Annotated in this window: 48 protein-coding genes and 1 riboswitch (2 of these 49 running past the window's edge); of the genes, 22 read left to right on the top strand and 26 right to left on the bottom strand. The window is 68.0% G+C overall.

All coding sequences use genetic code 11. The annotated features are described in order from the left end of the window. Together GD429_RS08950 and GD429_RS08945 are read right to left on the bottom strand one after the other, a co-directional pair. A protein-coding gene (locus GD429_RS08950) for an inorganic phosphate transporter (protein ID WP_152856594.1) crosses the window boundary here: on the bottom strand, window positions 1–1,345 show its 5' portion. Its footprint begins 248 nt before the window's first position; 1,345 of the gene's 1,593 nt are visible here — the first part of the coding sequence; it begins with the start codon at window positions 1,343–1,345; the stop codon falls past the left edge of the window. A 182-nt stretch (window positions 1,346–1,527) separates the two neighbouring features. After that, a complete protein-coding gene (locus GD429_RS08945) occupies window positions 1,528–2,115 on the bottom strand; it encodes a histidine phosphatase family protein (protein WP_152856593.1) in 588 nt (195 codons plus the stop codon). A 50-nt stretch (window positions 2,116–2,165) separates the two neighbouring features. Next, window positions 2,166–2,304, top strand: a riboswitch (cobalamin riboswitch). Window positions 2,305–2,336: 32 nt separating this feature from the next. On the opposite strand from GD429_RS08945, the gene GD429_RS08940 reads away from it, so the two are divergent. Beyond that, the gene (locus GD429_RS08940; protein WP_047902386.1) at window positions 2,337–2,546 is read left to right on the top strand and encodes a CbtB domain-containing protein; all 210 of its coding nucleotides are present in this window, start codon (window positions 2,337–2,339) and stop codon (window positions 2,544–2,546) included. A gap of 13 nt (window positions 2,547–2,559) precedes the next feature. Further along, window positions 2,560–3,288 carry a CbtA family protein gene (locus GD429_RS08935; RefSeq protein ID WP_152856592.1) on the top strand — a complete coding sequence of 243 codons (729 nt, stop codon included), beginning with the start codon at window positions 2,560–2,562 and terminating at the stop codon, window positions 3,286–3,288. 21 nt (window positions 3,289–3,309) lie between these two features. Here GD429_RS08935 and GD429_RS08930 read toward each other — a convergent pair whose 3' ends face one another. Continuing rightward, entirely contained in the window at window positions 3,310–4,218 is a 909-nt protein-coding gene (locus GD429_RS08930; RefSeq protein ID WP_085042537.1) for a LysR family transcriptional regulator, read from the bottom strand. Window positions 4,219–4,345: 127 nt separating this feature from the next. Between GD429_RS08930 and metE the strand changes: the two genes are divergently transcribed. After that, a complete protein-coding gene (gene metE, locus GD429_RS08925; RefSeq protein WP_152856591.1) occupies window positions 4,346–6,640 on the top strand; it encodes a 5-methyltetrahydropteroyltriglutamate--homocysteine S-methyltransferase in 2,295 nt (764 codons plus the stop codon). Window positions 6,641–6,921: 281 nt separating this feature from the next. Here the strand turns inward: metE and GD429_RS08920 are convergent, their stop codons facing one another. Next, on the bottom strand, window positions 6,922–8,247 hold the full coding sequence (locus GD429_RS08920) for an MFS transporter (RefSeq protein WP_152856590.1): 1,326 nt from the start codon (window positions 8,245–8,247) through the stop codon (window positions 6,922–6,924). A gap of 57 nt (window positions 8,248–8,304) precedes the next feature. Then, on the bottom strand, window positions 8,305–9,261 hold the full coding sequence (speB, locus tag GD429_RS08915) for an agmatinase (protein ID WP_072443776.1): 957 nt from the start codon (window positions 9,259–9,261) through the stop codon (window positions 8,305–8,307). A 139-nt stretch (window positions 9,262–9,400) separates the two neighbouring features. Here speB and GD429_RS08910 point away from each other — a divergent pair, with 139 nt between their 5' ends. Then, the gene (locus GD429_RS08910; RefSeq protein ID WP_321574484.1) at window positions 9,401–10,312 is read left to right on the top strand and encodes a LysR family transcriptional regulator; all 912 of its coding nucleotides are present in this window, start codon (window positions 9,401–9,403) and stop codon (window positions 10,310–10,312) included. A gap of 57 nt (window positions 10,313–10,369) precedes the next feature. Here GD429_RS08910 and GD429_RS08905 read toward each other — a convergent pair whose 3' ends face one another. Beyond that, window positions 10,370–10,834, bottom strand: coding sequence for an Lrp/AsnC family transcriptional regulator (locus GD429_RS08905; RefSeq protein WP_152856589.1), 465 nt, complete (start codon window positions 10,832–10,834; stop codon window positions 10,370–10,372). A 134-nt stretch (window positions 10,835–10,968) separates the two neighbouring features. Here GD429_RS08905 and GD429_RS08900 point away from each other — a divergent pair, with 134 nt between their 5' ends. From GD429_RS08900 to GD429_RS08890, 3 genes are all read left to right on the top strand, one after another. Beyond that, the gene (locus tag GD429_RS08900; protein ID WP_152856588.1) at window positions 10,969–11,592 is read left to right on the top strand and encodes a LysE family translocator; all 624 of its coding nucleotides are present in this window, start codon (window positions 10,969–10,971) and stop codon (window positions 11,590–11,592) included. 247 nt (window positions 11,593–11,839) lie between these two features. Beyond that, a complete protein-coding gene (locus GD429_RS08895) occupies window positions 11,840–13,432 on the top strand; it encodes a protease pro-enzyme activation domain-containing protein (protein WP_152856587.1) in 1,593 nt (530 codons plus the stop codon). 73 nt (window positions 13,433–13,505) lie between these two features. Beyond that, window positions 13,506–15,182, top strand: coding sequence for a S10 family peptidase (locus tag GD429_RS08890; RefSeq protein ID WP_152856586.1), 1,677 nt, complete (start codon window positions 13,506–13,508; stop codon window positions 15,180–15,182). A 136-nt stretch (window positions 15,183–15,318) separates the two neighbouring features. Here the strand turns inward: GD429_RS08890 and nadE are convergent, their stop codons facing one another. The 3 genes from nadE to GD429_RS08875 form a co-directional block, all read right to left on the bottom strand. Beyond that, complete coding sequence (gene nadE / locus GD429_RS08885; protein WP_152856585.1) at window positions 15,319–16,167, bottom strand: ammonia-dependent NAD(+) synthetase; 849 nt, start codon at window positions 16,165–16,167, stop codon at window positions 15,319–15,321. 241 nt (window positions 16,168–16,408) lie between these two features. Further along, window positions 16,409–17,278 carry a DMT family transporter gene (locus GD429_RS08880; protein ID WP_152856584.1) on the bottom strand — a complete coding sequence of 290 codons (870 nt, stop codon included), beginning with the start codon at window positions 17,276–17,278 and terminating at the stop codon, window positions 16,409–16,411. 264 nt (window positions 17,279–17,542) lie between these two features. After that, entirely contained in the window at window positions 17,543–17,728 is a 186-nt protein-coding gene (locus tag GD429_RS08875) for a hypothetical protein (RefSeq protein WP_006480515.1), read from the bottom strand. 208 nt (window positions 17,729–17,936) lie between these two features. Here GD429_RS08875 and GD429_RS08870 point away from each other — a divergent pair, with 208 nt between their 5' ends. Beyond that, the gene (locus GD429_RS08870) at window positions 17,937–18,695 is read left to right on the top strand and encodes a DeoR/GlpR family DNA-binding transcription regulator (protein WP_152856583.1); all 759 of its coding nucleotides are present in this window, start codon (window positions 17,937–17,939) and stop codon (window positions 18,693–18,695) included. A 105-nt stretch (window positions 18,696–18,800) separates the two neighbouring features. After that, window positions 18,801–20,588: a phospholipase D-like domain-containing protein gene (locus GD429_RS08865; RefSeq protein ID WP_152856582.1), complete on the top strand. Its 1,788-nt coding sequence runs from the start codon at window positions 18,801–18,803 to the stop codon at window positions 20,586–20,588. A 57-nt stretch (window positions 20,589–20,645) separates the two neighbouring features. Here the strand turns inward: GD429_RS08865 and GD429_RS08860 are convergent, their stop codons facing one another. The 3 genes from GD429_RS08860 to GD429_RS08850 form a co-directional block, all read right to left on the bottom strand. Next, window positions 20,646–21,320, bottom strand: a complete 675-nt coding sequence (locus GD429_RS08860) for a TetR family transcriptional regulator (protein WP_034180911.1) — start codon at window positions 21,318–21,320, stop codon at window positions 20,646–20,648. Between the two features lie 115 nt (window positions 21,321–21,435). Continuing rightward, complete coding sequence (locus tag GD429_RS08855; protein WP_152856581.1) at window positions 21,436–22,704, bottom strand: NAD(P)/FAD-dependent oxidoreductase; 1,269 nt, start codon at window positions 22,702–22,704, stop codon at window positions 21,436–21,438. Window positions 22,705–22,847: 143 nt separating this feature from the next. After that, complete coding sequence (locus GD429_RS08850) at window positions 22,848–24,428, bottom strand: amino acid permease (RefSeq protein WP_152856580.1); 1,581 nt, start codon at window positions 24,426–24,428, stop codon at window positions 22,848–22,850. A gap of 629 nt (window positions 24,429–25,057) precedes the next feature. Between GD429_RS08850 and GD429_RS08845 the strand changes: the two genes are divergently transcribed. Further along, on the top strand, window positions 25,058–26,569 hold the full coding sequence (locus tag GD429_RS08845; RefSeq protein WP_152856579.1) for an aldehyde dehydrogenase family protein: 1,512 nt from the start codon (window positions 25,058–25,060) through the stop codon (window positions 26,567–26,569). A 228-nt stretch (window positions 26,570–26,797) separates the two neighbouring features. Here the strand turns inward: GD429_RS08845 and GD429_RS08840 are convergent, their stop codons facing one another. Continuing rightward, window positions 26,798–29,242, bottom strand: coding sequence for a DUF3772 domain-containing protein (locus GD429_RS08840; protein WP_152856578.1), 2,445 nt, complete (start codon window positions 29,240–29,242; stop codon window positions 26,798–26,800). Between the two features lie 430 nt (window positions 29,243–29,672). Between GD429_RS08840 and GD429_RS08835 the strand changes: the two genes are divergently transcribed. The 3 genes from GD429_RS08835 to GD429_RS08825 all read left to right on the top strand — a co-directional run bounded on the left by GD429_RS08835 (window position 29,673) and on the right by GD429_RS08825 (window position 33,114). Beyond that, window positions 29,673–31,091: an MFS transporter gene (locus GD429_RS08835; RefSeq protein ID WP_152856577.1), complete on the top strand. Its 1,419-nt coding sequence runs from the start codon at window positions 29,673–29,675 to the stop codon at window positions 31,089–31,091. Window positions 31,092–31,480: 389 nt separating this feature from the next. Further along, window positions 31,481–32,818: a hypothetical protein gene (locus GD429_RS08830; protein WP_152856576.1), complete on the top strand. Its 1,338-nt coding sequence runs from the start codon at window positions 31,481–31,483 to the stop codon at window positions 32,816–32,818. 56 nt (window positions 32,819–32,874) lie between these two features. Next, entirely contained in the window at window positions 32,875–33,114 is a 240-nt protein-coding gene (locus GD429_RS08825; protein WP_152856575.1) for a hypothetical protein, read from the top strand. A 46-nt stretch (window positions 33,115–33,160) separates the two neighbouring features. Here GD429_RS08825 and GD429_RS08820 read toward each other — a convergent pair whose 3' ends face one another. Further along, a complete protein-coding gene (locus GD429_RS08820) occupies window positions 33,161–35,392 on the bottom strand; it encodes a penicillin-binding protein 1A (protein ID WP_321574481.1) in 2,232 nt (743 codons plus the stop codon). A gap of 98 nt (window positions 35,393–35,490) precedes the next feature. Further along, window positions 35,491–37,026 (bottom strand): PLP-dependent aminotransferase family protein, encoded by a 1,536-nt coding sequence (locus tag GD429_RS08815; protein WP_152856573.1) that lies wholly within the window; start codon window positions 37,024–37,026, stop codon window positions 35,491–35,493. Window positions 37,027–37,149: 123 nt separating this feature from the next. Between GD429_RS08815 and GD429_RS08810 the strand changes: the two genes are divergently transcribed. After that, window positions 37,150–37,788 carry an FMN-binding negative transcriptional regulator gene (locus GD429_RS08810; protein ID WP_152856572.1) on the top strand — a complete coding sequence of 213 codons (639 nt, stop codon included), beginning with the start codon at window positions 37,150–37,152 and terminating at the stop codon, window positions 37,786–37,788. Between the two features lie 49 nt (window positions 37,789–37,837). On the opposite strand, the gene GD429_RS08805 is transcribed toward GD429_RS08810, so the two are convergent. Further along, window positions 37,838–38,419 carry a thioredoxin family protein gene (locus tag GD429_RS08805; RefSeq protein ID WP_152856571.1) on the bottom strand — a complete coding sequence of 194 codons (582 nt, stop codon included), beginning with the start codon at window positions 38,417–38,419 and terminating at the stop codon, window positions 37,838–37,840. 227 nt (window positions 38,420–38,646) lie between these two features. Between GD429_RS08805 and GD429_RS08795 the strand changes: the two genes are divergently transcribed. Both GD429_RS08795 and GD429_RS08790 read left to right on the top strand, forming a co-directional pair. Then, window positions 38,647–39,387: a response regulator gene (locus tag GD429_RS08795; protein ID WP_152856570.1), complete on the top strand. Its 741-nt coding sequence runs from the start codon at window positions 38,647–38,649 to the stop codon at window positions 39,385–39,387. Next, on the top strand, window positions 39,384–40,706 hold the full coding sequence (locus GD429_RS08790; protein ID WP_152856569.1) for an ATP-binding protein: 1,323 nt from the start codon (window positions 39,384–39,386) through the stop codon (window positions 40,704–40,706). The genes GD429_RS08795 and GD429_RS08790 overlap by 4 nt, the downstream gene beginning before the upstream one ends. Before the next feature lie 66 nt (window positions 40,707–40,772). Here GD429_RS08790 and GD429_RS08785 read toward each other — a convergent pair whose 3' ends face one another. From GD429_RS08785 to GD429_RS08770, 4 genes are all read right to left on the bottom strand, one after another. Continuing rightward, the gene (locus GD429_RS08785; protein ID WP_152856568.1) at window positions 40,773–41,384 is read right to left on the bottom strand and encodes an alpha/beta fold hydrolase; all 612 of its coding nucleotides are present in this window, start codon (window positions 41,382–41,384) and stop codon (window positions 40,773–40,775) included. A gap of 60 nt (window positions 41,385–41,444) precedes the next feature. Next, complete coding sequence (locus GD429_RS08780) at window positions 41,445–42,179, bottom strand: metallophosphoesterase family protein (RefSeq protein ID WP_152856567.1); 735 nt, start codon at window positions 42,177–42,179, stop codon at window positions 41,445–41,447. A gap of 89 nt (window positions 42,180–42,268) precedes the next feature. Continuing rightward, on the bottom strand, window positions 42,269–42,805 hold the full coding sequence (locus tag GD429_RS08775) for a GNAT family N-acetyltransferase (RefSeq protein WP_152856566.1): 537 nt from the start codon (window positions 42,803–42,805) through the stop codon (window positions 42,269–42,271). Between the two features lie 12 nt (window positions 42,806–42,817). Continuing rightward, window positions 42,818–43,450 (bottom strand): LysE family translocator, encoded by a 633-nt coding sequence (locus tag GD429_RS08770; RefSeq protein ID WP_152856565.1) that lies wholly within the window; start codon window positions 43,448–43,450, stop codon window positions 42,818–42,820. 303 nt (window positions 43,451–43,753) lie between these two features. Between GD429_RS08770 and GD429_RS08760 the strand changes: the two genes are divergently transcribed. The 3 genes from GD429_RS08760 to GD429_RS08750 all read left to right on the top strand — a co-directional run bounded on the left by GD429_RS08760 (window position 43,754) and on the right by GD429_RS08750 (window position 47,885). Then, window positions 43,754–44,947 (top strand): porin, encoded by a 1,194-nt coding sequence (locus tag GD429_RS08760; RefSeq protein WP_152856564.1) that lies wholly within the window; start codon window positions 43,754–43,756, stop codon window positions 44,945–44,947. A gap of 100 nt (window positions 44,948–45,047) precedes the next feature. After that, complete coding sequence (locus GD429_RS08755) at window positions 45,048–45,479, top strand: GFA family protein (RefSeq protein WP_152856563.1); 432 nt, start codon at window positions 45,048–45,050, stop codon at window positions 45,477–45,479. Between the two features lie 480 nt (window positions 45,480–45,959). Further along, on the top strand, window positions 45,960–47,885 hold the full coding sequence (locus tag GD429_RS08750) for an SMP-30/gluconolaconase/LRE-like region family protein (RefSeq protein ID WP_152856562.1): 1,926 nt from the start codon (window positions 45,960–45,962) through the stop codon (window positions 47,883–47,885). A gap of 33 nt (window positions 47,886–47,918) precedes the next feature. On the opposite strand, the gene GD429_RS08745 is transcribed toward GD429_RS08750, so the two are convergent. From GD429_RS08745 to GD429_RS08720, 6 genes are all read right to left on the bottom strand, one after another. Beyond that, window positions 47,919–48,878, bottom strand: a complete 960-nt coding sequence (locus GD429_RS08745) for a c-type cytochrome (protein ID WP_152856561.1) — start codon at window positions 48,876–48,878, stop codon at window positions 47,919–47,921. Then, the gene (locus GD429_RS08740) at window positions 48,875–49,531 is read right to left on the bottom strand and encodes a c-type cytochrome (RefSeq protein WP_152856611.1); all 657 of its coding nucleotides are present in this window, start codon (window positions 49,529–49,531) and stop codon (window positions 48,875–48,877) included. Before GD429_RS08740 ends, GD429_RS08745 begins: the two co-directional genes overlap by 4 nt. Window positions 49,532–49,621: 90 nt before the next feature. Continuing rightward, complete coding sequence (locus GD429_RS08735; protein WP_152856560.1) at window positions 49,622–50,746, bottom strand: molybdate ABC transporter substrate-binding protein; 1,125 nt, start codon at window positions 50,744–50,746, stop codon at window positions 49,622–49,624. An 8-nt stretch (window positions 50,747–50,754) separates the two neighbouring features. Next, on the bottom strand, window positions 50,755–51,546 hold the full coding sequence (locus GD429_RS08730) for a transcriptional initiation protein Tat (RefSeq protein WP_152856559.1): 792 nt from the start codon (window positions 51,544–51,546) through the stop codon (window positions 50,755–50,757). Window positions 51,547–51,756: 210 nt separating this feature from the next. After that, window positions 51,757–53,031, bottom strand: a complete 1,275-nt coding sequence (locus tag GD429_RS08725) for an MFS transporter (RefSeq protein ID WP_152856558.1) — start codon at window positions 53,029–53,031, stop codon at window positions 51,757–51,759. A gap of 129 nt (window positions 53,032–53,160) precedes the next feature. Next, window positions 53,161–54,627 carry a mannitol dehydrogenase family protein gene (locus GD429_RS08720; protein ID WP_152856557.1) on the bottom strand — a complete coding sequence of 489 codons (1,467 nt, stop codon included), beginning with the start codon at window positions 54,625–54,627 and terminating at the stop codon, window positions 53,161–53,163. A gap of 158 nt (window positions 54,628–54,785) precedes the next feature. Here GD429_RS08720 and GD429_RS08715 point away from each other — a divergent pair, with 158 nt between their 5' ends. The 3 genes in view from GD429_RS08715 to GD429_RS08705 are tightly spaced (at most 29 nt apart) and all read left to right on the top strand, a layout consistent with a single transcriptional unit that may run on beyond the window. Then, the gene (locus tag GD429_RS08715) at window positions 54,786–55,514 is read left to right on the top strand and encodes a GntR family transcriptional regulator (protein ID WP_152856556.1); all 729 of its coding nucleotides are present in this window, start codon (window positions 54,786–54,788) and stop codon (window positions 55,512–55,514) included. A 21-nt stretch (window positions 55,515–55,535) separates the two neighbouring features. After that, a complete protein-coding gene (gene manD, locus GD429_RS08710) occupies window positions 55,536–56,744 on the top strand; it encodes a D-mannonate dehydratase ManD (RefSeq protein WP_321574478.1) in 1,209 nt (402 codons plus the stop codon). Window positions 56,745–56,773: 29 nt separating this feature from the next. Beyond that, window positions 56,774–57,263, top strand: partial view of a Zn-dependent oxidoreductase gene (locus tag GD429_RS08705; RefSeq protein ID WP_152856555.1) — the 5' portion only. The gene runs 542 nt beyond the window's last position; only the first 490 of its 1,032 coding nucleotides appear in the window; the start codon lies at window positions 56,774–56,776; its stop codon lies off the right edge, out of view.

Raw genomic sequence — 57,263 nt, 5'->3', positions numbered from 1 at the left:
GATGCTGCTTGCCGATTTTCTCGCCGACGGTCACGACGATCCGCTTCCAGCCGACCATCGTGCCGAGGCCCAGCGCAATCGCAACGGCGACCTTCACCCACGTCGGAATGAACTTGGTCGCGTGGTCGAGCTGCTTGCGATAGTTGTCGATCGCGAGCATGTCGTCGGCGGCAAACGCGGGCTGACCCGACTTCTCGATCAGGCGGATTGCTTCGGACACCAGATACATCGTGTTGCGCACGTTGTCGACGTCGCGCTGCGGTACGTCCGCCATCGAGCCCGACGCGCCGACCGCGGTCGCGAGCGACGTGGACAACTGCTGCACGGCCGGCAGCACGGCGGGCGTCAGGTCGAGACGCTGCACATAGTGCTCGACGTCGGCGCGCGGGTTCGCGGACGGCGCGACACCGTTCGTGTATTTTCCGAACGTCGCGGCTGCCTGGTTCGCGACCGCAACGAAGGTCTGCGATTCGGCCGGCGTGACGGCCTTGTTCAGCGCATACGCGGTCGGCATCGTGCCGATCAGGATCAGCATGATGAGGCCCATCCCTTTCTGCCCGTCGTTCGAACCGTGCGCGAACGACACGCCCGTGCAGGTCAGGATCAGCAGGCAGCGAATCCAGAACGGCGGCGGCTGATCCTTCGGCGGCTCCTTGTACAGCTCGGGAATCCGTACGACGGCCTTCAGCACGAGCAGCAGCAGCGACGCGCACAGGAAGCCGACGATCGGCGAGAACAGCAGCGACTTGCCGACGCCGAGCGCCTGGCCCCAGTCGACGCCGCTCGTGCCGGACGGCCCGTGCGTCAACTGGTTCATCAGCCCGACGCCGATGATCGATCCGATCAGCGTATGCGAGCTCGACGACGGCAACCCGAAATACCAGGTCGCGAGGTTCCAGACGATCGCGGCGATCAGCAGCGCGAACACCATCGCGAAGCCCGCGCCGCTGCCGACCTGCAGAATCAGCTCGACCGGCAGCAACTGCAGGATGCCGAACGCAACAGCGCCGCTCGAGACCATCACGCCGAGGAAGTTCCACATGCCGGACCAGATCACCGCGACGTTTGGCGTCAGCGAGTGCGTATAGATCACGGTGGCCACCGCGTTCGCGGTGTCGTGGAAACCGTTCACGAATTCGAAGCCGAGCGCGATCAGCAGCGCGGCGCCGAGCATCAGGTACGGAAACAGCGATCCTTCGCGGAGCGGCGACAGATCGTCGATCAGGTGCGTGGCGATATAGGCGACGCCGATCGCGAGCACCAGCAGGAAGACGGCATAGCCGACCTGCCGGTTGCGCTCGACGGAGCTGCGATTGTTCGCGGCGGACGAAGCAGGTTGATTCATGATGGCATCTCGTAAGGGAACCGCGTCCGATCCTAGCTGCGGCCAGCAGTCAGTTTGATGACAATCGGGATGACGAACGATATGTCTTACAGCGACGTAAGGTGAGAGCGCCGACATGCGACCGAGACGCAGCGTATCGGATCGCATCGTTGTCCACATAATGAACACAACACAGCAGGGGCTTACGCATCGGTGCCGCACCGATCGTCGTTCGCGATCAACGTCCAGCCGTGCGGCGATGCAACGAACGTCATGCACGACAGTGGCGCGACGTCGATGCGGGTCGCAGCGTCGGGATCCATCCTCAGCACATGCGCGACGGCTGCGCGAACGATCGCCGCATGCGTGATCGCGACGATGTCGCGGCCGGGCGGCAGCGCGTTCAACCATGTGCCGACGCGGCGAGCGGCGCTTTCGAACGATTCGCCGCGGTGCGGCGACGCGGACGGATCGGCAATCCATGCGCCCAGATCTTTCGGCAGGTCGCGTGCGAGGTCGTGCAGCCGCTTGCCGCGCCAGTTTCCGTAGTCGATGTCGCGCAGCGCGTCGTCAATGTCGGCACGCAGTCCGAGCGCATCGGCGGTCTGCCGCGCGCAGCATGCGGGGCTGCACAGCACGAGCGCGTTGGCGCCGCCCACCCACCGGTCGCGCAGTGCAGCGGCGTCGGCGAGCCCGCGTGCGTCGAGCGGATCGTCGTCGGGAAACTTGCCGGTGCGCATCGCTCGGGTCGATGCGTGTGCGATCAGGCGCAGCGAGGCATGCATGTTCATGTCGGTTTTCGAAGGGGGCGGGCGGGTGTGCGGTCGTCCGCGGGCCATCGCTTCAATACGCGGACGATCGCGCGTACAATTCGCCCGATACGAAACGCGGAAGCCGGTGCAATCCCGGCGCGGTCGCGCCACTGTAACCGGGGAATCCCGATCCCGGAAGCCAGACCCGCCTTCGTACCCATTCAACATTTGCCGGGGCGCGATTCCCCTGAGGTGCATCCATGAGCGAAGCAGTGCTGAAGCCGGTTGTCGTGCCGGCACCCATCCCCGTCCGTGAACTGTTGCCGTGGGCCGTGTTCGTCGGCCTGATCCTGCTGCTCGCACTCTATTTCGTCGGCGCGGAACAAGGCGCGACGTCGCTGGTGCCGGGCATGTACGTTCACGAATTCGTCCACGACGGCCGCCATCTGCTCGGCTTTCCCTGCCACTGACGCGGAATACACGATGATCGGAAAGCTGCTTATGCGCGGGATGCTCGCAGGCATCGCCGCGGGCCTCCTCACGTTCGGTTTCGCGAAAATCGCCGGCGAACCGCAAGTCGATCAGGCGATCTCGTTCGAAGAAAAGCTCGATGCGGCCAAAGGCGACGCGCCGGAGCACGAGCACGAACTGGTCAGCCGCGACACGCAGGCCGGCCTCGGCCTGTTGACGGGTGTCGTGACCTACGGCGCGGCATTCGGCGGGCTGTTCGCGCTGGTCTTTACGTATGCGTACGGGCGAGGCGGCCGCCTCCCGGCACGACCGCTGGCCGCGTGGCTCGCGCTGGCGGCGTTCGTCGCGCTCGTGCTCGTGCCGAACATCAAGTACCCGGCCAATCCGCCGTCGGTCGGCGATCCCGGCACGATCGGCTATCGCACGGGCCTGTTCTTCCTGATGATCGCGATCTCGATCGCGACGATGGTGTTCTCGGTCAGCGTGCGCCGCCATCTGCTGGCGAAGCTCGGCCAATGGAATGCGTCGATCGTCGCCGGGCTCGTGTTCATCGCGATCATCGCGGCCGTGCAACTCGGGCTGCCGTCGATCAACGAAGTGCCGGCCGCGTTCCCGGCCGCCGTGCTGTGGAAGTTCCGCGTCGCCGCCATCGGCATGCAGGCGATCATGTGGGCGACGATCGGCCTGCTGTTCGGCGCCTGGGTCGAGCGCGACGAACGGATCGGCATGCGCGCCGCCTGACGCGCATTGCAACGGGCGTGCCTACCGCAGCATGCGCGGCGCGCTCCACGTCGATTCGCGCGCAAGCGCGACGAACGCGGCCAGATAGTCGATTGATGCATCCGCCTCGCGGATGCCTAGGAAGATCTGCTTCGCGATCCCCTTCTTGCCGAGCTTGACCGGCACGACCGGCATCCGGTCCGCGTATTCGTCGGCGAGCCATCTCGGCAACGCTGCCACGCCGCGCCCGCTCGCGACCATCTGCAGCATGATGTCGGTCGTTTCGATCGACTTATGCCGCCTCGGAACGATACCGGCCGGCGTCAGGAACTGGTTGTAGATGTCGAGCCGGTCGGTTTCGACCGGATAGGTGATCAGGATCTCGTCGGTCAGTTGCTCGGGCGTCACGTAATCGGCGTTCGCGAACCGGTGCGAATCGGCGACCACCAGCACCTGCTCGTAATCGAACACGGGATCGAAGCGCAGGCCCGGCTTGTTCAGCGGATCGGGCGTGACGAGCACGTCGATGTCATAACCGAACAGCGCACCGATGCCGCCGAACTGGAAGCGCTGCTTCACGTCCACGTCGACGTCGGGCCAGCGCGACAGATACGGCGACACGACCTTCAGCAGCCACTGGTAGCACGGGTGGCACTCCATCCCGATGCGCAGCGTGCCGCGCTCGCCCTTCGCGTACTGTTTCATCCGCTCCTCGGCGAGCTCGAACTGCGGCAACAGCCGGTTCGCCAGCTTCAGCAGATACTGCCCGCCCTGCGTGAGCCGCAGGCCGCGGCCTTCCCGATCCCAGATCGGCGTGCCGAGCTGCTGCTCGATTTTCCGGACAGTATGGCTGAGCGCCGACTGCGTGAGATGCAGCGCATTGGCGGCCGCGGTCAGCGAGCCCTGGCGCTCGACTTCGCGAATGACGACGAGATGGAATCGTTCCAGCATGGATATCGCGCGCCTGACAGATGCATGAACAAATTTAATGGATGAATGAAATAATGCCATTTTATTTCATGGTTTGAAATCCCTATCATGGTTGCCGGATCTTCTATTTCATCTGGACGGCAGCTTCATGGTTACGACACACAACCTCGGTTTTCCGCGCATCGGCGCGAAGCGCGAACTCAAGTTCGGTCTCGAACGCTACTGGAAGGGCGAATCGTCGCGCGACGAGCTGAAGGCGCTCGGCGCCGAGTTGCGCCAGCGTCACTGGCACGAACAGCGCAATCTCGATCTCGCGCCGATCGGCGATTTCGCGTTCTACGACCAGGTGCTCGACATGAGCTTCATGCTCGGCAACCTGCCGAAGCGCGTGCAGGGTTTCCACGGCGACGTGCTCGACAACTATTTCCGCGTTGCGCGCGGCCGTTCGGCTCAGTCGGCACAAGAGCACGCGGCGTGCTGCGGCGGTGTCTCGGCCGGTGAAATGACGAAGTGGTTCGACACGAACTATCACTACATCGTGCCGGAATTCCACGCGGACACGAACTTCTCGCTCGACCCGTCGCGCCTGCTGCAGCAACTGGCCGAGGCGAAGGCGCAGGGCGTGAATGCCAAGCCGGTGATCATCGGTCCCGTCACGTACCTGTGGCTCGGCAAGGAGAAGGACGATTCCGATCGTCTCGCGCTGCTGCCGAAGCTGCTGCCCGTGTACGGCGCGCTGCTCGATACGCTGACCGCGCAGGGCGTCGAATGGGTGCAGATCGACGAACCGATTCTCGTCACCGAACTCGACGCCGAATGGCGGCAGGCGTTCCGCACCGCGTATGCGGCGCTGGAGACGCGCCGCATCAAGCTGCTGCTTGCCACGTACTTCGGCCAGCTTCAGGACAACCTGACGCTCGCGAGCTCGCTGCCCGTCGACGGCCTGCATGTCGACGCGATCAATGCACGCGACGAGGTCGACGCACTGGTGCGCGAGCTGCCGGCCGAGCGCGTGCTGTCGGTCGGCGCGATCAACGGCCGCAACATCTGGAAGACGGACCTGAACGCGACGCTCGACTGGCTCGAACCGCTCGCGAAGCAGCTCGGCGAGCGCCTGTGGCTCGCGCCGTCGTGCTCGCTGCTGCACGTGCCGGTCGATCTCGCGAGCGAGGAGAAGCTCGACGCGGAGATCCGTTCGTGGCTCGCGTTCGCGCTGCAGAAGCTCGACGAGCTGAAGGTGCTCGCGACCGCGCTGAACGAAGGCCGCGACGAGGTGGCCGACGCGCTTGCCGCGAACGCCGCCGCGATCGACTCGCGCCGCCGCTCGCCGCGCGTGAACAACCCGGCGGTGAAGGCCGCGATCGCGCGCATCGACGCGCGGCTCGGCAACCGCGTGAGCCCGTATACGCAGCGTGCACCGAAGCAGTCGGCGCGACTGAACCTGCCGGCCTTCCCGACGACGACGATCGGCTCGTTCCCGCAGACCGCCGAAATTCGCCAGGCGCGCAGCCAGTTCAAGGCAGGTGCGCTCGATGAAGCCGGCTACCGCACGGCGATGAAGGCCGAGATCGAACGCAGCGTTCGCGAACAGGAGTCGCTCGAGCTCGACGTGCTCGTGCACGGCGAAGCCGAGCGCAACGACATGGTCGAATACTTCGGCGAGCAGCTCGACGGCTACGCGTTCAGCCAGTTCGGCTGGGTGCAGTCGTACGGCTCGCGCTGCGTGAAGCCGCCGATCCTGTTCGGCGACATCAGCCGCCCGAAGGCGATGACGGTCGAATGGATCACGTATGCGCAGTCGCTGACGAACAAGCCGATGAAGGGCATGCTGACCGGCCCCGTGACGATCCTGAACTGGTCGTTCGTGCGCGACGACCAGCCGCGCTCGGTGTCGTGCTACCAGCTCGCGCTCGCGATCCGCGACGAAGTGCTCGATCTCGAGAAGGCCGGTGTGCGCGTGATCCAGATCGACGAGGCCGCGCTGCGCGAAGGGCTGCCGCTGCGCCGCGCGCAATGGGGCGAATACCTGAAGTGGGCGGTCGAGTCGTTCCGCATCACCGCGAACGGTGTGCAGGACGATACGCAGATCCACACGCACATGTGCTATTCGGAGTTCAACGACATCATCGCGTCGATCGCCGGCATGGACGCGGACGTGATCACGATCGAGACGTCGCGGTCGGACATGGAGCTGCTCGACGCGTTCGACCACTTCAGGTATCCGAACGAGATCGGGCCGGGCGTGTACGACATCCATTCGCCGAACATCCCGACGCAGGATCACATCGTCGGCCTGATGCAGAAGGCGGCCGAACGGATTCCGGCGGAGCGCCTGTGGGTGAACCCGGACTGCGGCCTGAAGACGCGCCAGTGGGCGGAAGTGATTCCGGCGCTGACGAACATGGTCGCGGCGGCGAAGGCGCTGCGCAGCCAGGTGCAATAACGCGCGAATGTAATGTGCCTGCTGCCGCGATCGACGTTCCGGCGACAGGCGCCGCATCGATCCAGACCGTCCCGGGCATGCCCCGGGACGCTTCGTTATCCGGATCGGCGTGAAGTACTACCGCACGAAAACGCCTGAAGAAGGCCGTCGGGAAGACTGACGGCGACGTCGCCGCGAAACAGGTGAGGGAGGGGATTCCCGGAACGGGAACGAGCGACCTGTCGGCCGCCCCATATGCGCGGGAACCGGGCAGGCGAAGCTGCCTGCCCGTCGTGCCGAAATTACGCGGTGCGCGCGCCGCGCGGCAACGCTTCGTTCACCTTGCCGGGCGCACCGGCATCGTCGATGCTGACGCGTCGCGAGATCAGCCACACGCACAGCGACGACAGGATCGCAGCACTCGTGTACTGGATCGCGAGCGGCCACCATTGCGGTGCGACGTTCTGCGCGATGACGGTCGCGACGAGCGGCGTGAGGCCGCCGGCGAGCGCGCCGCACACCTGGTACGCGATCGAGATCGCCGTATAGCGGATCCGCGCGACGAAGATGCCGCTGACGAAGCCCGCGACCACCGAGTAGTAGCCCGATTCCGCAAGCGTTGCGAGGCCGACGCCGACCGTGATCGACAGCGGCGTGCCCATGTGCACGAGCGGCAGCATCACGAACGGGACGATCGCGGCCCATGCGCCGGTGATCAGCAGCACGCGCGTGGTGCCGAAGCGCTGCGCGAGGAACGCGGCCGCGAGCTGCACGACGAACTGCAGCACCGCGACGATCGTCATGCAATGCAGCACCATCGACCGGTCGAGCGACAGGAATTGCGTCGCATAGCTGATCATGAAGATGTTGCTGAAATACACGCCGGCGATGCCGTACACGTTCGCGCCGATGGCGAGCAGCAGCAGCGGCCAGTACTTGAGCGCTTCGCGCACCGGGTTTTGCGCGGTGTTGCCGCTCTTCCTGACTTCCTCGAACTCGGGCGACTCGGACACGCTCGCGCGGATCACGAAGCCGACCACCAGCAGCACGGCGCTCGCGAGGAACGGCACGCGCCAGCCCCAGCTCATCATGTCGTCCTTCGACAGCGTGCTGATCGCGCCGAACGCGAGCATCGACAGGATCAGGCCGCTCGCGCTGCCGAGCTGCGCGAACGATGCGAAGAACGTGCGCTTGCCTTCGGGCGCATGCTCGCCGGCGAGCAGCACCGCGCCGCCCCATTCGCCGCCGACCGCGATGCCTTGCAGCACGCGCATCAGCACGAGCAGGATCGGTGCAATCACGCCGGCTTGCGCGTGGGTCGGCAGCAGGCCGATTGCAACCGTCGACACGGCCATCAGCATCAGCGTCGCGAGCAGCGACCGCTTGCGGCCGAAGCGGTCGCCGAGATAGCCGAACATCACGCCGCCGAGCGGCCGCGCGAAGAAGCCGACCGCGAACGAGCCGAACGATGCGAGCAGGCTGACGAAGCGGTTTTCGCCGGGAAAGAACAGCGGTCCGAACACGATGGCGGCGGCGGTCGCGTAGCTATAGAAGTCGTACCACTCGATCGTGGTGCCGACGAACGAAGCGAGCGCCGCCCGCTTCGGTTGCTTGACGGAAGTCCCCATCTTTGTGTGTGCTCCTCTGGAATCCTCTGATTTGGAATGGGTCGTGCGTTGCGGGGATCAGTCGCGGTACTTGACGCCCGGCAGCACGCACAGCAGCTCGTACGCGAGGTTCGCGCCGAGCAGCGCGGTGGTGCCGAACGGGTCGTACGGCGGCGCGACCTCGACGAGATCGCAGCCGACGATGTTCAGCCCCTTCGCGCCGCGGATGATCTCGAGCGCCTGCGGCACCGTGAGGCCCGCGATTTCCGGCGTACCGGTGCCCGGCGCATAGGCCGGATCGATGCCGTCGATGTCGAAGCTGATGTAGACGGGCGTGTCGCCGACGCGCTCGCGCACTTCTTCCATCAGCGGCGCGAGCGACTTGTTCCAGCATTCCTCGGCCTGGACGACGCGGAAGCCTTGCTCGCGGCACCAGTCGAAATCCTCGGCCGCGTAACCGGTGCCGCGCAGGCCGATCTGCGTGACCTTGTCGCCGTGCAGCAGGCCTTCCTCGACCGCGCGGCGGAACGGCGTGCCGTGCGCGATCTTTTCGCCCATCATCGTGTCGTTCACGTCGGCGTGTGCATCGACGTGGATCAATGCAACCTTGCCGTGCTTGCGGTGGATCGCGCGCAAGATCGGCAGCGCGATCGTATGGTCGCCGCCGAGCGTGACCGGCTTGCAGTCGTGCTCGAGGATCGCGTCGTACGCGGCTTCGATCCGCGCGATGGAATCGTGCAGGTTGTAGGGATTGATCGCGACGTCGCCGATGTCGGCAACCTGCAGCGAATCGAACGGCGCGGCGCGCGTGGCCATGTTGTACGGGCGCAGCAGCACGGATTCGGTGCGGATCTGGCGCGGGCCGAAGCGCGCGCCGGTGCGGTTGGACGTGCCGAGATCGAACGGCACGCCGACGAAGCATGCGTCGAGGCCTTCGGCGCTCGCTACGTGCGGCAGGCGCATCATCGTCGCGATGCCGCCGCAGCGCGGCATTTCATTGCCGCCGAGCGGCTGGAAATGGGTGTGGTCGTTCATGGGGCGCCTCTTCCGATGTGGGGTTGCCGTATCATTCGACGCGGCTTGGCGCATAGTTTTACGCGCTCCGCCGGGAAAGAAGAATGCGAAGATATCGACGTTAACATCGATTTCCATCGATGTATGGAAGGGGAAGAGCGTGCTGGGGAATCTGTCGACCCTCGATCTGCGGTTGATCCGCGTGTTTCTCGCGGTCACGGACGCGGGCGGCGTATCGGCCGCGCAGGCCGTGCTGAACGTCGGGCAGTCGACGATCAGCGCGCAGCTGGCGTCGCTCGAGACGCGGCTCGGCTACCGGCTCTGCGAGCGCGGCCGCAGCGGTTTCCGGCTCACGCCGAAGGGCGAACGCTTCCATGCGATGAGCCGCAAGCTGCTCGCGGCGCTCGACGAATTCGGGATGGCCGCGCGGCACATGGACCGCCAGCTGGTCGGCACGCTGAACATCGGCCTGATCGGCCATACGCCGGTGAGCCAGAACGCGCGGATCGCCGAGGCGATCGCCGCGTTCCGCACGCGCGACGAGGCCGTGCGCTTTTCGATCTCCGTGCGCGCGCCGGGCGATCTCGAGGAGAAGCTGCTGAGCGACGAGATCCAGATCGCGGTCGGCTATTTCTGGCACCGCGTGCCGTCGCTGCACTACACGCCGCTGTTCGTCGAGCGCCAGGTCGCGTATTGCGGCCGCGGCCATCCGCTGTTCGACGGCGCCGGCACGCTGACGCCGGCCGACGTCGCGGGCTTCGAATGGGCGTGGCGCTCGTATCCGCTGCCGGAAGCGCAGATGTCGACGACGCCCGACCGCGTGACCGCGACCGCCGACAACATGGAGGCCGTCGCGCTGCTGATCCTGTCCGGCCACCACCTCGGCTACCTGCCGCAGCACTTCGCGGCGCCGTACGTCGCGCAGGGGCTGCTCGCGCCGCTCAATCCGGAGCAACTGCGCTACGACGTGACGTTCCACATGGTCGTCGCGCACAACGGGCGCGGTAATCCGCTCGTGGAGGCGTTTCTCGAGGATCTCGAGCGCGCGCACCAGGCGCCGGACATCGCGTGACGCCGGCGCCGCCGGCAATGTGAACGAGCGTTACGCAGGCGCGGCCCGCTGCGCACATCACGGCACCGGCAACCCCGCGTCGTGCTTCACCTCGCGCAGCGACAGCGCCGATTCGATCGACGTCACGCCCGGCAGCATCCGCAGCGAGTCGCGCACGAACGTGCCGTAGTCATCGAGGTCGCGCGCGACCACCTGCAGCAGGTAGTCGGCCGTGCCCGCCACGTTGTGGCATGCCAGGACCCGCTCGATGGCCAGCACTTCCCGTTCGAACCGGTCGGCGACCTTGCGGTCGTGCGTCGCGAACCGCACCAGCACGAATGCGACGACGCCGAAACCGAGCGCCTGGCGCGATAACTGCGCGCGGTAGCGTTCGATGTAGCCGTCGCTTTCGAGACGTTTGAGGCGCCGCGCGCAAGGCGTCTCGGACAGGCCGACGGATTCGGCGAGGCGCGCGATCGGCACGCGGCCGTCGCGCTGCACCGCAGCGAGGATCGCGCGATCGGTTTTGTCGAGTTCGGTCATATTGGCGGAATCCGTGTTCTGATTTCCAGATTGTGGCGGATTCCGCTATGGATCGCCAATCCTGAGCCAAAGTTGGCCAATAATCCCTCTACCTTCAGCGGCAACATATCGTCATTGAAGGACGGGGGCAGAACATGATTTCCACACATTTGCTGTTGATCTATCTCGCCGCGCTGGCGGCCATTTATGCGGTGCCGGGGCCCGACATGGCGCTCGTGCTGCAGACCAGCATCGGCCGCGGCGTGCGGCCGGGAATGGCGGCGGCGGCCGGCCTGTCGCTCGCGCGCACCGCGCACGTGACGCTGTCGGCATGCGGCGTCGCGGCATTGATCCGCAGTGCGCCGTGGCTGTACGAGGTGATCCGCTACGGCGGCGCGCTTTATCTTGCGTATGTCGCGATCCAGGTGTTCCGCTCGCCCGTGTTCGCGCTCGGCGACGGCGATGCGGCAGCGGCGGGCGAGTTGCGGCAGTCGTTCGTGAAGGGGTTGCTGACGAACCTGCTGAACCCGAAGGCGCTGCTGTTCTGCTCGGTGCTGCTGCCGCAGTTCGTGCGGCCCCAGGCCGGGCCGGTCGTCGTGCAGATGTTCGAACTCGGCGCGCTGCTGGTGGCAGCCGGCGTGTGCTTCGACCTCGCTTGCGTGTTCGGCGCGTCGCGCATCGCGGCGTGGATGCGTGCGCATCCGCTGGCGCAGACGGTGCAGCGCTGGACGTTTTCCGCGGCGCTGATCGGTTTCGCGCTGCGCCTGTCGATGGACTGAGCGCCGCCGCGCGGATCGACACCGGCCGCGCGGTATCGATGCGCCGATCGGCGCAGGCCGCGCGCAATGCCGGCCTTCGCGCGCATGCCCCGCCGCAGAAGGGCGTGCGCGCAAATCATCTGACTGTTCTAAACTCCCTTTAACTTCGCGCTGCTGCGAACCGACTGACCGAACGGAACCGACTTCCGCCGGCTATGTCCGATTTCCTGGCTGTTCCGTGCAACGCGGTACCAAGGAGGGTCAGAACATGGCAAGGCATCTTCACGCCGACCGTGAACCCCGAATCGTCGCCGAGTCGAAGTGCCTCGGCCCGTGCGATCCGGCAGAACGCATCCACGTCACGATCATGTTGCGGCGGCAGGAAGAAGGGCAACTCGATACGTTGGTCCACCAGCTCGCCACCGGCGACGCACAGGCAAAACCGCTGTCGCGCGACGCGTTCGCGCAGCGTTTCTCCGCCAATCCCGACGACATCCGCAAGACCGAGGACTTCGCGCGTCGTCACCAGCTGACGGTCGATCGCGTCGATCCCGTCGAAAGCGTCGTCGTGCTGTCCGGCATGATCCAGCAGTTCGAAGCGGCGTTCGGCGTGAAGCTCGAGCGTTTCGAGCATCGCTCGATCGGCCAGTATCGCGGCCGCACCGGCCCGATCGCGCTGCCCGACGATCTCGGCGACGCCGTCACGGCCGTGCTCGGCCTCGACAGCCGCCCGCAGGCGCGGCCGCACTTCCGGCTGCGTCCGCCGTTCACGCCCGCGCGCGGCGGTGCGGCGGGCGTCACGTTCACGCCGGTCCAGCTTGCGTCGCTGTACGGCTTTCCGGCCGGCGACGGCGCCGGGCAATGCATCGCGATCGTCGAACTCGGCGGCGGCTACCGTGCGGCCGACATCCGGCAGTATTTCAGCGGGCTCGGCATCAAGACGCCGCCGACGCTCGTCGACGTGAACGTCGGCACCGGCCGCAATGCGCCGTCCGGCGACCCGAGCGGCCCGGACGGCGAAGTCGCGCTCGACATCGAGATCGCCGGTGCGATCGCACCGGCCGCGAAGATCGCGGTCTACTTCGCACCGAACAGCGACGCGGGCTTCATTCAGGCCGTCAACGCGGCCGTCAACGACACGACCAACAAACCGTCGGTGATCTCGATCAGCTGGGGCGGCCCGGAAGCGGTCTGGCAGGCGCAGTCGGCGCAGGCGTTCAACCGCGTGCTGCAGGCGGCGGCCGCGCAGGGGATCACCGTGTGTGCAGCGTCGGGCGACAGCGGCTCGGGCGACGGGCTGCAGGACGGCGCCGATCACGTCGACTTCCCCGCATCGAGCCCGTACGTGCTCGGCTGCGGCGGCACGCAGCTCGATGCGCTGCCCGGGCAGGGCATCCGCAGCGAGGTCGCGTGGAACGACGAGGCGTCAGGCGGCGGCGCGGGCGGCGGCGGCGTCAGCACGCTGTTCGACCTGCCGGCGTGGCAGCAGGGGCTCGCCGTCACGCGCGCCGACGGCAGCCGCACGCCGCTCGCGAAGCGCGGCGTGCCGGACGTGGCCGGCGATGCGTCGCCGCAGACGGGCTATGAGGTATCGGTCGCCGGCACGGCCGCCGTGATGGGCGGCACGAGCGCGGTCGCGCCGCTGTGGGCCGCGCTGATCGCGCGGATCAATGCGGCGGCCGGTGCTTCGGCCGGCTGGGTCAATCCGGTGCTGTACAAGAATCCGGGTGCGCTGCGCGATATCACGAAAGGTTCGAACGGTACGTATGCGGCCGCGTCGGGCTGGGATGCCTGCACGGGCCTCGGCAGCCCGGACGGCGCGCAGCTCGCCGCGATCCTCGCGCGCAAGCCGTCGAGCTGACGCATCGGCACACGCGTTTTCGTTCGACGCGGGTTTCCTGCCCGCGTCTTTTTTCACCTCCAGGAGCAGCACGATGGGCATCGATTCCGCATCTTCCGGCGGCGTGTATCCGCTGCATCACGGCGACCACAATTCGCAGAGCGTGCCGCCGACCATCAATCCGGTCGCGCTGAGCCACGGCCGCGACCAGCCGTTCTTCGATCCGGTTGCGTACGGCAACGGCCCCGACGATTCGGTGACCGACACGACCGAGGCGGCCGCGATCACGCATCACACGATCCTGATCGACGGGAAGCGCATCGCGTACACGGCGACGGCCGGCCACCTCGTGACGGTCGACCCGAGCAGTTCGCAGCCGGCCGCGAAGCTCTTCTACGTTGCATTCACGGCCGACGGCGCGAAGGAGGAAACGCGGCCCGTGACGTTCTTCTATAACGGTGGGCCCGGTTCGTCGTCGGTGTTCGTGCTGCTCGGCTCGTTCGCGCCGAAGCGCATCAAGACGTCGATGCCGGGTTTCACTCCGCCCGCGCCGTACCAGATGGAAGACAACCCGGACAGCATGATCGACCACAGCGACCTGGTGTTCATCAACCCGGTCGGCACCGGCTATTCGGCGGCCGTCGCGCCGAACAAGAACCGAAATTTCTGGGGCGTCGACCAGGACGCGGATTCGCTGAAGCAGTTCATCAAGCGCTACCTGACGAAGAACAACCGCTGGAATTCGCCGAAATACCTGTTCGGCGAATCGTACGGCACCGCACGCAGCTGCGTGCTCGCGTACAAGCTGCACGAGGACGGCGTCGACCTGAACGGCGTCACGCTGCAATCGTCGATCCTCGACTACCGGCAGGCCGGCAACCCGGTCGGCGCGCTGCCGACCGCCGCGGCCGACGCGTGGTATCACAAGAAACTCGGCATTACGCCGGCGCCGGCCGATCTCGGCGCGTTCGTCGAGGAAGTCGCGCAGTTTTCGCGTACCGACTACCTGAACGCGCTGCGCAAGGCTCCGCATGCGGACCCGGCCGCCGTGCAGAAACTGTCGCAATACACGGGCATCGACACGGCGACGCTGCAATCGTGGAGCCTCGACATCGCCGGCTACGATGCGCGCGGCAATTCGTTGTTCCTGACGACGCTGCTGCATGCGCAGGGGCTCGCGCTCGGCTCGTACGACGGCCGCGTGACCGCGATCTCGACGGGCATCGCCGGCAAGATCGACCCGAACTCGGGCGGCAACGACCCGACGATGACGGCCGTGACGGGCGTCTATACGGCGATGTGGAACAGCTACCTGAACGAGCAGCTGAAGTTCACGTCGAATTCCGCGTTCACGGACCTGAACGACCAGGCGTTCCGGAACTGGGATTTCGGCCACATCGACCCGACCGGCGCGCAGCAGGGCATCGATGCGCAGGGGAACGTGATCCTCTACATGGCCGGCGATCTCGCCGCGGTGATGGCGCTGAACGTCGACCTGAAGGTGCTGTCGGCGAACGGCTTGTACGATTTCGTCACGCCGTTCTACCAGACCGTGATCGACCTGCAGCAGATGCCGCTCGAGGATCAGAAGGTGCGGCAGAACCTGTCCGCGCGGTTCTATCCGTCGGGGCACATGGTGTATCTCGACGGCGGCTCGCGCACCGCGCTCAAGCGCGATCTCGCGACGATGTACGACACGACGGTCAGCGATACGGGCGCGCGGATGCGGATTCGCGCGCTGCAGGCGAAGAAGACGGGCGGGCACGCGTAGCGTTGCCCGTCGTTTGGTTGCCGCGCGTAGCCGCTACGGTGCGCGCGGCGGTCGGGTTCCGACGCTGTGGGCCGGTCGCGCCGGGCCGCGGCGCCGGATTGCGATGCGGCGGCGGTGGTTCAGCCGCAGCAGCGGCTCAAGCGGTCGGCCAGTCGAACGGCGTGTACGGCAGCGCGCGCTTGTGGCGCGAGCCGTCGTAGAAGCGCAGCACCGTTTCGTACACATGGTCGCTGACCGGCTTGCCTTCGAGGAAATCGTCGATCTCGTCGTAGCTGACGCCGTATGCGTGCTCGTCGGGGCGCAGCGGGCGCAGCTCCTCGAGGTCGGCCGTCGGCACCTTCATCACGATCGCTGCGTCGCCGCCGAGCGCGCGGGCAACCGCGCGTACGCGGCGCTTGCTGAGGCCCGCGAGCGGCAGGATGTCCGCGCCGCCGTCGCCGAACTTCGTGAAGAAACCCATCAGCGATTCGGCCGCGTGATCGGTGCCGATCACGATGCCGCGCCGTGCGCCGGCCACCGCGTACTGCGCGATCATGCGCTCGCGCGCCTTGATGTTGCCGTGCACGAAATCCTGTTGCGCGGGCGTGTCGAACGCATGGCCGGATGCGACCAGCGACGCGAGCATCGCATCGGCGGCCGGCTTCACGTCGACGGTCAGTTCCTCGTCCGCGCGCACGAACGCGAGCGCGCGCTGCGCATCGGCTTCGTCGTTCTGCACGCCGTTCGGCAAACGCATCGCGATGAAGCGCGCATCGTAGTCGTCGGCGCGCAGGCGTTCGACCGCCAGTTGCGCGAGCCGCCCGGCCGTCGACGAATCGACGCCGCCGCTGATGCCGAGCACGTAGGTCCGCAGGCCGGTTGAACGAAGGTACTGCGCGAGGAACTCGACGCGGCGGGCGATCTCGGCCTCGGCGTCGAAGTGCGGGGCGACGTTCAGTTCGGCAATGATCGCGCGTTGGCGGCTGGCGTAATCGGCGGATGTCATGAAGGTGGTTCCGGAACGAAATGCAAGGCGCCCATCATAAGCGCAATCGCGGCGGGGCGCCGCGCCGGGCGTGCGATCCGGCCGTCTCGCGTTGCTTCGGCGAGACGCGCTGCATCGCAGTGGTGCACGGTGCGCCGGGCGGGTGCAGGATGCCGCGGGACGGGCGTCCGTGAGGCCGATCTCGATGAGCTTGCCGGCAAGCGTCGGCGCGGCCGCACGACCGCGCGCATGTGCGCCCGCGTCAGCGCCGCGCGAGCACGACGCCGGCCAGCGCGAGCGCGAAGCCGAATAGCTGGATCGCCGCGAGCGTTTCGCCGAACAGCAGGTAACCCTGCAGCGCGGCAAGTGGCGGCGCGAGGAACAGCAGCGACGTCGCGCGCGCCGCGTTACCGCGCCGTAGCATCCACATCAGCATCGTCACCGCGCCGCCGGACAGGAACACGACGCCCCACACGAGCGACACCCACAGCGCCGGCGCGCCGATCCAGCGTGTTTCATGAAGCAGCACGACGAAGATCGCCGCGACGATTGCCGCGCCGAAGTTCTGCACGGCGACCGCGGTGCGCAGGTCGCTCTGCGCGAGCTTGCCCTTCTGGTACAGCGAACCGGCGGTGATCGATCCGACCGCGAGCACCGATACGGCAACGACGAACCACGCAGGCGCCGCGCCCGGCGGCGGCGCGACGCCGCCCGCGACCTTCGGCGCCAGCACGAGCGCAACGCCGGCGAGCCCGAGCGCCATTCCGAACCAGCCGCGCGCGGGCAGGCGCTCGTTGAACAGCGGGACGGCGAGCACGGCGGTGGCGAGCGGCTGCAGCGCGCCGAGCAGCGCCATCACGCCCGCGTTCAACCCTTGCGCGACGGCCCAGTAGCTCGCGCCGAGATAGACGCCTTGCAGCAGCGCGCCCGCGATCAGGTGGCGCGGCCACTCGCGGCGGGCCGGCCACGGCGCGCGTGCGACGAGCGCAACCGCGCCGAACAGCGCGGCCGTACCCGCGAAACGCCCGAGCAGGAACAGGTTGGGATCGGCGTAGGGCTTGATTGCCCGTGCAACGATGAAGCCGGTGGACCACAGCGCGACGAAAGCGGCGGCGACGATCGAGGTAAGCATGCGAGGCGGGCCGCGATGCGGCCGGACAGGACCGTAAAGTCGGCCAGTATCGCGGGAAGCGGCACCGGCGTCTTGTCGAATCCTGCACTCGTGCCGCGCATCGTGCGAATGCGCCGGCGCTCGTTGCTTGCCGGGCATCCGGCATCCAGCATCCGGCACTGGCCGGTTATCGGCTATCGGCGGGCGCGAGCGGGGCGCGGACGGGGCACCGACGGGAAGGGCGCCGCACCGCACGCGGTGCGGGCAAGCGCGAAGCGGCGGAGCTCAGTCGATCGAGAACGTGTCGAGCGGCTGGTTGGCGCGCGCGTCGGTCGCGAAGCGTGCGGCGAGCTGTTCGTAGAGCCGGCGGGCTTCGTCGAGCGTCAGGTCGATCCAGTACGGATCGCCGGCCGCATCGTTGAGTCGTTCGGGCGGAAACTGGATTTCGATCACGCTGCCTTTGCGATACATTGTGCGGGCCCCTATGCTTGGTCTGTCGTTTGAGGAAGCGCAAAGTGTAGCAACCGGCACCGCGCCGATTCGCGCGCGTCAGGCAATACAGAATTTCGCTTTCGGGGAATGCGGCCGACCGTGTTTCGCGCCGCGGTCAAATCGCGGTCAAACGGCCGTAATACAATAACCGGCTTACCCATTACCAGTCGCCCGGGGCGCACACGCGATGCTGGCGGAACAACGTCATCAATACATCCTGTCGGAGCTCGGCCGGTCGGGCGCGTTGTCGGTCGCGGAACTCGTGCGCTCGCTCGACGTGTCGCGCGAGACCGTGCGGCGCGACCTGAACGCGCTCGCCGCGCGCGGCCTGCTCGTGATGACGCATGGCGGTGCGCTGGCCGCTGACCGCCGCGAACCGAGCCTGTCCGAGCGCGAAGCCGCGAACGCCGAAGCGAAGCGCACGATCGGGCGGCGCGCGGCCGAATTCGTGCCCGACGACGCATCGGTGCTGATCGATTCGGGCAGCACGCCGCACGCGGTTGCGCTTGCGCTCGCCGACCGGCACCGGCTGTCGATCTACACGAACGACTGGCGCACCGCGTTCGTGCTCGCGCGGCGCAACGGCAACCGCGTGACGCTGCTCGGCGGCGAACTGTCCGACGACGAGGACGCAACCTTCGGGCTCGACACGATCCACCAGCTTGCGCAATACCACGTCGATTTCGCGTTCGTCGGCGCGGGTGGCATCACGCCCGACGGCGAGTGCACCGACTACTCGCGGATCGCGGCCGAAGTGCGCAGCCGGATGATCGCGGCGGCCGGCACGGCGATCATCGTCGCCGACCATTCGAAATTCGGCCGCGTGACGCCGGTGCGGATCAACGGCGCGGCCTCCGCGCGCTATCTCGTGACCGAACGCGCACCCGACAAGGCCGTGCGCCGCGCGCTGACCGCGCGCGGGATCGAGCTGCTCGTGTGCGACTGACGCGCGCCCGACATACAAGGTTCACCGAACCGTCATTCCGCGGGAAGAACCTCTGCCGACACTGACCCATTCATTTCGACCGGCCTCGCGGCCAGGGAGCAACGAATGACCGTCAGCGTGCGCAGCTATCTTTCCCCCACTCTCGTCCTGCTGGCCTTCGACTGGGCCGATGCGCAGTCGCGCAACGATTTCCTCGGCTTCGCGATCCGGCGCACGCCGGGATTCTGGTCGGCCGACGGCAAGACGCGCGCGCCGGACAGCTGGCTGCCGAACCGGCTGACGTTCGACGGCCCGGCCGCCGATACGCAGGGCGACGCGCCGACCGACCAGGCGCCGATCCAGAAATTCATGTGGTGGGACGCGCGCATCGATCCGCAGGACCGCGGCGCGTCGTTCCGCTACGAAGTCTATCCGGTCGTCGGCACGCCCGACGATCTGCAGGTGCTCGACGCGCAGGCCGGCGTGTGCGACGTCGTGCTGCCCGCGCATATCGAGGACGGCATCGGCACGTGGTTCAACCGTGCGGTGGTGAGTTCGCAGGCGTTCGCGAAGCAGGTCGCGGCGCTGGGCCTCGCGCAGAATGCGGCGCCGAGCGCGGCACAGGCGCTGAAGTTGCGCACCTGGCTCTCGAACGACATGGAGCAGGTGTTCGCGGAGATGCTCGAGCCCGCGTCGCGCGCGGCGTCGGCCGTCTATCACCTGACCGACACGCTGTGGGCGCTGCCCGCGTTCGAAGGGTTCGGGCGCGAGCACGGCGACGCGTCGCTCGCGATCGTCTACGACGCGCACACGACGGCGCGCCAGGGCAAGCCGCCGCTGCCTTCGCCGAACCAGCCGGCCGTCGACGCGCTGCAAGGGCTCGCGACGCTCGCGCCGCGCGACAAGACGCACATCATGCACGACAAGTTCATCGTGACCGATGCGCCGTCGAACCCGTCGCCCGCGCGCGTGCTGACCGGTTCCGCGAACTTCACGACCGAGGGGCTGACCGAGCAGGCCAACGTGCTGCACGCGTTCGACTCGCCCGCGCTCGCCGCGCTGTACAACGACCGCGCGCATGCGCTGGCCGCGAATCCGTCGATCGCGGAGACGGCGTGGCTGTCGCGGGGCTGGTCGGCGCCGATGACGATCGGCAGCGCACAGGTGCGGCTGGCGTTCTCGCCCGAACCGTCGGGGCAGCGCACCGAGATCGACACGATCGTCGCCGCGATCGCGGCTGCGAAGCATTCGGTGTCGTTCTGCCTGTTCATGCCGACCGACGCGGCGCTGCGCGACGCGTGCTTCGCGGCCGGCGACCGCGGGCTGATGATGTTCGGGCTGGTGAACAAGATCAACATCGGCAGCGCGACGAAGGCCGATGCCGCGCAGCAGGCCGGCCAGCCGCTCGATGCGGCGACGCTCGCGAACCTCGAGCTGTATCACCGCAGCCGCGACAACCACGACGTGATCGACGCCGAGTACTTCTCGCCGGCGACGGTGCCGCAGGGCTTCGAGCCGGAGTTGCGACAGTTTCCGGGCGAACCGGCGCCGGCCTATCCGCCCGTCGTGATCCATCACAAGTTCATCGTGATCGATGCGGAAGGCGCGAATCCGGTCGTGTATACGGGCTCGGCGAACATGAGCCGCAATTCCGAGCAGTACAACGACGAGAACCTGCTCGAGATTCGCGACAAGCGGATCGCGGCGATCTATCTGGCGGAATTCCTGCGGCTCTACGAGCACTATCGCGCCCGTGCGCTGGCGATCAGTGCGAAGCAGCATGGCGCCGGCACGGGCACGCATGCGCGGCTCGCGCTCGCGCCCGATTCGAGCTGGGCGAAGAAGTATTACGTGGCGGGAAGCCCGGAAGAGAAGGCGCGGATCGCGCTGGCGTCGACCGCGCCGACGGATTGAAGCGCTGACGCGCGACGGGCACGGACGTTTCGTGCCCCCGGCTGCTACGGCCGCCGCTTACGCGGCGACGTAGCGCAGCACGGCGTCGGCGATCGTGTCGCGATGCCGTGCGCGCAGGCGCGGCGCCGACGGGTCGCGGCCGAACGCGGCGCCGAACGTGTAGCGGTTCGACACGCGGTGGAAGCAGAACGAGCTGATCAGCAGGTGCAGGTCGAACGCATCGATGTCCTTGCGGAACGCGCCGCTTGCCGCGCCGCGCTCGACCAGTTCCTCGAGCGTCTTGATGATGCTGACGTTGCGGTTCTTGAACGACTTGAGCTGTTCGAGATACTTCGCGCCGTGGATGTTCTCGATCGATACGAGGCGGACGAAGTCACGATGCTTGTCGTGATAGTCGAACGTGAATTCGACGAGGCGGCGCATGCCTTCACGCGGCTCCATGTCACCGACGTGCAGTTCCTGCTCGAGCGCGCGGATGTCGCCGTACACCTTCTCCAGCACGGCCTCGTACAGGCCTTCCTTGCTTTCGAAGTAGTAATAGAGCATCCGCTTCGTCGTGTTCGTGCGCTCGGCGATCGCGTCGACGCGCGCACCGGCGAGGCCCATCGCGGAGAATTCCTGCGTGGCGACATCGAGGATGTTGCGCTTGGTTTGCTCGGGATCGTATTTGCGCCGCGCGTCGGACGCAAGCGCGCGGCTTTCGGACGTGGCGGCTTTGCTTCCTGCTTTCATGTGACTTTGTTGTGGGTTCGCGGCGGCTTGGAAAAAGCATTCTAGCATGTGGGAAATCCCCGCCCGGCCGACCCTCCGCTCTAATCGGCAGGGCCGTTTCGGCCGCCGCGGCCGCTCAGCGGCGGCAGGACGCGAGCGCGTCGCGGGCCTGATATGCCGTGTACGTGAGCTGCGCGGCGGCGAGGCCCGCCAGCCCGAACGTGCGCGTGAGCCCGAACGCGGCGAAGCCGTCCGGCACCGGCCGGCCTTCGGCCAGTGCGGCTGCGAGCGCTTCGCCGGCGACCGTGGTCGGCGCCATCCCGTGGCCGCCGAACGCGATCGCGTGCCACACGCCGTCCGCGTCGCGGCCGATCTGCGGCATCTTGTGCCGCGCGTAGCTCATCAGCCCGCCCCACGCGTAGTCGACCTTCACGCCTTCGAGTTGCGGATACACGCGCAGCAGGTCGCGCCGCAGCAGGCGTGCGATCGCGTCGGGGCCGCGGTCGAGCACCGAGATCCGGCCGCCCCACAGGATGCGCGTGTCCTTCAACGGCCGGTAGTAGTCGAACGCGAAGCGCGTGTCGTAGATCGCGTACGGCGCGTCGATCGCGTCCGGCAGGCGCGCGCCGAGCGGTTCGGTCGCGATTACGTAAGTGGCGATCGGCAGCACCGAGCGTTCGATGCGCGGCGACACGCCGCGCGCGTAGCCGCCGCCGGCGAACACGACGTCCTTCGCGCGCACCGCGCCCTGCGCCGTGCGCACGACGTATCCGGCGCCTTCGCGCGCGATGCCGAGCGCGGCCGAGCGCTCGTACACGCGCACGCCGCCGCGCGATGCGGCCGCCGCGACGCCGAGCACGTACTTGAGCGGATGGAAGTGGAATGCGTTCGGCTCGAACAGGCCGCCGTAGTAGCGCTGCGTCTTCAGCCGCGCGCGCAGCGCGTCCGTCGACACGGGTTCCCAGTCGACGCCGAGTTCGCGCTTCATCAGCGTGCGCACGCTGTCGAGCCGGGAAGGATCGTCGAACCAGTTCGCGAGCATCACGCCCTCATCGACGATGTCGCAGTCGATCCCGTAGCGCGCGATCCGCGCGCGGATCAGGTCGACCGCATCGACGGTGAGCCGGTACAGCCGGCGCCCTTCGTCACGGCCGAGCGTGCGCAGCAGGTCGGCGTTGTCGAGGCTGTAGCCGCCGAATACGAAACCGCCGTTGCGGCCCGATGCGCCGAAGCCGACCCGTTCGCTGTCGAGCACGACGACGTCGTGCACGCCGCGCTCGACGAGGCCGAGCGCCGTGCACAGGCCGGCGAGGCCGCCGCCGACGATGCAGACCTGCGTGTCGATCGGGCCGGTCAGTTGCGGGTAGGGCTGGCGGGTAACGGTGGCTTCGTAGAAGTTCTGCATGCGATTTCGTTGACTCGTAACGGCGGAAAAACGGACGGCGCGCGTCGATCTTGCCTGAACGCGCGCGCCGCGTCGAATGGGGGTTGTCAAGGCGCCGGCTGCCGTGGTCGGGGGGCGGCCGGCGCCCGGCGCCCTGCGGGCCGTCAGCCGCCCGGTGTCGGGTTGGCCGGGCGGGCGACGTAGCCCGCGAAGCCGGTTTCGGCCTGCGGTGCCGCTTCGGGCGTCGCGTTGCGTTCGATCCACGGCGCGATCTCCATGTCCTCGTAGCGCACCAGGCGGCATTTGCGCACGAGCGCGTAGCCGAGCCAGATCGCGAGGAAGAACGGCAGGCCGATGTAGGTCGCGGCGATGCCGGCCCAGTCGACCTTGTCCGCGAGGAGCGCCTGGTAATCCTGGCCGAGCGCGACGACCGCGCACAGCGCGAATGCGAACAGCGGGCCGAACGGGAACCACTTCGATCGATACGGCAACTGGTCGAGCCGGTAGCCCTGCTTCAGGAAGCCCTTGCGGAACCGGTAGTGGCTGACCGCGATGCCGAGCCACGTGATGAAGCCGGCCATGCCCGACGTGTTCAGCAGCCACAGGTAGACGGTCTTGTCGCCATACAGCGACGTGAGGAAACACAGCGCGCCGACGGCCGTCGTCGCATACAGCGCGTTGCGCGGCACGCCGCCCGGCGACAGCTTCGCGAACAGCCGCGGCGCACGGCCTTCGACCGCGAGGTTGTAGAGCATCCGCGTCGACGCGTACATGCCCGAGTTGCCGGCCGACAGCACGGCCGTCAGGATCACCGCGTTCATCACGCCGGCCGCGAATGCGAGGCCCGCGTGGCGGAACACGAGCGTAAACGGGCTCACGCCGATGTCGGTCACGTCGCTCTTCAGCAGGCTCGGGTCGGTATAGGGAATCAGCACGCCGATCACGAAGATCGCGAGCACGTAGAACAGCAGGATGCGCCAGAAGATCTGGCTCACCGCGCGCGGGATCGTCGTGCGCGGGTTTTCCGATTCGCCGGCCGCGACGCCGATCATTTCGGTGCCCTGGAACGAGAAGCCCGCGATCATCGCGACGCCGAGCATCGTCGCCCAGCCGCCGGCGAACGGCGCGTCGCCGATCGTGAAGTTGCCCCAGCCGGCACTCGGGCCGCCCTGCATGATCCCGAAGATCATCAGCAGGCCGACGCCGACGAACGCGAGCACCGTCAGCACCTTGATCAGCGCGAACCAGTATTCGGCTTCACCAAAGCCGCGCACCGACAGCGCATTGAGCGCGAAGATCAGCGTGAGGAACAGCGCGCTCCACCAGACGCCCGGCACATGCGGAAACCAGTAGTGCATCACGAGCTGCGCGGCGACGAGCTCCACCGCCAGCGTCACGGCCCAGCTGTACCAGTAGTTCCAGCCGAGCGCGAAGCCGAAACCTTCGTCGACGAACTTCGCGCCGTAGGTTGCGAACGAACCCGACACGGGCATGAACGCGGCCATTTCGCCGAGGCTCGTCATCAGGAAATAGACCATCAGGCCGATCACCATGTACGCGAGCATCGCGCCGCCGGGGCCGGCCTGCGAGATCGATGCGCCGGACGCGACGAACAGGCCCGTGCCGATCGAGCCGCCGATCGCGATCATTCGCAGATGGCGGGCCTGCAGCGCGCGGTGGAGGGACGGCTTCGCGGGCGGCGGGCCGGACGGACGGGGCGAATCGGGGCGGGCATCTGAATGCATGGCGGGCGCTGGGCGCTGTCTCCGGGATTGTTTTTTCGGTGACGAAGCGCGACGCGTTGCCGGCCGGGCAGCGGTGGTGCTTCGCGGGAACGGGCCGGATGAGCCGGGCCGCGATGCGTGTCGCGTTCGTCTTGTCGTCCGGCTGCCGTAGCGGCGGCCGGCGGCGCGCCGGGTGCGTTGCACCTCGACGTCGCACCGATTGTGTGTGCCCGATGCACGAGCGGCAAACGATATTTCCGAACAGGGTGATGCGACTTTGTCATCAACTTGCGTCGCGTTGGGACGCGTCTGGCCGCCCTGCTACGGGCTTTGAAAACGTCCCGTATCAGCACTAAAAAGCATCGGTCCGGGCCGTGAAGGTGTTGCGTTTTGGGAATGAAGTCGTGAGTTAATATCAATAGCGGCCCGACTTGTGGCCGCCGACAATGTGTTTCATGGATCGTGCCTCGCGAGGCGAGGGCGTGCCGTCCGGCCGGGCTTCCGGCGGCGGCGCAGCGCGATGCGCCGTGCGGCGCACCGGGCCCGCCGAGCTGCGCATCCGCTTGCACAGGGCGCGCGAACGCGCTCCAATCGAATCACGCGGGCGGCGCTGCCGCCGCACCGATCAATCTGTCCCTGAAGAGGAAGTGATGCAATTCAACGACATTCTTGCCGCGCTCGATATCGATCTCGCCCAGTGGAAAGGCAATGCGCTGACCGCGCGTTCGCCGCTCGACGGCGCGACGCTCGCGACGCTGGCCGTCGACACGCCCGCCGACGCCGAGCGCAAGATCGACGCCGCGCACGACGCATTCCTCAAGTGGCGCACGGTGCCGGCGCCGGTGCGCGGCGAACTCGTGCGCGTGTTCGGCAACGTGCTGCGCGAGCACAAGGCCGCGCTTGGCCACCTCGTCACGCTCGAGGCCGGCAAGATCACGTCGGAAGGCCTCGGCGAAGTGCAGGAAATGATCGACATCTGCGATTTCGCGGTCGGCCTGTCGCGCCAGCTTTACGGCCTCACGATCGCGTCGGAGCGCCCGGGCCACCGGATGATGGAAACGTGGCACCCGATCGGCGTGTGCGGCGTGATTTCGGCATTCAACTTTCCGGTCGCGGTGTGGGCGTGGAATGCGGCGCTCGCGTTCGTGTGCGGCGACCCGGTCGTGTGGAAGCCGTCGGAGAAGACGCCGCTCACCGCGATCGCCTGCCACGTGCTGCTCGAGAAGGCGCTGCGCGAGTTCGACAAGACGCATCCGGGCGTCGCGCCGGAAGGGCTGAGCCAGCTGGTGCTCGGCATGCGCGATGTCGGCGAGGTGCTGACGGCATCGAAGAAGGTGCCGGTCGTCAGCGCGACGGGCAGCGTGCGGATGGGCACGGAAGTCGCGAAGGTGCTGAGCCAGCGTCTCGCGCGCGGCATCCTCGAACTCGGCGGCAACAACGGGATGATCGTCGCGCCGAGCGCGGATCTCGACCTCGTCGTGCGCGCGGTCACGTTCGCGGCGGTCGGCACGGCCGGCCAGCGCTGCACGACGCTGCGCCGCCTGATCGTGCATCGCAGCATCGTCGAGCAACTGCTGCCGCGTATCGAGAAGGCCTACACGTCGGTGAAGGTCGGCAACCCGCTCGAAGAAGGCACGCTGGTCGGCCCGCTGGTCGATCGCGCGTCGTTCGACGCGATGCAGAAGGCGCTGGCCGATGCACGCGAGCAGGGCGGCGAAGTGAAGGGCGGCGAGCGCGTCGACGTCGGTCACGCGGATGCGTACTACGTGCGTCCGGCGATCGTGCGGATGCCGAAGCAATCGGCGGTGGTCGAGCGCGAGACGTTCGCGCCGATCCTGTACGTGATGGTCTACGACAACTTCGAGGATGCGATCGACGTGCACAACGCGGTGCCGCAAGGCCTGTCGTCGGCGATCTTCACGAACGACATGCGCGAGGCCGAGCAGTTCATGTCGGCGGCGGGCAGCGACTGCGGGATCGTCAACGTGAACATCGGCACGAGCGGCGCGGAGATCGGCGGCGCGTTCGGCGGCGAGAAGGAAACGGGCGGCGGGCGCGAGTCGGGTTCGGATGCGTGGAAGGCGTATATGCGTCGCGCGACGAATACGATCAACTACAGCCGGCAGCTGCCGCTGGCGCAGGGCGTGAAGTTCGACGTGTGATGTCGCGCGGCGCGCGTTGCGCCGCTTGACGATGAAACGGGCCGGTTGCCGCGATGCGGTGCCGGCCCGTTGTGTTTGTGGCGCTCGGGTATCGTGCGCGTTCGCGTCAATCGGGATTCCCGACCCGTGCCGGCGACGAACGAGCGGTGTCCGGGGACGATGCCGTAACCTTCGCATCGAGCGCGGACAGCCTGTACCGGTCGAGTACACGCCGGCGCGCAACGTCCGTTACTTCTCCGCCGTCGGCATGTTCTGCACGACCAGCATCTGCGGGCTCGACAGCGTGATCCCCGCCGCGCGCAACTGCTTCAGGATCTCGAACAGCAGATCGCTTTTCGTCGAACTCGCGATCCGCGGGCTCGACACGTATCCCGTCACGCTCAGCGTGATTCCGTCCGGCGTGAGCTGGCTGAACGTCACCGACGGCGCCGGTTTATCGAGAATCGCGTCATGCGTGCGATACGCATCGAGCAGCAGGTCGCGCACCTGCTCGGGATCGGTGTTCAGCGGGAACGTCAGCACCAGCGTCGCGACGCCCTGCGTGCTGTTGCCCATCGTCACGTTGCGCAGGTTCTGCGAGATCAGTTGCGAATTCGGCACGATCACGGTCGAGCGGTCGCTGAGCTGGATCTCGGTCGCGCGCACGTTGATGCGGCGAATGTCGCCTTCGACGCCCGCGATGCTGATCATGTCGCCCACCTTCACCGGACGCTCGGTCAGCAGGATCAGCCCCGACACGAAATTCTTCACGATCTCCTGCAGGCCGAAGCCGATACCCACCGACAGCGCACTGACGATCCACGCGAGGTTGTTCCACCTGACGCCGAGCAGGCCGAGCGTCATCAGCACGAGCAGCACGTAGCCGACGTTGGTGAACAGCGTGATCAGCGACACGCGCATCCCCGTATCCATGCCGAGCGCGGGCATGAACTCGCCGTCGAGCCAGCGGCGCAGCGAACGCAGCAGGTAGAAGCCGATCGCGAAGCCGATCACGGCGTTCAGGATCCGGTCCGGCATGATGTTCAGGCTCTGCAGCCGCTGGCTGCCGATCATCGCGACCGCGCTGTCGAGCAGGTCGCTCGGTGTCGTGCCGAAGCCGCCCGTCAGCAGCGCGATGGCCGCGATCAGCATCAGCAGGCTCGTGCCGAAACCGGACAGGACGGTGCGAGCCTGGTCGAGGTGCCGGTCTTCGAGCGCGAACAGGTTCTTGATCTGCTGGCCCGTCGACAGGCTCGCGGAGAACAGGCTTTCGCTCGCGTCGCGCGTCAACTGGATCAGGATGTAGATGGCGCACAGCACGATCTCGAACCACACGAGCTCGTAGGTGATGAAGCGCGCGACCGTGATGTAGCCGATCAGGAGTGCGATCAGCGACACGACGATCGCCAGCGTGACGCCGGCGTGGATCAGCCCGGCCAGCGTGGAGCGCTGCTCGGGCGCCTCGCCGGCCGCCGCGAGCTCGCTGCGCGCGCGGTTCGAGCGCAGCAGCGACGCGCCGACCGTCAGCGCGACGACGAGCGATACGATGCCGCGGCCGAACAGCGTGACGGACAGGCTGGTGTCGACGATCCGGTTGATCGATTCGAGCGTGCCGGACATCAGCAGCAGCGCGGCCAGGATGCCGGGGAACGGCTTCATCGCGAGCGCGACGGGATCGGCGAGCGCCGGCAGGCGCCACGACGGATGCTTCGTGCAGAGCAGCGCGCGGCCGAGCCCGGCGATCAGTGCGCAGGTCGCGGCAAGCTTCGCGAACTGGTCCCACAGATCGGTCAGCGACGGCGTGAGCTCGTAGTGGCGCGCGACGGCGAGGTAGAGGATCTGAACGGCAAAGGCGGTTGCCAGGAATGTCGACAACGCGGTCGACAGCGCCAGCGCGCTGCGGCGCAAGCGGGTGGGCGGAAGACGGTTCAGGCAGATCCACGCGAGGCCGCGCTCGATGAGCCGGCGGCCGCCGAGCCACATCGCGAACGAGGCGATCAGCAGCAGCGTGGTGATCGCCCGTTGTCCGGGCACCCACGACGAGCGCAGCATGTCGCGCAGTTCGTCGTTGAAATCCTCGAGCCGCTGGATGTCGTCCGGCGAACGCTGGAACAGCGGCAGCCAGAATTGCGCGCTGAAGATGCCGCCCGAACGGAACGCGAGCTGGTTCTTCAACTGGCTGCGATGCAGCTTCGCGAACTGTTCGGTCAGGTTCGCGAGGTTGGTCTTCTGGTCGGCGGCCTGTTTCAGTGCCGCGTCGAGCTGCGTCTTGCGCGCGGTCAGCGTGGCGCGCTGCTTCGCGACGGCCGGTGTTTCCGGCGCGGCGCCCTCGGCAGGCGCCGGGCCGAGCACGTCGAGTTGGGCCTGGACCTGCGTGCGCTGCGGAACGAGCTCGCTCTGCAGCTTCGCGACATCGGTGCTCAGCTCCTGCGTCGCATCGCCGAGCGCGTCCAGCTCCTTGCTGTTGGACGCGGTCGAGGTCTGCTGCTTGATGCGGTCCTGTTCGACCTGCATCTGCTTGAGCTGCGCGACGGCATCGTTCAGCGAGATGGCCGGCACGGACGTGTCGGTGCCGCTCGCGCCCGGGGCGGAAGCGGCCGCCGGAAATGCCGACGCGGTCGCGATCGCCGCGAACTGCAGCAGCACGATCAGCGCGATTCGGCGGGCGTACGTGGATAGTCGTTGTATGAACATGGAATGCTTACGATTTGCCGACAATGCCGGTCGCCGAAAGGCGCCCGGAAGCCGGTAGTTGGCCCGGTAGCATGTTACCGGGGCGCGGAACGCGTGGTTGTACCGATTGCGTACCCCGTTTGCGGGGCTTCCGGCGGCGCGCGCCCGCACGAAACGGCCCGCCAGGCCCATACCGTCGGGCCGTCGCCGCCCGGGCGCGACGCGGGCGGCGCCGGATCGTCGTTCCGACGCGTTTTCCGTACCCGACAGACGGTTACGCAATTTACACATTGCCCAGCGCGAAATGGGGCGTCCGAATCGGTTCGGTGCACGTAGCGCGGCCGGCCCGCAGGACGGGCGTGCCGGTACAATGCAGCGATTCGCCCGACGGCGGCTCGACGGTCGCCGGACAACAACACACAACACGACACGATCAGGAGACGCGCCCAAGATGGCCTCAACGGACAGCCTTTCGCAGGCACCTGCCCAATCCACATCCGTCGACCCCGGCTCGATCTCGGCCCGCCTCGACCGCCTGCCACCCACCCGCAGCGTCTGGAAGCTCGTCATCCTGCTGAGCCTCGGCTTCTTCTTCGAACTCTACGATCTGCTGTACAGCGGCTACGTCGCGCCCGGCCTCGTGAAAAGCGGCATTCTTTCGGCGACGACGCACGGCCTGTTCGGCACCACCGGCGTCGCGAGCTTCATCGCCGCGCTGTTCTCCGGCCTCTTCATCGGCACGATCGCGTGCGGCTTTCTCGCCGACCGCTTCGGCCGCCGCGCGATCTTCACGTGGTCGCTGCTGTGGTACACGGCGGCCAACGTCGTGATGGCGCTCCAGGACACCGCGGCCGGGCTGAACTTCTGGCGCTTCGTCGTCGGTCTCGGGCTCGGCGTCGAGATGGTGACGATCGGCACGTACATCTCCGAGCTCGTGCCGAAGCAGATCCGCGGCCGCGCATTCGCCTGCGAGCAGGCGGTCGGGTTCGTCGCGGTGCCGGTGGTCGCGTTCCTCGCGTATCTGTTCGTGCCGCATGCGCCGCTCGGCCTCGACGGCTGGCGCTGGGTCGTGCTGATCGGCGCGCACGGCGCGCTGTTCGTATGGTGGATTCGCCGCCAACTGCCGGAAAGCCCGCGCTGGCTCGCGCAGCAGGGCCGGGTCGACGAAGCCGATCGCATCATGCGCGCGCTCGAAGCGAAGGTCGAGGCCGAATACGGGCGGCCGCTGCCGCCGCCTGCGCCGGCCGAACCCGTGCCGCCGCGCGGCAGCTTCCGCGACATGTGGGTGCCGCCGTATCGCAGCCGCACGATCATGATGACGATCTTCAACGTGTTCCAGACGGTCGGCTTCTACGGCTTTGCAAACTGGGTGCCGACGCTGCTGATCAAGCAGGGCATCACGATCACGTCGAGCCTGATGTATTCGAGCGTGATCGCGCTCGCGGCGCCGATCGGCCCGCTGATCGGCCTCGTGATCGCCGACCGCTTCGAGCGCAAGTCGGTGATCGTCGCGATGGCGGCGGCGATCGTCGTCTGCGGGCTGCTGTTCAGCCAGACGACGGTGGGCGCATTCCTGATCGTGCTCGGCATCGGCCTCACACTCGCGAGCAACATCATGTCGTACAGCTTCCACGCGTATCAGGCCGAGCTGTTCCCGACGTCGATCCGCGCACGGGCCGTCGGTTTCGTCTATTCGTGGAGCCGCTTCTCGGCGATCTTCTCGTCGTTCGTGATCGCGGCCGTGCTGAAGGGCTTCGGCACCTTCGGCGTGTTCGCGTTCATCGCGGGCGCGATGGCGGTCGTGATGGCCGCGATCGGGCTCATGGGGCCGCGCACGAAGGGCATCGCGCTCGAAACCATCTCGAAGTAGTCGGTGGTTGCGCACGTGTGTCGCATGGTTCGTGCGGCATGCGTGCGATGCGGTTTTCTCAGGGGGAAACGGCATCGCCAAAAATGATTTGGCATGCGAATTTGTTTGGCGGAAACATCGTTTCGGGCGGAACGCACAAGCCTGCCGGGCGCATGCTTTGAAACGTCCAACTTATAAGGTTGACACGCAACGAAGCCGCAAGCGGCAACGAGTTGAAACAATGCGTGACGAAGCGCAATTCGCCGCGAAACCGCGCGTTTCTTCGCTGCCGATTCCTGCGCTGGCGCGTAGAATGAGGGGCCTGACGACTCAACAGCCGCCATCGGACCGCACGCGTTGCATCAGCGAACGGCTCCACCGCGAAGAGGCGTCGGCGCCGGGCGCACACCATGTGCCGGACGTGTCGATGGCTCGCGCGGACGATGTGCCGCTCGCAACAGCAACATGCGGCGGCCGGATCGGCCGATGGCTTCGAACGTATGATGCTTTCCAGCCTGACGCGGCGATTTGCGAAGCGGCGTTGCCGTGCCCGCGCAGTTGCCGCGTATGTGTGGCTCGCTGCCGCGCTGCCGATTCCCGTTCTTGCCTGGCGGCCTGCCTTTGCGGCATCCGGTGCACCGTCGTCCACTGCTACGTCATCCTCATCAGTTGCGTCGCCGGCGTCGACGGCTTCTCGTGTGCATCCGGCGTTGCACGCGCATGCATCGTCGGGTGCGTCGGCCGCGCAGCCTGCGCCTGCGGCATCGCATGTGCATCACGCGGAGCCTGCCAGCGCGGCATCTGGCGCGTCGGCGGCTTCTGCGGCGTTCGTCGCAGCGCCTGCATCGGCGGCTTCCGCCGCATCCACTGCCGAACCTGCGTCGGCCGCGTCCGCCGTACCGGCCAGCGAGGCCGAGCCGCCCGTGCCGACCCCGCCGCGCCAGCATCCGCCGCTGTCGGCCGACGAGGCTAAGAACGCGACGGTACGCGCGATCGACATGCGCAAGCGCTTCACGCAGGAAGTCACGCGGCGTCTGAACGTACCCCTAAGCGAGCAGCGCGCATACGGCGAGCGGCTCCAGAAGGCGCTCGCCGATGCGGACCTCGGCGACCTGGCCGGCGAATACGTCGCGATGGTCGACCGCGCGCCGAATGTGCAGGCGCTCTTCATCTACTTCCGCGCGACGCCGGCCAATGCGTGGCTGATGATCGGCGCATCGCCGGTCGGCACCGGGCTGCCGGGCAAGTACGATCATTTCGTGACGCCGCTCGGCGTGTTCCATCATTCGCCCGACAACATGGATTTCCGCGCGGAAGGCACGACGAACGACAACGGCATTCGCGGCTACGGCCGCCGCGACATGCGCATCTACGACTTCGGATGGGTGGACGGCGAGCGCGGCTGGGGCAAGGGCGGCGTGTCGCCGATGCGCTTCCAGATGCATGCGACCGACCCCGACCGCCTCGAGTCGCTGCTCGGCATCCGGCACTCGAAGGGATGCGTGCGGATTCCCGCGTCGCTGAACCTGTTCTTCGACCGGCACGGCCTGCTCGACGACGACTACCAGGCGCGCGTCGAGGCCGGCAGGTCGCTGTGGGTGCTGCGTCGCGACCGCGACATCACGCCGATCGCGGGCCGCTACCTGGTCGTGATCGACAGCGCACGCAAGACGCGCCCGGCGTGGTCGCCGTTGCCGGGGCGCAACGCGTGGTCGAAGCTGCCGAAGGGCGGCGACACGGCGGATTGACTGTCGCGCCGAAGGGGGCGGGAGACGTGAGGATGAGAATAAATTCGTTACGGCACATGGGTCTTCGCGTCGAGGAGTTCGTGCGCGGCGAAGCCGTGGCCGTGTGTGAGGGCGAGCACTGGCGCCTGGTCGGCCGCGACGGGCAGTGGCGCGCGCGGCCCGAATGGACGTCGCTCGACTGGTCGCCGGAGCGCGACGCGTTCCTGGCAGAACGCGACGGGAAGGTCGGCCTCGTCGACGTGACGGGGCGCGTCGTCGTCGTGCCGCGCGAATCGGCGGCGACGACGCGTCGATGAAACGGGCAGCCGTCGCGCCGGCCGGCGTTGCCGACCGGCGGTACGCTCAGCGGAACAACTTCAGCCAGTCGAACAGGCCGGGATGCGGGCGCCGCCTCGGCACCGGCGCCGGCGCGCTGCGCGGCCGGAAGTCGGGCGAGAACTGCGCATGCGGATCGATCGCGCGCGCACGCAGCGCCGCATCGTAGAAACCGCCGACGATCGGCAGCGCGCTGTGCGCGCCCTGCCCCCAGTAGTCGCTGCGAAGCGTCACGCTGCCGTCGTCGAAGCCGACCCATGCGCCGGCCACCAGTTGCGGATGCATCAGGATGAACCAGCCGTCCGTGTTGTCCTGCGTCGTGCCCGTCTTGCCGGCCACGTCCACGCGAATCCCGTAGCGCGAGCGGATGTCGGCGCCGGTGCCGCGATCGACGACATCGCGCATCACGTCGACGAGCGTCTGCGCGGCAGGCGCCGGCAACGCGCGTTCGGGCGGCGCGCTGCCGAATGCGGCGAGCACCTTGCCGTCGCGATCCTCGATGCGCGTGATCGCCTGCGGCGCGACGTACACGCCGCGGTTCGCGATCGTGCCGTACGCGGACACCATCTCCTTCAATGTGACGGGGCTCGTGCCGAGCGCGAGCGACGGCACCGCGTCGAGCGGACTGTCGCGCACGCCCATCGCGCGTGCGAGCTGAGCGACCTTCGCGGCGCCTTCCTGCTGCATCACCTGAGCGGTGATGCGATTGCGCGACAGCGCGAGCGCGTCGCGCAGCGTCATCGGTTCGCCCGTCGGCGGCTCTTCGTCGGTCGGGCGCCAGACCGCGCGGCCGCCGATCGGGATCGCGACCGGGCGGTCGATGAACGTATCGCCCGGCCGCATGCCGTCCGCGAACGCGGCGCCATAGACGAACGGCTTGAACGTCGAGCCCGGCTGGCGTCGTGCCTGCGCGACGTGATCGAACGGCTCGCTGCCGAAATCGGGGCTGCCGACCCATGCCCTGATCGCACCGTTGCGCGGATCGATCGCGACGAAGCCGGCCTGCACCTGCGTCTTGCGCTCGCACAGCGCGCGCATGAATTCGCGATTCGCGCCGAGCTGCTTCAGCGCCGCCGCATCGGCGAGCCCCGCGTCGCGGGCGCTGCGATAGTCGGGTGTCTGGCGGATGAAGCCGCGGAACAGGTCGTTGCGCAGCCCGCAGCCTGACGGGCCGCGCCACGCGCTGTCGGCGATCGCCTGCAACTGCTCGGTCTGCTGCGCCAGCGCCTGCGTCGCCATGTCCTGCAATCGCGCATCGAGCGTCGTGCGCACGACGAGGCCATCCGAGTAGAGGTCGTAGTTGTTGCGGTCGGCCCACGCGATCAGCCACTTGCGAAGCTGCACCGCGAAATGCGGCGCGAGGCCGGGCTGCGCGGTCTGCGGCTCGAAGTCGACGCGCAGCGGCTGGCGCTGCAATTTCGCGAGCTGCCGCGGCGACAGCATGCCCATCGTCGCCATCCGGTCGAGCACGATGTTGCGCCGCTGTACCGCGCGTTCCGGATTCAGCACCGGGTTGTAGTAGCTGTTGCCCTTCAGCATCCCGACGAGCGTCGCGCTTTCGGCGATGTCGAGCTGGTCCGCCGATTTGCCGAAGTAGGTGCGCGCGGCCATTTCGACGCCGTACGCGTTGTACAGGAACGGCACGGTATTCAGGTAGGTTTCGAGAATCTCGTCCTTGCTGTACACCGTCTCGATCTTGAAGGCGGTGATCAGCTCCTTCACCTTGCGCGTGAGCGTCAGCGAACGGCCGACCTCGTCCGGGTACAGGTTGCGCGCGAGCTGCTGCGTGATCGTCGAGCCACCCTGGCGCGCGCCCGAGAACGTGTGCAGCCCGGCCGCGATCGTGCGGCGCCAGTCGATGCCGTGATGCGCGTAGAAGCGGTGGTCCTCGGTCGCGATCAGCGCGTCGACCATGTGCGGCGAGATCTGCTTGAGCGGCACCCATTCGCGGTTGACGGGCCGGAACTCGGCGATCAGCTCGCCGTCGGCCGACAGCACGCGCGCGGGGCGGTCGATGCGTGCCTTGCGGATGTCGCCGATGCTCGGCGTGAACGGAACGAACGCAAGCAGGACCAGCAGGCCCAGCACCGGTATCGCGGCGAGCGTCAGCGCCACGCCGCGCCGCGTCGGATGACGCAGGCGATGCAGCACGCCGGCGCACAGCGCGCGGGTGCGCACAAGGCAGGCGGCGGCGAGCGGCGCGACACGGGCGCGGCAGCGGAGCCACGCGTCTCGAAGAAACGGCACGAAGCGATTCACGGCGGCAGGGGGCGTGGACGGAAGAGGCGCGATCCTAGCAAACGGCGCACGCATGCCGGCAGCCGAAACGGCCTTTTGCTTGCAGGATTTACAGACGATTACGTTTGTTGCCTGCGGACAACCTTTTGCGGCGTGCGCGGCCGCGATTCTTCCGACGAAACCACGTCCGCGAGCCGCTGCGCGGCCGCCTCCATCTGCGCGCGGCCGAAGCCGCCGAAGCCGAGCACGAGCCCCGGCCGGGCGGTGCCCGGCGCGAACATCGGCGACACCGCGCGCACCGCGACGCCGGCCTGCGCGGCGCGCGCGACCACGTCGAGATCGTCGATCCCTTCGGCGAGCCACAGCACGACGTGCATCCCCTGGTCGCCCGGCTGCACCCATGCGCGTTCGCGCGGCAGCCGCGCACCGAGCGTGTCGATCAGCAGCGCGCGCTGCTCGGCGTACACGCCGCGCACGCGGCGAATGTGGCGGTCGAGATGGCCTTCCGCGATGAACGCGGCCAGCACGTGCTGGTCGGCGGTGGGCGCATGGCGATCCATCAGCACGCGCGCGCCGCAGAACGCGGGCACGAGATCGTCGGGTGCGATCACGTAGCCGAGCCGCAGCGACGGAAACAGGATCTTGCTGAACGTGCCGAGATAGATCACGCGGTCGGGCGCGAGCCCCTGCAGCGACGGGAACGGATAGCCTTCGTAGCGCAGCTCGCTGTCGTAGTCGTCCTCGACCACCCACGCGCGCTGTGCGCGTGCCCAGGCAAGCAGCGCGTTGCGCCGCGCCATGCTCAGCGGCATGCCGAGCGGGTACTGGTGCGACGGCGTGACGAATGCGGCGCGCGCATGCGGCGCCAGGCGGATGCCCGCGTCGACGTCGATGCCGTCGGCGTCGACCGGCACGCGGACCATCGCGTCGCGCCGCCCGGTGCTTTCGAGCAGCGCGGTGATGCCGCGATAGGCCGGATTCTCGACCCACGCCTGGTCGTTCGCGCCGAGCAGCACCTGGCTCGCGAGATGCAGCCCCTGCTGCGTGCCGCTCGTGATCACGACCTGGTCGGCCGTGCAGCGCACCGAGCGCGACCGGCGCACGTAGTCGGCGATCGCTTCGCGCAGCGGCAGTGCGCCTTGCGGATCGGCATAACCGGACGGCGCGCCTGCGCCGCGCGCGCGCAGGCGGTTGCCGAGCCGGCGCCAGATGTCGTCGGGCGCGGTGAGGCCGACCGGCACCGAGATCGCGAACGGCATCGCCGGCAGCGGAAGGAATTCGCGGGCGATCCGCGCGAAGGTGGCGGCCGGCTCCGGCAGCCCGGCGTGGGCCGGGCGCCTGCGTTGGACGGACGGTTCGGATTCGTCGACGGGCGGCGGTTCGGCCAGCGCGTTCGCGACGCGCGTGCCCGCGCCGCCGCGCGATTCGAGGAAGCCTTCGGCGACCAGCTGCGCATACGCGTCGACGACGGTGCCGCGCGCGACCTGCAGCGCGGCCGCCAGCCGCCGCGTGGACGGCAGCGTATCGCCCGGACGGACGTCGCCGCGGCGCACGGCGTCGCGCAGCGCCTGCGCGAGCTGGCGGCTCAGGTCGCCGGCCGCACGGTCGAGCGCGCCGAGCGACGGGATTTCGACGATCCGGGCCGTTCTTGCCATGATTCTGGTCTGCTGAAAATGTTCCAAACCGGCTCTACAGCATAAACCAGTTTGGGGTAACAATCTGCGCATGACGGGCCAGCACCCGAGCCATTTCAACCGCCGCACGACCGTGGAGCCGACATGTACGTCCCCGCCGATTTCAACGAGCCCAACCCCGACGCGCTGCGCGAGCTGATCGTGCAGCATCCGTTCGGCAGCCTGATCACGCACGGGAAGAACGGGCTCGACGCGAACCACATCCCGTTCGAGCTGTTGCCCGGCGACGGCGAGCTCGGCGAGCTGCACGCGCACGTGGCGCGCGCGAATCCGGTCTGGCAGGACGTCGCGAACGGCGACGAGGTGCTCGTGATTTTCCGCGCCGGCGACGCGTACATCTCGCCGAACTGGTACCCGAGCAAGCACGTCGCGCACCGGCAGGTGCCGACCTGGAACTACGTGGTCGTGCATGCGCACGGTCGCATCACGGTGCGCGACGACGAGAAGTTCGTGCGCGGCGTGGTCGCGCGGCTGACGCGCACGCACGAGGCGTCGCAGCCGGCGCCGTGGAAGATGGGTGACGCGCCGGCCGATTATCTCGACACGATGCTGCAGTCGATCGTCGGGCTGCAGATCGAGATCACGCGGCTCGTCGGCAAGCGCAAGCTCGGGCAGAACAAGGCCGAAGCCGATATCCGCGGCGCGGGCGACGCGCTGATCGCGGACGGAAAGCTCGCGATCGGTGAGGCGATGCTGGCGGCGGCCGACGCGAAGCGCGGGTGAGCACATCGAGATACGCGTGGGCGAGAGCCCGCGCCCGCGCGCCGGCAGGTTACTGCGTGCGCGTCGTTCCCTTCATCCCTTCTCCCGCCTGCGCGAGCGCACCGCGAATCGCCGCCTCGGTCTTGTCGTACCCGCCTTCGCCATAACGCGTATAGACGACCTTCCCGTTCGCATCGATCAGGTATAGCGCGGGCCAGTACTGGTTGCCGTACGCGCGCCACGTGTCGTAGCGGTTGTCCTGCGCGACCGGATACCGGATCCCGAAGCGCTTGATCGCATCGGCGACGTTGCCCGCGTCGCGCTCGAACGGATATTCGGGCGTATGCACGCCGACCACGACGAGCCCCTGGTCGCGATACTTCTGATACCAGTCGTTCACGTACGGAATCGTATGAATGCAGTTGATGCACGAGTACGTCCAGAAATCGACCAGCACGACCTTGCCGTGCAACTGGTCGAGCTTGAGCGGCGCGCTGTTGTGCCAGCGGTCGATGCCGGTGAAATCGGGTGCCGGCGTGCCGGCCAGCGGCGCCTGCATGCCCGCGTCGTCGCGGGTGCCGGCGAAGGCGGCGAGCCCGGCCGTGGCGGCGAGGGCGATGACGAGGGCGGCGGTCTTGAGTCGGGGCAGCATGGCGTTCTCCTGATCGGGAGGCCGCCGCTCGGGCGCGGCGGCCGGACGTATTTCGACAGGCCCCATTAAGCTGCGCCGACGTATCCGAGATATGTCCGGCAAGCCGCGCGTGTGCAATGTTGTGTGTCGTTACGGCGGCGCGATACATTGCGATACAAACGCGCGCCCGCCGTGCGGTATAAATGCGGACATCGCCAGCCCGAACTACCCGACACCGACACCGACTCATGGACAAGATCGACCACGTGCTGATCGTCGACGACGATCGCGCGATCCGCGAACTGATCGCGGACTACCTCGAGAAGAACGGCATGCGCGTGTCGCTGGCCGCGAACGGCCGCGAGATGCGCAACGTGCTGGACGACGGCGCGCCCGACCTGATCGTGCTCGACCTGATGCTGCCGGGCGAGGACGGCCTCACGCTGTGCCGCGACCTGCGCGCCGGCAAGTTCCGCACGGTGCCCGTGCTGATGCTGACCGCGCGCGGCGAGGAAACCGACCGCATCGTCGGCCTCGAGATGGGCGCCGACGACTACCTGGCCAAGCCGTTCGCGGTGCGCGAGCTGCTCGCGCGGATTCGTTCGGTGCTGCGCCGCGCTCGCATGCTGCCGCCCGGCATGCAGGTGACGGAAACGGCCGAGCTGCTCGCGTTCGGCGAATGGCGGCTCGACACGACGGGGCGCCACCTGCTCGACGCGGAAGGCACGCTGGTCGCGCTGAGCGGCGCCGAATACCGGCTGCTGCGCGTGTTCCTCGACCATCCGCAGCGCGTGCTGACGCGCGACCAACTGCTCAACCTCACGCAGGGGCGGCAGTCCGACCCGTTCGACCGGTCGATCGACCTGCTCGTGAGCCGGCTGCGCCAGCGGCTGCGCGACGGTGCGCGCGAACCGCGCTACATCAAGACACTGCGCAACGAGGGCTATGTGTTCTCGTCGGCCGTGACCGCCGTCGACGGTACGTCATGAGCGCGCGCACGCTGTGGCACTGGCCGCGCTCGCTGTTCGCGCGCCTCGCGTTGATCCTGTGCGTGGGCCTCGCGCTCGCGCAGACGCTGTCGTTCTGGCTCACGGTGACCGAGCGCGACCAGGCGACAACCAACCTGATGATGGGCTACATCGAGCGCGAGGTCGCGAGCTCGGTCGCGCTGCTCGACCACCTGCCGCCCGCCGAGCGCGCCGCGTGGCTGCCGCGCCTCGCGCGGCGCAGCTACACGTTCATCCTCGGGCCCGGCGAAACGGGCACCCCGCCGGAAGCGCGGCTGTCGGCGCGCGTCGAGCGGTCGATTTCCGACGGCATCGGCGGCGACTACCCGCTGACCGCGAACGCGCTCCCCGGCGACCGCGAACATCTGCAGGTGCACCTGCGGCTGACCGACGGGTCGCCGCTGACGATCGACATTCATCCGATGTCGACGGTGCCGCTGTCGGGGTGGCTGCCGGTCGTGCTCGTGCTGCAGCTCGCGGTGCTGGCCGCGTGCTGCTGGCTCGCGGTGCGGCTCGCGACGCGTCCGCTCAAGCAGCTCGCGCAGGCCGCCGACGCGCTCGGCCCCGACCTGAAGGGCGAACGCCTGAACGAAGACGGGCCGTCCGAGGTCGCACGCGCCGCGCGTGCGTTCAACGCGATGCAGGACCGCATCGCGCAGTACATGGCCGAACGCATGCAGATCCTCGCGTCGATCTCGCACGACCTGCAGACGCCGATCACGCGGATGCGGCTGCGCGTCGACGTGATGGACGACGACGTGCAGGGCACGAAGCTGCGCCAGGACCTGATCGAGATGGAGCATCTGGTGAAGGAGGGCGTCGCGTATGCGCGGACGCTGCACGGCACCGAGGAAGCCGCGCGCCGCATCGATCTCGATGCGTTGCTCGACAGCATCGTGTACGACTACACGGATGCGGGGCAGGACGTCGCGCTGCACAGCCGTGCGCCGCTCGCGCTCGTGACGCGGCCGAAGGCGCTGCGCCGCATCGTCGGCAACCTCGTCGACAACGCGCTGAAGTTCGCGGGCGCGGCGGAGATCGACGTGCACGCCGCGCCGGACGGCGGCGCGGTCATCGCCGTGCTCGACCGCGGGCCCGGCATTCCGGACGACCAGCTCGACGCGGTGTTCGAGCCGTTCCGGCGCGTGGAGACGTCGCGCAACCGCGAGACGGGCGGCACGGGGCTCGGCCTTGCGATCGCGCGGCAACTCGCGCTCGCGATGGGCGGCACGCTCACGCTGAACAACCGGCCGGACGGCGGCGGGCTGGAGGCGAGGCTGACGCTGAGGAATGCGGGGTGATGCGAGACGGCGCGCGAGCGTCGCGTCTTCAGGTTCCGGTTTGGGTTACGGCTGAAGCACGCGAGGTCACACGCGCTGCAGATGCGCGTCGACGAGCGGTGCGAGCGCATGCGCATGCACGGCCGCGAGATCGTGCCGGCCGCCCGGCACGACATGCAACTGCGCATCGGGCAACCGTTCGAGCAGGCGCCGGCCGGCCGCGACGGGGCTGATCGGATCGTCGTCGCCCCACAGCAGCAGCGTCGGCTGTGCGATGCGGCCGATGTCACGCGACAGGTCGGCGCGGAACGTCAGGAACCAGTCGGGCAATTGCGGGTTCGCTTCGGCGAAGCCGGCACGCCAATCCTGCGCGCCGAGCGATTCCATATCGAGGCCGCCGGACGTGACCGTCAGCACCAGGTGCGTGACGAGTACGGGTTTGTCGAGCGCCGCACGCATCGCGATCACGCCGCCCATCGATTGCGCGATCACGGCGGTCGGCCGGTCGATCGTTTCAAGCACATGACGCACGAGCCTGTCGAAATCGTCGACGGACGGATCGTGCGGCGTATCGCCGAAGCCCGGATAACCGACGATCCGCCGCTCGGCCGGATGCGTCAGCAGGGCGGCCAGCGGTTGCCAGAAAGCGGTGCTGCCGGATGCGCCGGGCAGGAAGAGCAGTTGCGACGGAACGGGCATGTCGAGTCGGTTTCCGATGAACGAAGCGGGGTGACGGGGTGACGGGGCGGCGCGGGCGCGTCAGCACCGGCCGGTGCGCAGCGCGACGGCCCAGTCGTCGCGCCCGCGCGATGCCGCGGTCGCGGCGGCCGTGTGCCAGTCGTATTCGACCGCATGGAATTCGACGCGCCAGCCGGCCGCCGTGCGCGACACCATCGCGTAGCGCGCATGCGGCGAGCCGGTTTCGATCCGGTGCGGATGCGGCCGGTCGTCCGTGTACGCCTGCAGCCCGACGCTGCCCGGGTTGACGATCAGCCGGCCGTCGGCGAGCTTCGCCGTGCGCGGCACATGCGTGTGGCCGCACAGGATCAGCGATGCCTGCGCGTCGCCCGCGCGCTGCGCGATTTCGTCGGGCGTGGCCGCGCGGCAGCCGTCGGGCGTGACCGTTTCGAGGAAATAGACGAGATCGCTGGCCGGCGTGCCGTGCACCATCAACACGTCGTCGTCGAGCATCACGCGTTCGGGCAGCGCGGCGAGCCAGTCGAGATGGTCGGCGCGCAGCGTGTCGCGCGCCCAGCGATCCGACAGCCCCATCGACTCGCGATCGCCGCTGAGCAGTTGCCGTTCGTGATTGCCCTTGACGGTCGGCAGGTCGAGCGCGATCAGGCGGTCGGCCGTGTCGGCCGGATGGAGCGCGCCCGACACGATGTCGCCGAGATTGACGATCACGTCGGCGCCGCGGCGGCGGACGTCGTCGAGCACAGCGTCGAGCGCGGCGAGGTTGCCGTGGATGTCGGAGAGCGCGGCGATTTTCATGGTGGACCGTCGAGGCAGGGAACGGCGATTGTCGCCAATTCGGCGCGGGCCGGTCAATCGCGCTCGCGGATGAAGCCGCGTGCGGCGCGTCAGTCGGTCGCGAGACGCGCGTACATCGCGAAATCGCCTGGCGTGCCGCGCACCATCCGGTACGCGCGCAGCAGCCCTTCGTAGCGGTAGCCGCACTTTTGCAGCACGCGTGCGGAGCCCGCATTGCCGGTCAGCACGACGCCCTGGACGCGCATGAAGCCGCCGTCGGCGAATGCCCACGCGGTGACGGCTTCGCACACTGCACTCGCGATTCCGCGCCCCCAGTGCGGCGGCGCAAGGTCGTACGCGATTTCCGCCGAGCGGTTCGCGGTGGACACCGTATGCAGCCCGATCGTCCCGGCGAGCGCGCCCGATGCGGTGTCGACGATCGCGAGACGCCGGATCGAATCGGGGTCGGCCGATTCGATGTTGTCGAACAGCGGCAGCAGATCGTCGCGCGAGCGCAGGTTCCAGCTCGTGTGGCGGACCACGTCGGGGTTCGACAGGTACGCGTACCACGCGTCGAGATCCGCACGTTCGAGCTGCCTGAGCGACAGGCCCGGAAAGCCGGAGCGGGGCGGCGCATCGACTCTCATCGGAACCCGCGCCTACGCGGCATGACGCCGGTACAGCGCCAGCGATCCGGCGAGCGCGAGCAGCATCGCGCCGCATGTGCGTTCGAGCCACAGCGCGCCCGAGCGCTTCAGCAGCCGCACCGCGCGTGCGCCGAGCAGCGCATAGCCGAACATCACGACGCCGTCGAGCAGCGCGAACGTGACCGCGAGCGCGACGTATTGCGGCGCGAGCGGCGCGGACGGATCGAGGAACTGCGGCAGGAACGCGGAGAAGAACAGATAACCCTTCGGGTTCGTCACCGCGGTCAGGAAGCTCTTCGCGAAGATCGACGCGTTGCGCCCGGGCGCCGCACCGCCATGCGCGGCGGCGACGTCGAGCGAACCCTTCGACGTCAGCAGCCGGATGCCGACATACGCGAGGTATGCGGCGCCGAGCCACTTCACCACCGAGAACCAGAACGCCGACGCCATCAGCAGCGCACCGAGGCCGAGCGCGACCGCGACGATCAGCACGAAGTCGGACAGCATCGCGCCGGCGAAGCCGTAGGCTGCGCGGCGCACGCCGTAGCGCGAGCCGTTGGTCAGCGCGAGCAGTACGGTCGGGCCGGGTGTCGCGATGCCGACGAACGCGACGGCGGCGAAGATCAGCAGGGTCGTTTCATTCATGAAGGAACTCCCGAGGGAAGGCGCGCGTTCGATTATCGGGTGCGTGCGCCCGTGCTGTACAGGCACGGCGATCGTGCGCGTGGCCGCACTGTCGACTATCTCGACTTTGGCAAGAAACTGTTTTCATTATTGCGCTTTAGTCTGGGATCGGTTCCATCTACCATGGCGGCCGCAGCGGGCCTGCCCGCCGCGACGCCGCGCGCGGACGCCGCCGGCCTCGCACTACCGGCGAATCTCGCCGCCCGCGCGCTACTCGCAACATCAAGCCAGAACAACGGGTTCACCGCCCGGAGACACAAGACCATGAACAAGCAACTGATCGCAGCACCGCTGCTGCTCTCGCTCGCGGGCATCGCTTCCGCGCAAAGCTCCGTCACGCTGTACGGCATCGTCGATGCGGGCGTGACCTTTCGCAGCAACGAACGGGTCGGCTCGGCCGGCTCATACACAGGGCATTCGGGCGTCGGGCTCACGACCGGCAACCTGTCCGGCAGCCGCTGGGGCATCAAGGGTTCCGAGGATCTCGGCGGCGGGATGCGCGCGCTGTTCGTCCTCGAGAACGGCTTCGACATCGCCAACGGCACGTCGGGCCAGGGCGGCCGCCAGTTCGGCCGGCAGGCGTTCGTCGGCATCGGCAGCGACCGCTACGGCTCGGTCACGCTCGGCCGCCAGTACACGTCGCTCGACGACTTCGTGAGCCCGGTCGGCCCGTCGTCGTTCATCGGCGGCTTCGGCGCGCACCCGGGCGACATCGACGATCTCGACCAGACCGCGCGCGTCGACAGTTCGATCAAGTACACGAGCGCCAACTATTCGGGTTTCACGTTCGGCGCGCTGTACGGCTTCGGCGGCCAGCCGGGCAGCATGAAGCAGCGCAACACGTGGAGCGTCGGCGCGGCGTACGCGGCGGGCCCGCTGCGGGTCGGCGTCGGCTACGAGCGCTCGGACAACAGCAAGACGGGCGCGACCGACCCGACTGCGGGCAAGTGGCAGAGCACCGACGACGGCCTGTTCAACTCGTCGATCAACGAAGGTTATGCGAGCGCGCAGTCGCAGCAGATCATCGCGACGGGCGCGACGTACGACTTCGGCCCGGCCGTCGTCGGCGTGAACTACAGCAACGTGCAGTACCGCGGCGGCGACCGTTCGCTGTTCGCCGGCCACGCGACGTTCAACGTCGCGGGCGTGTTCACGCGCTGGAACGTGCGGCCGCAGACGCAACTGTTCGCCGGCTACAGCTACACGCGCGGCAGCGATGTCGATGGCGTCGACGACCGCGCGCAGTATCACAACGTGACGCTCGGCGCCGTCTACGACCTGTCGAAGCGCACCAGCGTGTACCTGCTCGGCGCGTACCAGCATGCGTCGGGCATGACGCTCGATGCGCTCGGCCGGCCGGTGGCCGCGACCGCGTCGGTGTCCGACAAGGCGAACGGCCATTCGTCCGACTCGCGCTCGCAGGCGATCGTCAGCCTCGGGCTGCGCCAGAAGTTCTGACGCGCAGCATTCGTTGCGGCCGCAACGTCGTTCGCAGCCGGTGCGGGCGACGTTGCACGCCGGCTCCTATACTGTCGCCTCTGTTATTCGAGGAGACGACATGACCCGAACGCAATCCGCGCGCTGCCTGTGCGGCACCGTCACCGTCACGCTGCGCGGCGAGCCGGCGGCGCGTGCGAACTGCCATTGCGCGACCTGCCGCGATTTCTACGGCACGCCGATGCTGTCCGCGACCGCGTGGCCGCCGGAGCAGGTTGCGATCGACGGCGGCAACGCAACGTTCCCGCACTCGTCGAAGTCGATGTCGCGCACATGGTGCGTGTCGTGCGGCGAGATCGTGTCCGGAACGAACCGGTTCGGCATGCGCGTCGTGCCGAACAGCCTGACCGCGCGTGCGCACGGCGGGCAACTGCCGGGCGACCTGCAGCCGACGATGCATCTGTTCTACCGGCAGCGCGTGATCGACGTCATCGATGCGCTGCCGAAATACCTCGACGGCTGGGACGGCCCGACGCTCGACAACGCGAACTGAACGATCGCGACCGCGTGCCGGCACGGCCGGTGCGCGGCTTGTTCGGCTGCATCCTTCTTCTCCGTTCCTTTCTTCCACATTCCGCTCCGCCCGCCGCGTTCGCTGCACGCCCGATATGCCGATTTGCGAAACGCAGATTGCGCCGGATAATATTTTTTCTCTTTCATTTTAATTTCGATTTGTAATCATTGAGCCCACACCGGGGAATGAGAAAGCAATGCGGGCATGTCAGAAAAAATGACGCATTCGCATTGGCTTAACCGGAAGAAAGTGCCGGAAAAAAGCGCCGAAATCGCGCCGCCGGCGGGCCGTTGCGGCGCAGTGTGCGGGTTTGACCATCATTGACGAAAAAGCGCCGGACGGCATAAAGCACGTGGTGAATAATTCGGGATGACAGGGAATGCGCGTTTGCCGGAATCACCAATGTTTCATGCGTCGCGATTTACAGTGTCGACAAACGATCGTCCGGGAGCATTATTCATGTCAATGAAACAAATTCGCGCGGCATTGCTGGGAATGTGCATGGCCGTGCTGGCACCCGCGAGTCACGCGCAGGTGCAATACACGACCGACTGGCTCGCGAACACGTTCGGCACGCTGGCCGCGCACGTGGGCAACGGCGCGCGCTCGATGTGGGTCGCGCCCGAGGGCGTGATCTACACGGCGTCGCGCTGGGACGAGAACGCGGGCGGCGTCGCGATCTACCAGAACGGCCAGCCGCTCGGCACGATCGGCATCCACGACGAATTCCAGGGCGGCGCGATCACCGGCAACTCGACGTCGCTGTTCGTCGCACTCGGCTACAACCGCACGTTCGGCAGCGGCTCGGTGGGCCGCTACAACCGCGGCACGAACCTGCGCGACCTGCGCATCCCGGTCAGTGTGTGGACGGGCGTCCAGTACGCGGACGTGATCACGGGCCTCGCGACGGCCGGCAACCTGCTGTACGTGAGCGACTTCTACGGCAACCGCGTGCGCGTCTATACGACCGACGGCGTCTGGCAGCGCGACATCGGCGTATCGGGGCCGGGCGCGCTGGCGCTCGACGCCGCCGGCAACCTGTGGGTCGCGCGCAAGAGCGCGGGCGTCGTCGCGCAGTTCAGCGCGACCGGCACGGCGATGAACACGATCCAGATGGCGGCCGGCGCGCGGCCGGCGTCGCTGTACTACGACGCGTCGATGGGCCAGTTGATGGTGGGCGACGAAGGGCCCGACATGAACATCAAGGTCTACAGCGGGCTCCTCGGCCTGCCGATGCAGGTCGGCACGTTCGGCGTGCAGGGCGGTTATCTCGACACGACGACGGGCATCAAGGGGCAGGTCGGCGACAAGCGCTTCACGCGCGTCGCCGCGCTCGGCAAGGATTCGGCCGGCAACCTGTACGTGCTGAACAACGCATGGGGCGGCGGCTGGGATCTCGGCCGCAACGGCAGCACCGACCTGCATTCGTACAGCCCGACGGGCGCGTTGCAATGGAAGCTGCAGGCGCTGAACTTCGAGGGGATCGCCGCACCCGATCCGGTGACGGACGGCGCGTTCTTCTACAGCGGCAACAACGTGTACACGGGCTCGGCGGGCGGCACGTTCGTCGCGAACACGGTCGATCCGTTCACCTATCCGAAGGACCCGCGCCTCGACATGAAAGACTATCAGCGCGGCCAGCACTTCGGGCAGCTCGTGATGGTCGGCGGCAACCGGATCCTCGTCGCGTCGGGCCAGAATCCGGGCAACTTCAACTTCTATTACTTCAACACGGCGAGCGGCTATATCGCGATTCCGGCCGGCTCGCTCCCGGGCAAGCCGTTCAACACGACCCTGCAGGTCACCGCGGGCTTCGATATCGACGGCAACGGCGACGTGTGGGCGGGGCTGAACGGATCCAACGTGATTTCCCGCTACCCGATGACGGGCTTCGACGCGACCGGCAAGCCGTCATGGGGCAAGCCGACGACCACGCCCGTGCCGAGCAGCGTGGCGCCGGTCACGCGCATCATCTACCAGGCCGACAGCGACACGATGATCCTCGCGCAGGGCCTCGCGGGCAACTGGGACTGGACCGCGATGAACGGGCACATCGAGGTCTATCACGGCTGGAAGAACGGCAACACGAGCGCGCCGAATCCGGTGATCAACCTGACGAGCGCGAACCCGAAATCGATCGCGGCGGCCGGCCACTACCTGTTCGTCGGCTACGTGCACACGGTGCCGAACATCGACGTGTTCGACCTGAACTCCGGTGCGCTCGTGACCACGCTGACGAATTCGAACACGTCGGCGATGGACGTCGGCAACGACGTCGACTCGATGTACGGTGTGCGTGCGTACCTGCGCTCGACCGGCGAGTACGTGATCACCAAGGACAACTACAACGGGACGAGCATCGTCGTGTATCGCTGGCGTCCGTGATCGCACCGGCGGGCCGGCCGGTGCGGCGTGGCGTCATGGCGCGCCGAGCACTCGGCCGTTCACGCGGAGCCCGTACATCGAGTCGGGCGAATCGTGGAACTTCGCGCGCGTGTCCTGTACGGAGCCCGTGAAACGCGGGTCCTGCGGACGTTCGTGGCTGTCCATGAAGGTCGCGACGTCCCACGCTTCCTGATCGGTCAGCGTGCCGCCGAGCCCGAGCGGCATGTTGGCCTTGATGAAGCCGGCCGCGTTGCGGATGTCGCCCATCCCCGCGCCCCAGTTGAACGAACGCGCGCCCCACAGCGCCGGGAACGCCGGCTTGCCGCCGCTCGACTGCCCCTGGCCGTCCGCGCCGTGACACAGCGCGCAGTGCTGCGTGTAGACGGCGGCGCCGCGCGCGTAGTCGGCCTTTTGCGCGGGCGGCGGCAGTTTCAGGAAGCCTTGCCCCGGCAGCTTCGTGCCGACCGGCGCGCCCTTCGCGAGCCAGTACGAATAGGTTTCGAGCGCGACGAGGATCGGGTCGCCGGCCGGCGGCGCCTTGCCGTTCATGCTGTAACGGAAGCAGCCCTGCAGGCGTTCGGCGAACGTGTTTACGTGCCCGTTCTTGCTGCGGTAGGCCGGATACAGCAGGTACGCGGCCCACATCGGGCTCGAATCGGGCCGGCGGCCCGCGTCGAGGTGGCAGCTCGCGCAGGTCAGCTTGTTGCCGACGTACTTGCCCGCGAACTCGGGGGTGTGCAGGAAGATCTGCTCGCCGAACTTCACGGTCTTGCCGAAGCCGTCGGCGGGCATCGCGGATTCGGCGGGCGGTGTGAACGGTTTGGCTGCTGCCGCGGTTGCGGCCGGCGTGGGCGTTGGTGCGGCGACGGGTGCGGAAGCTGCGGCCGGCGCGTCCTGCGGCGCCGCCGCCGCCGCGAACGCGAGCGCGGGCATCCAGGCCGCGCCGAGCAGCATGCCGCGTGCGCGGCGGATCAGCGTCGTGCGGTCGGTCATTGCTTGTCTCCCTGTGCGGCGGCGCCGCCGCGCGCATAGTAGCCGGCCACCGCGTCGATATCGGTATCGGACAGCTTGCCGGCGATCATCGGCATCAGCGCCATCGGCCCGGGCGGGCGCGCGCCGTGTTTCCAGCCGTTCAACTGGCCGGCGATATACGCGGCAGGCTGCCCCGCGAGCGGCGGAAACGCCGTGCCGACGCCGAGGCCGCCGGGGCCGTGGCACTGCGCGCACGCAGGCAGGCCCTGCGACCAGCGCCCGCGCGTCGCGAGCCACGCGCCGGTGTTCGCGGGATCGATCGACGCGTCGTCGGCGGTGAAGACGCCGGCCGGTGCGGGCAGGCTCGCGAAGTACGCGGATACCGCGTCGCGTTCGTGCGGCGTCAGCAGTTTCGACAGCGGCTGCATGACGGGATTCTGGCGGCTGCCGTCCGCGAACGCGGCAAGCTGCGCGGACAGATACGCGGCGGTCGTGCCCGCGAGGCGCGGGAAGCCGGCCGCCGCATTGCCTTCGCCGTGGCTGCCGTGGCAGCCGATGCACGCGGCGACGCCCGTCGCCGAGCCCTGGGTTGCGAGCGTCTTGCCGAGCGTCGCGTCGTCCGCGTGCGCATGGCCGGCCAGCAGTGCCGATGCGGCAAGCAGCAGCGGTGCCATCCGGCGTCGCCGTGTATCGAACGTATCGTTCACGTGTCCCCTCCTTGTCGTATGTCGCGTGCGCGCCGCCACGCGGTCGGGCCTTTGCCGTCAGCCTGCGTCGGGCCGGTCCTGCCCCGGCGCGAGGTGCTGCACCGGGGTTGTCGCATCGTAGCGGCCGAAGCCGTAGCGCTGGAAAATCCGGAACGCTTCCGGCGACCGGATGAACGCGAGCCACGCGCGCGCGGCTTCCGGATGCGGCGCGTCCTTCACCATCGCGCCCGCATAGATCGCCGTCGTATTCTGCGCGGCCGGGATGTCGATGTGCATCAGCGGATGCCCGACCTGCTCCTGGAACGCCGCTTCGGATTGCCACAGCACGCCGGCGTCCGCGCGCCCCTGCATCAGGAACAGCGCGGTTTCCCGATGGTGGATGTGCGTGAGCTCGGTCGTGCCGGCGCGCATCTTGTCGTCATAGACGGTGCGCGCGAGCGCGTCGCCGCCGGCCTTCGCGAGCGACGCGCGGATCTGCCGCGCGACGCCCTCGAATTCCGGGTTCGGCATCGCGAGCTTCACGTCGGGCCGCGCGAGATCGTTCAGCGACGCGATGCGCTTCGGATTGCCGGCGCGCACCATGATCGTCAGCTGGTTCGTCACGTACGGCACCGCGGGGCCCGCGAGCGTGCCGTCCGCGATCAACCCGTCGATCTTGCCGAGCCCCGCGAAATACGCGTCGGGCCTGACCGTCCACGTCATGTTGCCGACGGTGATCGTGCCGCCCGCGTGGATCTGCTTCACGAGCAGGCCGGGCGGGATCGTTTCCCAGTAGATGCGGCCGCGGTATTCGGGATGGTCTTCCTCGAACTTCGCGACGAGCGGCGCCATCGCGAAGAAGTAGTTGCCGCCGACGAACAGCACGAGCTTCGGCGCGGTGAGGTCGCCGTGGAAATCGGCGAGCACGTCGACCTGCGGCACCGTGAATTCGAGGCCACGATGAATCGCGTCGTTGTTGCGGCCGTCCTGCCAGGGCGGAAAGATGGTCGTGGCTGTTGCTGTTGCTGTTGCTGTTGCTGTTGCTGTTGCTGCGGGCGCGGGCGCGGGCGCGGGCGCGGGTGCGGGTGCGGTGGCGGGCGCAGCGAACGAAAGCGCCGACGCGCAGCACAGCAACGCGGCGAGCGCGGCGCGCAGCGTGCGCCGCCGGCGGCGCGATGGCGATTGCGGGTGGATCGAGATCATCGTGGGTCTCATTTCGCGTACGTGAAACCGGCCTGCTGCAGTTCGGGCAGCGTGCCGACCGCACCCGGCGTGACGATCGCCGACGGGATCACGTGGTTGGTCAGGTCGGCCGCGAGTGCATCGAGCGGCAGCTTGTCGGGATTCGCGTTCGCGCCGTCGAGCCGTTCCGCGAGCTCCCAGATCGCGTTGTGGCACGACAGGAACACGACGCCGCGCTGCCGCAGCGCGGCGATGCTGTTGTCGTGCGACGAGAAGGCGCCGTCGGGCAACGCGTGATCCTGCGCGCCTTTCGATTGCGCGGGCTTCGCGTCGAGCAGCGTGTTGGCCGGGAAGGCGGCGCCGGCCAGTTTCGCGAGGCCGTATTTGTCCCACGCGATCTGGTTGAACAGCGCGAGATGCGCGCTGCCGTGCGTGGCCGACACGACGAGGAAATCCGGATGGCCGTACGACCAGATCTGCGCGTTCAGCGAATTGCGCATCAGGTTCAGCCACGGGCCGCCGAGCTCGGTGTTGTCCCACACCTGCTTCGGGCCGCCGCGATAGCCGATCACTTCGGCGAGTGCCGCGTGATCCCACTGGTCGGGACGGTCGAGGATCATCGGCACCGTCTTGAAGTCGCGCCGTCTCGGCACGGCCGCGAGGCGGCGCGTGAGGTCGGCGAGGCGCGCGGCGGCGCCGGGCAGCAGCGCGCCGGTTTCGGGCGCCGCCGCGTGAGCGCGGCGCGTGGCGGCGAGCAGTGCGGTGCCGGCCGCGAGACCGAGTGTCTTGAGCGCGCGTCGGCGCGCCTGCCCGTCGGACATGGCTTGACTCCCAGGATCGTTTTTGTGGGGGGCGTGTCGCGTTGCCGTGAGGCGGCGCAGCGTCGCCATCGCGTAGCCAGTCTAGAGGCGCACGATCGATACCGGAAATCGCGATATCGGATGGGAGATATTCGGGGGGCTGATGATCGGGCGGGAGGCGGGCGACGCCGGCTGAAGCGGCGGCGCGTTGCGAATGTCGCGCGGCGGGCGTCAGTGCGCCGCGCGTTCGCGCAGGACTTCCGACGGCCGGCCGTTGCGCACGAATACGCCTGCCAGCACGGCGCCCGCCAGCGCAATCGCGCCGGCCAGCACGAACGCGGCCACGAACGAGCCGCTGCGTTCGACGATGAAGCCGGTCACGGCCGGCCCGATCACGCCCGACAGGCTGCCCATGCAGTGCAGGAAGCCGCTCACGCCGCCGACGCGCGCCGGGTGCACGACATCCTGCACGATCGCCCAGTAGATCGCGCCGGTGACGTACAGGAAGAACAGCGACACGGACATCAGCGCGACCGCGCCTTGCGTCGACTGCACGGTACCCGCGATCGCCACGCATGCGCCCGCGCCGAGCAGGCAGGTGACGAGCACGATCCGGCGCGACAGCAGCAGGTTGCCGGTGAGCCGGTAGAGCGCGTCCGAGATCGCGCCGCCGCACGCGAGGCCGACCGTACCGACGAGCCAGGGCACGACGGTGGCGATGCTCATCTCCTTGATGTTCAGGTGATGCGCGCGCACGAGATAGCTCGGGAACCAGCTCAGGAAGAAGAACAGCACGTAGTTGTAGCTGAAGAACGCGGCCGCCGTCGCGAGGATGCGCGGCTGGCGCACGTAGTGCGACAGCGTGCGCGCGGGCGCCGATGCGTCGTCGTCACCCGCGCGGGCGGCGGCAGGCACGTTCGGCGCTGCGTTTACCGGCGTGGCCGGACGGTCCGACGTCGACACCATCCACAGCACGACCCACGCGAGCCCGATTGCGCAGACGATCCAGAACGCCGGCCGCCAGCCGAACTGCGCGGCCAGCAGGCCGACGATCGGCCCGGCGATCGCGCCGCCGAGCGGCGAGCCCGCACTGAGCAGCCCCATCGCGGTCGCGGCGCCGTCGCGCGGCAGCCAGTTGTTGACCATCTTGTTCGCGGCCGAGCACAGCGGGCCTTCGGCCATGCCGAACAGCAACCGCACGATCAAGAGGCTCACGAAGCCGACGGTCAACGCGGTCATCCCGCAGAAGATAGACCAGAGCCCGACCGCCAGCACGTACACGAGCTTCGGCCCGAGCCGGTCGGATGCAAGCCCGCCGATGAAATTGAACAGCGCGTAGCCGACGAAGAACGTGCTGAACACGATGCCCATCTGCGCGGCGTCGATGCCGAGATCGGTCTGCACGATCGGCGCGACGATCGACAGCGCGACGCGGTCGAGATAGTTGATGCCATACACGATGAACAGCAGGAATACCGTGAACCATGCCTGCGACTTCTGCTTCATGTCTGTCTCCTTCGTGCCGGTGGGCCGGCCGTCATGTCTTTTCCATCGTTCGCCGCGTCGACACGGACATCGACGGGCAGGGGCGTCACGCGGTTCGCGTCGGCGGCGGCCAACCGGCCGTGCGGGCGTTCAGCACGCGTGCAGCGGTGCGAGCAATGCGTCGGTGCCGTGCGCACGCAGCGTCGACAGATGCGCGCCGACGCGCGCGACCAGCGCGTCGGGCCACACGGCCGGGCCGGCGAGCGCGGCACTGGCGAGCGCCGCGCGCACCGCGCCGTTCGCGTCGCCGGCCGCGCCGAGCGTCTCGGCGAGCGCGGCCGCGCCCGGGTCGCTGATCGTCAGCGGCCGGCCGTCGGCGTCGCGCGCGGTGGTCAGGTAGTACAGCCAGAGCGCAAGCGCACGCTCCAGATACGGGCGCTCGACGCCCGCCGCAGCGCTGTCCGCGAGCGCGGGCAGCCAGCGCAGCGGCACCTTCTGCGTGCCGTCCATCGCGATCTGCTCGGTGCGATGCGCGAGCGTCGGATTTCGGAAGCGCCGCACGAGCGTCGCGCAATAGTCGTGCGCGTCGAAGCCGGACGGCACGTCGACGGTCGCGAGCAGGTCGTGCGTCATCACGCCGTCCACGAACGCCGCGATCGCCGGGTCGGCCATTGCGTCCGACACTGTCGCGCGGCCGCGCAACTGCCCTGCATACGCAATCGCCGAATGCGAGCCGTTCAGCAGCCGCAGCTTCATCGTTTCGTACGGCCGCACGTCGGCGACGAGGCGCGCGCCGGCGTCTTCCCAGCGCGGGCGCGGGCCGGCGAAGCGATCCTCGATCACCCATTGCGAGAACGGCTCACAGACGATCGCGGCCGCGTCGCGCGCGCCGAGGTGCGCTTGCGCCCAGTCGAGCGATTCGGGCGTCGCGGCCGGCACGATCCGGTCGACCATGCTGTTCGGGAATGCGATGTCGTCGCGGATGCGCCGCGCGAGTGCGCCGTCGTCGATGCATGCCGCGTAGTCGAGCAGCAGCGCGCACAGTGTGTCGCCGTTCGACGTCATGTTGTCGCAGCAGACGACGGTGAGCGGCGCGCCGGCCGGCCGCTGCCGGAGGCCGGCGGCGATCACGCCGAGTGCGGTACGCGGCGTGTCGGGCGTCGCGAGATCCTGGCGGATCGCGGGATCGGTGTCATCGAGGCCGCCGCCGGGCCGGCGGCAATAACCTTTCTCGGTCACGGTCAGGCTGACGATCGACACGCGCGGATCGGCGATCAGCGCGAGCAGCGCGGGCAGCGATTCCGGTGCGAATAGCGCGCCGTGCACGGCGCCGACGATCCGGGTGCGCGCGCCGTCGCCGTCGCGTTCGGTCACCGTGTACAGGTGGTCCTGCGCGGCGAGCAGGTCGACGGTATGGCGCCGCCGCAGCTCGACGCCGACGATCCCCCAGCGGAGATCGCCCTGTTCGAGCACCGTTTCCGTATGGATTGCCTGATGCGCGCGGTGGAACGCGCCGAGGCCGAGATGGACGATGCCCGTGCGGATCGCGTGCCGGTCATAGCGGGGGCGGCGCGTGCCGGGCGGCGCGGTGTGCAGGAAGTCGGGTGCGGGTGGCATGACGATCGGTAACGGGTTGTACCATGGTAAATATCGGAGTGAGTGAAGGTTATTGCGGGTTTTTGCAGGAAGTTATTGGTGTAAACGCCAGTTCGATCAATTTCCCTGTGTTGTGTACCATGGTAGTTATCGAAATCAAGTCGGATGCATCGACAGACATGAGCGAAACTGCAGCATTTGAGGAAGACGTCGTCGTCACGGCGTTGCAGGGGTTCTCGCTGGACGAGAGCCGGTCTTATACGGGTCAGGTGCACGCGCTGCTGCGCCACGCGATCGTGCGGGGCGCGCTGCCGCCGCATACCGCGCTGTCGGAGGCCGTGATCTCGACGACGATCAAGGTCAGCCGCACGCCCGTGCGCGAAGCGTTCGCGCAACTGGCCGACGAGCGGCTCGTGCAGATCCACCGGAAGGTCGGCACGTTCGTCGCGCCGATTCCGGTGTCGATCCTCGAGGAAGGGCGGTTCGCGCGCAGCACGCTCGAATGCGCGAACCACGTCGAGCTCGCGCAGAAAATCACGGCGGAACAACTCGCGGAGCTGTCGCGAATCATCGACGCGCAGCGCGCCGCGGTGGCCGCGCACGATGTCGAGGCGTTCTTCGAACTGGACGAAGCGATGCACGGCCGGATGTTCGCGTTCGCGGGCCGGCCGCACGTGTGGGAAATGCTGCAGCCGATGAAGCGCCAGTTCGACCGCGTGCGCTGGCTGCTGCTCGACCGCGTCGAGGATCATGCACGCCGCGCGCTGCAGGAGCACGAGCAGATCCTCGCGCATATCGCGTCGCGCAACATGGCGCTGCTCGGCGCATCGGTCGCGACGCACGTCGACCGGATCGGCTCGCATCTGCCGGACGTGCGCAGCCGCGCACCCCATTACTTTGTCGACTGAATCGCCCGCTGGAGGAGCGCAGTGAAAATCGAACGCTTGCAGACCATCGTCACGTGTCCGGGCCGGAACTTCGTGACGGTGAAGATCGTGACCGATGAAGGCGTCTACGGTCTCGGCGACGCGACGCTCAACGGGCGCGAGCTCGCGGTGAGCGCCTATCTGGAAGACCATGTATTTCCCTGCCTCGTCGGCCGCGACCCGCGCAACATCGAGGACATCTGGCAATACCTGTATCGCGGCGCGTACTGGCGGCGCGGGCCCGTGACGATGACGGCGATCGCCGCGATCGACATGGCGTTGTGGGACATCTTGGGCAAGCTCGCGGGCATGCCTGTCTACCAGCTGCTCGGCGGCAAGAGCCGCGATGGCCTGATGGTGTACGGCCACGCGAACGGGCGCGATCATGAGGAAGCGGTCGACGCGGTGCGCGCGCATATCGAGGCAGGCTTCCGTGCGATCCGCGTGCAGTCGGGCGTGCCGGGGCTAGACAAGGTGTACGGCGTCGGCAAGACCGCTGGCGCGTACGAACCCGCCGAAAAAGGCCTGCCGCCTGAAGAGCCGTGGGATACCGCGCTTTATCTGCGCCATACGCCGGACCTGTTTCGCAAGGTGCGCGACGCGGTCGGCGATGCGCCGCACCTGCTGCACGACGCGCATCACCGGCTCACGCCGATCGAGGCCGCGCGGCTCGGCCGCGATCTCGAGCCGCATCGTCTCTTCTGGCTGGAAGACGCGACGCCCGCCGAGAATCAGGACGCATTCCGCCTGATCCGTCAGCACACGACGACGCCGCTCGCGGTCGGCGAAGTGTTCAACTCGATCTGGGATTGCAAGGACCTGATCCGCGATCAGCTGATCGACTATATCCGCGCGACGATCGTGCACGCGGGCGGGATCACGCACGTGCGGCGCATCGCCGACTACGCGGCGATGTACCAGGTGCGCACGGGCTTTCATGGCGCGACCGACCTGTCGCCGGTCTGCATGGCGGCGGCGGTCAACTTCGGGTTGTGGGCGCCGAACTTCGGCATCCAGGAACTGATGCCGCACAGCCCGCTGACCGACGAAGTGTTTCCGCACAGCTACCGGTTCGAGGACGGCTATCTCGTGATGGACGACGTGCCGGGCCTCGGCGTCGACATCGACGAGACGCTGGCCGCGAAGTACCCGTACGAGCGCGCGTACCTGCCGGTCGCGCGGCTGCGCGACGGCTCGATGTGGAACTGGTGAGCGGCAAGGAACCGAAGGAGAGAACCGAAATGTTGAGCGTCGTTGTCGATCGCCCGAACAGCATGGGCGTGCGCGAAGTGCCGCTGCCCGTGCCCGCCGCCGGCGAAGTGCGCGTGAAGGTGCGTTATGCGGGCATCTGCGGGTCGGACCTGCATATCTTTCACGGCAAGAACCCGTTCGTGTCGTATCCGCGCATCATCGGCCACGAATTCGTCGGGACGATCGAGTCGGTCGGCGAGGGCGTCGATGCGACGCGGCTCGGCGAGACCGTCGCGGTCGATCCCGTGATCAGCTGCGGGCATTGCCATGCGTGCACGATCGGCCGGCGCAACGTCTGCCGGCACCTGACCGTGCTCGGCGTGCATCGCGACGGCGGCTTCAGTCAGTACACCTGCGTGCCGGCCGGCAATGCCTACCGGATTCCGGCGGAGATCGCCGATACCTGCGCGGCGATCGTCGAGCCGTTCGCGGTCGCCGCGAATGCGACGTCGCGCACCGGCGTGCTGCCGGGCGATGTCG

It is taken from the genome of Burkholderia sp. BE17 (assembly GCF_009362305.1).
Taxonomy (GTDB): domain Bacteria; phylum Pseudomonadota; class Gammaproteobacteria; order Burkholderiales; family Burkholderiaceae; genus Burkholderia; species Burkholderia pyrrocinia_C.
Note: the sequence above shows the minus strand (reverse complement) of the source record. Positions and strands in the feature narration are given on the sequence as shown.

What these genes read in the sequence shown, in the direction of transcription:
- GD429_RS08815 (WP_152856573.1), bottom strand. Translation starts at nt 37,026, where the DNA reads ATGGCAAGAACGGCCCGGATCGTCGAAATCCCGTCGCTCGGCGCGCTC.
- GD429_RS08835 (WP_152856577.1), top strand. Translation starts at nt 29,673, where the DNA reads ATGGCCTCAACGGACAGCCTTTCGCAGGCACCTGCCCAATCCACATCC.
- GD429_RS08740 (WP_152856611.1), bottom strand. Translation starts at nt 49,531, where the DNA reads ATGGCACCGCTGCTGCTTGCCGCATCGGCACTGCTGGCCGGCCATGCG.
- GD429_RS08870 (WP_152856583.1), top strand. Translation starts at nt 17,937, where the DNA reads ATGCTGGCGGAACAACGTCATCAATACATCCTGTCGGAGCTCGGCCGG.
- GD429_RS08935 (WP_152856592.1), top strand. Translation starts at nt 2,560, where the DNA reads ATGATCGGAAAGCTGCTTATGCGCGGGATGCTCGCAGGCATCGCCGCG.
- GD429_RS08755 (WP_152856563.1), top strand. Translation starts at nt 45,048, where the DNA reads ATGACCCGAACGCAATCCGCGCGCTGCCTGTGCGGCACCGTCACCGTC.
- GD429_RS08850 (WP_152856580.1), bottom strand. Translation starts at nt 24,428, where the DNA reads ATGCATTCAGATGCCCGCCCCGATTCGCCCCGTCCGTCCGGCCCGCCG.
- GD429_RS08855 (WP_152856581.1), bottom strand. Translation starts at nt 22,704, where the DNA reads ATGCAGAACTTCTACGAAGCCACCGTTACCCGCCAGCCCTACCCGCAA.
- GD429_RS08785 (WP_152856568.1), bottom strand. Translation starts at nt 41,384, where the DNA reads ATGCCCGTTCCGTCGCAACTGCTCTTCCTGCCCGGCGCATCCGGCAGC.
- GD429_RS08900 (WP_152856588.1), top strand. Translation starts at nt 10,969, where the DNA reads ATGATTTCCACACATTTGCTGTTGATCTATCTCGCCGCGCTGGCGGCC.
- GD429_RS08880 (WP_152856584.1), bottom strand. Translation starts at nt 17,278, where the DNA reads ATGCTTACCTCGATCGTCGCCGCCGCTTTCGTCGCGCTGTGGTCCACC.
- GD429_RS08735 (WP_152856560.1), bottom strand. Translation starts at nt 50,746, where the DNA reads ATGATCTCGATCCACCCGCAATCGCCATCGCGCCGCCGGCGGCGCACG.
- GD429_RS08860 (WP_034180911.1), bottom strand. Translation starts at nt 21,320, where the DNA reads ATGAAAGCAGGAAGCAAAGCCGCCACGTCCGAAAGCCGCGCGCTTGCG.
- GD429_RS08905 (WP_152856589.1), bottom strand. Translation starts at nt 10,834, where the DNA reads ATGACCGAACTCGACAAAACCGATCGCGCGATCCTCGCTGCGGTGCAG.
- GD429_RS08890 (WP_152856586.1), top strand. Translation starts at nt 13,506, where the DNA reads ATGGGCATCGATTCCGCATCTTCCGGCGGCGTGTATCCGCTGCATCAC.
- GD429_RS08825 (WP_152856575.1), top strand. Translation starts at nt 32,875, where the DNA reads ATGGGTCTTCGCGTCGAGGAGTTCGTGCGCGGCGAAGCCGTGGCCGTG.
- GD429_RS08945 (WP_152856593.1), bottom strand. Translation starts at nt 2,115, where the DNA reads ATGAACATGCATGCCTCGCTGCGCCTGATCGCACACGCATCGACCCGA.
- GD429_RS08865 (WP_152856582.1), top strand. Translation starts at nt 18,801, where the DNA reads ATGACCGTCAGCGTGCGCAGCTATCTTTCCCCCACTCTCGTCCTGCTG.
- GD429_RS08770 (WP_152856565.1), bottom strand. Translation starts at nt 43,450, where the DNA reads ATGAATGAAACGACCCTGCTGATCTTCGCCGCCGTCGCGTTCGTCGGC.
- GD429_RS08895 (WP_152856587.1), top strand. Translation starts at nt 11,840, where the DNA reads ATGGCAAGGCATCTTCACGCCGACCGTGAACCCCGAATCGTCGCCGAG.
- GD429_RS08920 (WP_152856590.1), bottom strand. Translation starts at nt 8,247, where the DNA reads ATGGGGACTTCCGTCAAGCAACCGAAGCGGGCGGCGCTCGCTTCGTTC.
- GD429_RS08940 (WP_047902386.1), top strand. Translation starts at nt 2,337, where the DNA reads ATGAGCGAAGCAGTGCTGAAGCCGGTTGTCGTGCCGGCACCCATCCCC.
- GD429_RS08845 (WP_152856579.1), top strand. Translation starts at nt 25,058, where the DNA reads ATGCAATTCAACGACATTCTTGCCGCGCTCGATATCGATCTCGCCCAG.
- metE (WP_152856591.1), top strand. Translation starts at nt 4,346, where the DNA reads ATGGTTACGACACACAACCTCGGTTTTCCGCGCATCGGCGCGAAGCGC.
- GD429_RS08725 (WP_152856558.1), bottom strand. Translation starts at nt 53,031, where the DNA reads ATGAAGCAGAAGTCGCAGGCATGGTTCACGGTATTCCTGCTGTTCATC.
- GD429_RS08730 (WP_152856559.1), bottom strand. Translation starts at nt 51,546, where the DNA reads ATGTCCGACGGGCAGGCGCGCCGACGCGCGCTCAAGACACTCGGTCTC.
- GD429_RS08810 (WP_152856572.1), top strand. Translation starts at nt 37,150, where the DNA reads ATGTACGTCCCCGCCGATTTCAACGAGCCCAACCCCGACGCGCTGCGC.
- GD429_RS08745 (WP_152856561.1), bottom strand. Translation starts at nt 48,878, where the DNA reads ATGACCGACCGCACGACGCTGATCCGCCGCGCACGCGGCATGCTGCTC.
- nadE (WP_152856585.1), bottom strand. Translation starts at nt 16,167, where the DNA reads ATGACATCCGCCGATTACGCCAGCCGCCAACGCGCGATCATTGCCGAA.
- GD429_RS08760 (WP_152856564.1), top strand. Translation starts at nt 43,754, where the DNA reads ATGAACAAGCAACTGATCGCAGCACCGCTGCTGCTCTCGCTCGCGGGC.
- GD429_RS08775 (WP_152856566.1), bottom strand. Translation starts at nt 42,805, where the DNA reads ATGAGAGTCGATGCGCCGCCCCGCTCCGGCTTTCCGGGCCTGTCGCTC.
- GD429_RS08930 (WP_085042537.1), bottom strand. Translation starts at nt 4,218, where the DNA reads ATGCTGGAACGATTCCATCTCGTCGTCATTCGCGAAGTCGAGCGCCAG.
- GD429_RS08875 (WP_006480515.1), bottom strand. Translation starts at nt 17,728, where the DNA reads ATGTATCGCAAAGGCAGCGTGATCGAAATCCAGTTTCCGCCCGAACGA.
- GD429_RS08840 (WP_152856578.1), bottom strand. Translation starts at nt 29,242, where the DNA reads ATGTTCATACAACGACTATCCACGTACGCCCGCCGAATCGCGCTGATC.
- GD429_RS08750 (WP_152856562.1), top strand. Translation starts at nt 45,960, where the DNA reads ATGTCAATGAAACAAATTCGCGCGGCATTGCTGGGAATGTGCATGGCC.
- GD429_RS08790 (WP_152856569.1), top strand. Translation starts at nt 39,384, where the DNA reads ATGAGCGCGCGCACGCTGTGGCACTGGCCGCGCTCGCTGTTCGCGCGC.
- GD429_RS08830 (WP_152856576.1), top strand. Translation starts at nt 31,481, where the DNA reads ATGTGCCGGACGTGTCGATGGCTCGCGCGGACGATGTGCCGCTCGCAA.
- GD429_RS08720 (WP_152856557.1), bottom strand. Translation starts at nt 54,627, where the DNA reads ATGCCACCCGCACCCGACTTCCTGCACACCGCGCCGCCCGGCACGCGC.
- GD429_RS08805 (WP_152856571.1), bottom strand. Translation starts at nt 38,419, where the DNA reads ATGCTGCCCCGACTCAAGACCGCCGCCCTCGTCATCGCCCTCGCCGCC.
- GD429_RS08780 (WP_152856567.1), bottom strand. Translation starts at nt 42,179, where the DNA reads ATGAAAATCGCCGCGCTCTCCGACATCCACGGCAACCTCGCCGCGCTC.
- GD429_RS08715 (WP_152856556.1), top strand. Translation starts at nt 54,786, where the DNA reads ATGAGCGAAACTGCAGCATTTGAGGAAGACGTCGTCGTCACGGCGTTG.
- GD429_RS08795 (WP_152856570.1), top strand. Translation starts at nt 38,647, where the DNA reads ATGGACAAGATCGACCACGTGCTGATCGTCGACGACGATCGCGCGATC.
- speB (WP_072443776.1), bottom strand. Translation starts at nt 9,261, where the DNA reads ATGAACGACCACACCCATTTCCAGCCGCTCGGCGGCAATGAAATGCCG.